Genomic DNA, 57,671 nt, shown 5'->3' with positions numbered 1-57,671 from the left:
GTCTGTTTTGCGTGTGTTTAAGGTTCGGGTCGCGCGACAAAACTTCATAACAAAGCTTTTGCGCGTGCTTTAAAATTTCCAAATCGGTGAAAAGATTTGCAACTTTAAGTGTCGGCAAGCCGTGCTGGCGCGTTCCGAAAAATTCACCGAATCCGCGCAGTTCAAGGTCTTTTTTCGCAATTTCAAATCCGTCGGACGATTTAACCATAATTTTCATTCGCTCGGCGGTTTTCTCGTTGTCAAGCGCGTTGCAGAAAAGTATGCAGTATGACTTGTGTTCGCCCCTGCCGACGCGTCCGCGGAGCTGGTGAAGCTGGGAAAGTCCGAATCTTTCGGCATTTTCAATCAGCATAATCGTTGCGTTGGGAACGTCCACGCCGACCTCGATAACGGTTGTGGACACCAAAATGTCAAGTTCGCCGTTTTTGAACGACTGCATAACTTTGTCCTTTTCGTCCGCTTTCATTTTGCCGTGCAAAAGCCCGATTTTCCGCGTGGGGAACACCTCGTTTGCAAGGTGCGCAAACATTTTTTCGCCCGACATAACGTCGAGATTTTCGCTTTCGTCGATAAGCGGACACACGATGTACGCCTGTCTGCCTTTCTCGATTTCCTTTTCCACAAACGAATATGCGCGTTTGCGATACGATTCGTTCACGCAGAAGGTGTCGATTTTCTGCCGTCCTTTCGGCATAGAATTTACGATTGATATATCCAAATCGCCGTATAAAATCAGCGCAAGAGTGCGCGGAATGGGCGTCGCGCTCATAACAAGCACGTTGCACGCCTTTGTTTTTGCCGACAAAACGGAACGCTGATTTACGCCGAAACGGTGCTGTTCGTCTGTGACGGCAAGAATAAGTTTCGGAATTTTTACGTTGTCGTTAAGCAGAGCGTGTGTGCCGATTATAACGTCAAATTCACCGTTTTCAATAGCCTCGTAGAGCTTTTTTTTGCCCTTTGTCGACGACGTTAAAAGGCAGATGTTAACACGTCCGTCAAACATTTTTTTGAGCGTTTCGTAGTGCTGAACCGCCAGAATTTCGGTGGGCGCCATAAGTGCCGACTGAAAACCGTTTTTCACGCAGACGTACATTGCCGCGGCGGCGATGACGGTTTTTCCGCTTCCCACGTCACCCTGAATAAGTCTGTTTGCGCATTTTTCGCTCTGCAAATCGCAAAGCACTTCATTAAGAACGTTTTGTTGTGCGCCGGTCAGCGTGAACGGCAGAGTTTTTTCAAATTCTTCCTTATATGATATGTCGCGCACGCGCTCGGTAGTTTTTTGTTCGCGGTTTTTGCGAATGTATAAAAGCGAAAGCTGAAGTATGAAAAGTTCCTCAAAAACGAGCCGTTCGCGCGCCTTTGCAAGCGTTTCAAAGTCTGACGGAAAGTGCATCTGCCGGAGTGCAAAATCAAGCGAACAGAGCGAGTATCTCTCGCGTGTAAAATCGTCGAAAATATCGTAAAATATATCGAATTTGTCAAACGCATTTTTCACCGTGCCGCGCACAAATTTCTGTGTAACGCCTTTTGTAAGGTGGTAAACGGGCATAATTTTAAGCACGTTTTCAGCGTTGTCCGCGCGCTCTGCCTCAAGCATTTCCAGCTCAAGTTTTCCGAAATTTTTCGTCACCTTGCCGTAAAAAATATACCCTGCGCCGAGGTCGAATTTCACGGGATATTTCGGGTTTGAAAACCATTTCACGAAAATAACTCCCGTGCCGTCGTTTACGGGCAGAGCACACAAAACAATGTTCTTTTTAATTCTTTTCTGCATAGGAAATGAGGACAAAACAGCCTTTATACAGCATCTTTCGCCCTCTTTAGCATCGCATATTTTAACAAAAGTCCGCCTGTCCTCGTAGTCTTTGGGAAAATTGTAAATAATATCCCAGACGTTGTAAAGCGACAGACGGTTAAGCATAATTTTTCGCTTTTCACCGACGCCCTTAATGTAGGTAACGTCGGTGTTGAGCGTTTTTATGTAACTTTGAAAATCCATAAAATTTACCTATTCCGCCGACGCGATATACGAATAAATCGGCTGTTCGCCGCGCATAACGGTAACGTCGCAGTCGGAGAATTTCTTTTCAAGTTTTGCTTTCAATTTTTCGCCTGCCTTGTCGGGCACTTCTTCACCGCAGAAAACGGTGATGATTCCTGTGTCACTGTCAACGATTTCCGCAAGCGACGAAATCAAAACATCCTCGTCCTTTTTGCCGACAATTTTAATTTTTCCGTCAACAATGCCCAAAATGTCGCCTGTTTTGATGTCGTTTCCGTCAAGGTTTGTGTCGCGCACCGCGGTTGTAATCTGCACCGACTTCACGCCGTCAATAACCTCACACATAACGTCCTCGTTGTCCTCAACCGGCAAATCCTCGTCGTATGCAAGAAGCGCGGAAACCGCCTGCGGAATACTTTTTGTCGGAATTACGATAACGTTTCTGTCAGAAAGTTCCTTCGCCTGTTCCGCCGCAAGAATGATGTTTTTGTTGTTTGGGAACACAAAAACGTTTTTCGCATTCACCAAATCAATAGCGGACAAAATGTCCTCTGTGCTGGGGTTCATAGTCTGACCGCCCTCAATAATGTGGTCAACGCCGAGGTCGAAAAATGTCTTTTTAATTCCGGCGCCCGCCGCAACGCAAACAAAGCCGATTTCCTTTTCGGCATTCTTTTTGTCCTCTTTGGTGATAACCTTTTCGTCGTGCTGATAGCGCATATTGTCGATTTTAATGTTGATAAGTTCGCCCAGACGGAGCGCCTCGCCGATAACAAGGTTCGGCGTGTTTGTGTGAATATGCACTTTCACCACGTCGTCGTCATCTATAACAAGCATACAGTCGCCGTAGTATTCGATTGTCGATTTAAACTTGAATACATCAACGTTTTTAGCCTTTTTGTTAATCAAAAATTCCGTGCAGTACTGGAATTTTATATCCGCCTGAACGTCTTTCGGCGTGCTTTGCGTTTTAAGCGGTGTTTCTCTTTCGTCAAGCGCAACGATTTCACCCGTTTTGAGAAACGCGAGCGCGCCCTCCAAAATGCACACAAGACCTTTTCCGCCTGCATCTACAACACCTGCCTGCTTGAGCTGGGGGAGGATAAACTGTGTTTTTGCAAGCGACTCATTCGCCGAATTTACGATTTTTTCAAAAAATTCAACCGCGTCAAGACCGTCTTTCGCGTATTTTTCCGCCGCCTCCGCAGTTTCGCGCGCAACGGTGAGAATTGTGCCCTCCGTCGGTTTCATAACCGCGCGGTAAGCGGTGTCCGCCGCCGATTTAAACGCCGCCGCAACGCCCTCAAAATCAGCGTCCGCGCCCGTCAGACCTTTGTTTATTCCGCGCATAAGCTGTGATAAAATTACGCCCGAATTTCCTCTTGCACCGCGAAGCGTCGCCGACGCCATGATTTTGGAAATATCCAAAACACTCTTTTCGCGGTTCGCCGCAATCTCTTTGACCGCCGCGGAAATCGTAAGCGACATATTTGTGCCCGTATCACCGTCGGGAACGGGAAAAACGTTAAGGTTGTCAACAATGCTTTTCTGATTGCAAAGATTGTTGGCGCCTGAAATTATCATATCGGCAAACAGTGTGCCGTCAATTTTCTTAACCATCTTCTTCTCCTTATTTTTGCAATCTGAAGCCCTCAACATACACGTCAACCTTTGCAACTTCCATACCCGTGATGTTTGCAATGTGGTATTTAACGTTGCTCATAACGTTTTCCGAAACGGCGCCTATATTTACGCCGTAGTCAACAATGATGTGCATATCAACAGCAATTTTGTTATCTTCCGTGTAAACCTTAATTCCTTTTGTAAGACTGTCTTTTTTTAGCAAACTTGCAAATTCGTCTTTTTTGGAGCGGTATGCCATACCCACAACGCCGTAGCAGTTTTCGGCAACAATTCCCGCCGCTTTGGCAATAACGTCAAGGTTTATAAAAACATCGCCCTTCGCAAGCTTTGCGCATACAATTTCCATAAAAAGCACCTCCTATAATTTAATTATGTTTATGTTATCTGTATTTTGATAAATTTCATTTTCACGGCAGGCAGAGATTATCACCTGCGTGTGTTTTGCGTAGTCCGAAAGGTACGAAAACACTGTTTTAAAGCGCAAATCGTCGTATTGGCTGAACGCGTCATCCAAAAAAACAGGCGCATTTTTCTCGTTTATCATATCTATTATACCAAATCTTAACGCAAAATACAACTGGTCGAGCGCACCTTTGCTCAAAATTGTTTCGTCGGCATATCCGCCGTCTTTTTTATACCGCGCTCCGAAGGTTTTGTCAATCAAAACGTCGCTGTGCGCGCCGTTTGTGATTTGCGAGAAAATTCCGCTCACCTTTTTTGCGAGCGACGGCGCAAAGTTGCTTTGCTGGCTTGACACGGCGTATTCAAAAATTTCTTTCGCCGATGTGATTATTTCAAGCTCTGCGCGTTTTTCTTTGAGTGCCGATTTTGTGTTTTCAATCTGTTCTTCAAGGCTCAAAACGTCGTCTGTGCCCGTTTTTACCGAATAAATTTCAAATTCCGTTTTGTTTAATTCGCGCATAAGATTTGCAATTTCGCTCATTTTTTCTTTGACGAGTTTTTCCGCATCGGCTTGCGAAACGGTCGGTTTTGCGGATTTTAATTTTTCAAGAAGCGCGTCTTTTTCGGTTTCGCCGTATTCTTTCAAAAGCGCGTCCGACAGGCTTTCGAGTTCGTTTTGTTTTGACAAAAGCGTGCCTTGTGCCGAATTTATCTTCGCTCTAAGCACTTCTCTCTGCGATAAGACCGCCGTGTAAGCGTTCTTTTTTGAAATGTAATCGGCTTTTGACAAAAGATTGACCTTCTTTAAAAAGTTCGCGCCAAATGCCTCGTTTTCCTCTTTTTGTTTTTCGGTTTTGTCGAATTCTTCCGACGTTTCGTTGAGTTTTTTGCCGTTTGATATGTAAAGATAAGCGCTCACAACACCCAAAACCGCCGCCGCAATGCACAAAACAGGCATTACAAACGCAAAAACCGCAATCATTGCAAGCGACGCGATAAGCAGTGCAAACCACGTTTTTTTGCCCGACGAAAGATTTTTCCTACGCTCCCCCAAAATCATAAGACGTGCGGAAAAATTGTCGTCTTTTTCACTTAAAAACCGCGTTTCCTCCTCCTCGGAAATATTTTTTATTCCGTCGTAGACGCTCATATCAAAGCTTGAAAATTCGTCGTTTAATCGGTTTAATTCGTCTTGCGAAAATTTTATTTCGTTTTGGAGTTTCTCAATTCTCGCACCGTTTTCTCCGAGACGCGCAATGTTTTTTTCGTGTTCAAGTTTTTCTTTTTCTTCCTCTGCTTTTTCGAGTGCGGATTTTATTTTTGCAAATTTTTCCTCCAGCAACACCGATTTTCCGCTGTTTTCATTCGCTTTGTAAAGCCGTTCGTCAAGGTTTGAAAGTTCGGTTTCAAGCGTCGGAATAACCGCGTTTTTCCGCTTGGGGGAGGACAAATTTAAAATATCTTCGTCAATTTTTTTGCAAATTTTCTCCTGTGACGTGTTTTCGTCACCGCTTTGCGCGAGGTTTGAAAGGCGCGCGGAAATTTCGCCGTCACCGCCCGAAATTTTGCTTGAAATGTTGGACACAAAAAGCGTATTCAAAAAAGCGTCCTCGCCGAGTGAAAATAGATTTTTGCCGATATTCTGGGCGAAATCGACGCTCATAACATCACCGTTTACCTTGTTCACAACCGAAATTTGCTTTGCTTTTGCGCCCTTTGACGTTCTGAAAATTTCGTATTCACAGTTATCGCCGCACACCGTAATGCTTCCGCACATCGGCTCGCCCGAAAGCGGAACATAACGTTTAAATTCGCTTTTTCTGCCCGAAATTCCGTAAAAAATGTATTTTATAAACGCGATAACCGTCGATTTTCCCGATTCGTTCGCACCGAAAAGCACATTCAAGCCGTCGGAAAAATTATAGGTTTTGTTCTCGATACCGCCGAAAGTTTTTATGTTTATTTCCTTAATATACAATCCGTCACCGCCTAAAACAGACCGAAAAGATAGTCTGCAACTTTGTCGTAAAATTCCTTGTTTCCGCCGTCAGAAAGCTCTTTTATGCGCTTTGCGCAAATGCCTTTTAACGTGTATTCTTCGCACAGCGCGTCAATGTCAAGGAGAGATTTCGTTTCGTCGGAGAATTTTATGTAAAAAACGCTGTCTTCAAAAAACGAGTTTAAAACGGCCTTGTCAAGCTTGATTTCCGCTTTTTTTCCGCCCGTGAGAACGATTTTGTAAAAGTCGGACGCGCGCGTTAATTTTTCGCGGATTTTGCCGATAACATCTTCAAAAATTTCACAGTCCGAAACGTCAATTTCGCAGACGTTGAATCGTCTTTTTTCAAGAGGAACAAATTTTAAATCCGCTTTTTGCTTGTCAATATTTCCGATAAGAACGCCCTTTTCACCAGTTTCGTCAAAACCGTGCGGTTCGAGCGCGCCCGAATATGCATAGTGAGTTTTTCCCGACGTCAAAATGCCCGAATATGCGTGCGTGTGACCGAGCGCAATGTAGTCGGCATTGGTACCCGAAATATCGCTTTGCAAAAGGGGATTGTATTCACTGCCAGATTTTAGGTCGCCGTGTATGCAGACGAGATTTATCTTGCCGTCGTCAGGCGCGGAAAAGCCCGAAAGCAGGCAGTTTTCCTGATATTCGCCGTCGAATCCTGCGCCGATAACGCGCACGTTCAATGCGTCGAGTTCAACACATTCGAGGCTTGTGCCGAAAATTTTCACGTTTTCGCTCAAATTTTCACCAAGACGCGAATAAATTCCGCTCGCGATAGGGTCGTGGTTGCCGGGTGAAATAAATACATAAATTTCGGGAATTTTCGCAAGCGTCTTGCGTACAAAATCCACCGTGCTGTCAGCGGTTAAAGCGCTGTCGAACAGGTCGCCGGCAATAAGTATGATTTTAACATCTTCCTCTTTTGCGAGATTTATTGCTTTTTCAAATGTTTCTTTGTATTCCGCGCGCCTTAACGCGCTTTTTTCGGGGGATAAGCCCTCTGTTTTTCTGTCAAGATGCACGTCTGCAATGTGCATAATTTTAACCATTTTTTCACCTCAAAATACCGATTACCGCGCGGTCGTTTCCGCCCAAATCGCGTTTTACAACGGTATTTTCAAATTTTTCTGTCATTAAGCTTTTAACCGCGTCAGCCTGGTCAAAGCCGATTTCAAAAGCCAAAATTCCGCCTTTTTTAAGAAAAAATTCCGCGTCCGCGACGATTTTTCTGTAAAACAAATGTCCGTCTTTTCCGCCGTCCAGAGCGGATTTCGGTTCGTAATTTTTCACCGTTTTGTCAAGCTTTTCAATTTCGTCGGTTTCGATATACGGCGGATTTGACACGCAAATATCAAATTTTCCGTATGCTTTTTTAAGATCTGAAAGATTTTCCAAAACGTCGAGCCGTATAAACTCGCAGACGTCCGAAACGCCGTTGATACGGGCGTTTTTCTCGGCAACCGCAAGGGTTTTTTCAAATTTGTCAACGCACACAACGCACTGTGCCGAGGTGTATTTCGCGCACGAAATTCCAATCGCACCGCTCCCCGTGCACAAATCGAGAATTTTATCGCCCGTTTTTGTCCGCGCGATAACCTCTTCAACCACCGTTTCGGTGTCGGGACGGGGGATAAGCGTGTTTTCGTCAACGCAGAATTTGAGTGACATAAACTCTTTTTCGCCCAGAATATAGCCGAGCGGAACGTCGTTTTTACGCTTTTCCAAAAAATCTTTAAATTGGGCAAACTTTTCGGTCGGCAAAATGTTGTTTTTGTGTGTGACAAGGTAAATTTCGTCACATTTTAAAATGTGTTTAAGCATTGCCGTAACGTCGGTTTGAGGACGTTCAATTCCGCATTGCAAAAGCATTTTCTGCGCGCAGAATTTCAGTTCGCCGATTGTGCTGTTTTTGTCAAAATTCAAATTATTTTCTACCATTTGTCGTCGTCTTTGTTTCCCGTCAAAACGCTTTTGAGCGCCGCAATGGCAACTTCAAGCTGGCTGTCGTCGGGCTCGCGCGTGGTGAGAAGCTGAAGTGCAAGACCGGGCGAAGTGAGCCATTTCACAAGCTTTGAGTCGCTCCTGCCGGCAAATTTTATGATTTCGTACGAAACGCCTGCAACCACGGGCAAAAGAAGCAGTCTGTAAAGCATTCTCTGCCAAACGGTTTCCCACTTTAAAAACGAGAAAAATATTATGCTGATAATCATAACGATAAGCAAAAAGCTTGTTCCGCATCTCGGGTGCAGACGCGAATATTTGCGCGCGTTTTCGGGAGTTAATTCCTCGCCGTGTTCGTATGCCGCAATGGTCTTGTGTTCCGCGCCGTGATACTCAAAAACGCGCTGAATGTCTTTCATACGCGACACCAAAAACAGGTACGCAAGGAAAATCACAATTCTCACACCGCCCTCGCAGAGCGACAAAACAGGCGCGCTGACAATGAATTTTTTCAGCCACCCGACAAGCACCGTGGGGAGAAGAATGAATAGTCCCACGCTGAAAATGAGCGACACGAAAACCGAAAAATATATCACAATATCTTTAACCTTGTCGCCGAATTTGTCGTCCAGCCACTGCTCGAATTTCGACGGCTTGTAATCTTCGCCGTCCTCCAAATCCGCCTGCTCGGCGGAAAACATAAGGCATTTCACGCCGGTAATCATCGACTCGAAAAACGAGATTACACCGCGCAAAATCGGAATTTTCAAAAATTTATATTTTGTAAAAACCGAGCTTACTTCTTTTTTGTCGATTATAATTTCGCCGTTTGATTTCCGCACCGCCGTGGCGATTTCTTTCGGTCCGCGCATCATAACGCCCTCCATAACCGCCTGACCGCCGATGCTGGTTTTATGCACTTTTTCGTTATTGGTCTTTGCCATTGTTATCCTCCTGATTTGCACTGTTTGCCGGCGACTGTTTTTCCGCCTCGGCTAAAATTTCTTCAAGACGCTTGCGCACCTTTTCCTTTTCCTCGCCGTCGGGCAGAGTGTTGAAATCGTCTACAAGCTTTTCCAGGCTTTCGCCCTCTTTAAGCGGACTTTCCGCCGATTTTGCACCGTCGGTTTTATCGGTGTTTTTGTCTGTTCCGCCTGTTTTATTTTCGTCCGTTTTAACTTCTGTATCGGTGCTCTGCGACTGAACCGCATTTCTGTTTTCGCTTTTGCAGTGTTTTCTTTGCGAAAACGCAAAAACGCAAACCGCCAGCACTGCCAGAACCGCAATAATGACTGCGGTAAAAGCCTTTTTATGTTCACTGAAATAATTCACAAAATTAACCTCGCTTTACTGATAAATACACTTGTATTGATTATACTACAAACAAAATAAAAATTCAATATAAAAATTTGAATAATAAAATTTTATATGCAAAAATTATAAGTGGAAAGAAGGGAAGAAAGTTGATAAATACAGTGATTATGACATTGCAGTTTTTCTTTTCCGCAGTGGTGGGAATATACTTTTTTTCATTGCTTTATTCGCAGAGAAGCAGTCAGAATGCCGTTACGGGAGAGTCGAAAAAAGAGCTTGAAAAGCTTAATGCTCTTGAAAAAATAAAGCTTGCCGAACCGCTTTCCGAGAAAACGCGTCCGAAAAATTTGAGCGAAATTGTAGGGCAGGAGGAGGCGGTAAAAGCGCTTATAGCCGCGCTTTGCGGACCTAATCCTCAGCACGTCCTTATTTACGGACCCCCGGGCGTGGGCAAAACCGCGGCGGCACGGCTTATTCTGGAGCGTGCAAAGCACACTGCGTGTTCGCCGTTTTTGCCGAGTGCGAAGTTTATCGAAACCGACGCAACCACTTTGCAGTTTGACGAGCGGAGCATTGCCGACCCGTTAATCGGCTCGGTGCACGACCCTATTTATCAGGGTTCGGGCGCATACGGCAACGCGGGAGTTCCCCAGCCCAAACCGGGCGCGGTGTCAAATGCGCACGGCGGTGTGCTTTTTATCGACGAAATCGGTGAATTGCACCCCATTCAGCTCAACCGTCTTTTGAAAGTATTGGAGGACAGACGCGTGAAATTTGAGAGCGCGTATTATGCGAGCGGTGACAAAAATATTCCATTGCATATACACAAAATTTTCCGCGACGGTATGCCTGCCGACTTCCGTCTTGTGGGCGCAACGACGCGAAATCCCGAAGAAATTCCGCCTGCTCTGCGCTCGCGCTGTGTGGAGATTTATTTTAACGCGCTGGACAAAAACAGCGTTGAAAAAATTGCCGAAAATGCCGCAAAAAATGCGGGCGTGTCGCTTGAGGACGGCGTGTGCGAACTTATTTCGCAGTTTGCCGACAACGGGCGCGACGCGGTGAGCATTATTCAAACGTCAATCAGCGCCGCGGCGACCGAGGGCAGAAAAAACGTGACGGTGAAAGACACCGAGTGGGTTTTACAGGTGGGAAAATATCAGCCAAAGGTCATTGCAAAGTGCGCGTCCGAACCGAAAGTCGGCGTTGTAAACGGTCTTTCGGTGGCAAATTTGTCGACGGGATATTTTATGAAAATCGAGGCATCGGCGAAGAAAAGCGCAAACGGCGGAAGCGTTTCGGTGAGCGGAATTATCGAGAGCGAACAGCTTGAAATGCGCGGAAGACGGCTCATTAAAAAGAGCACCGCGAAAGAGTCGGTGGAAAACGCAGTGACGGTTTTAAAGAACGTTTTCGGAATAAACACCGCCGATTTTGACATTCATATAAACTTCCCCGGCGGTATTCCCGTTGACGGTCCGTCGGCAGGAATTGCGCTTGTCTGCGCGGTTTATTCGGCGGTGAAAAACATCAAAATGCCGTCTGATATTGCACTTACCGGCGAGGTTTCCATTCTCGGCTCGGTTTATGCTGTGGGCGGTGTGGCGTCCAAAATCGAGGCGGCGCAAAATGCGAATATCAAACGCGTGATAATTCCGCGCGACAACTACCGCCGAACGTTTGAGGATTTGCCGATTGAGATAATCTGCGCCGACAACATTAAAGACGTTATAAAAATTTGCTTTAACACCGCTGAAAACGAGGGTGTATACGTTCCGGGCGAAAAGCTTATGATTGCAAGCGCGAGCGAGGTAAACAGCGGAAAATAAAAAAACACAAAAATTTCCAAAATTTTTGTTTAAAGGGACAAAAAGCGGGTAAATACCTTATAGCAGAATTTTTGGAGGTGAAAAAGGGTGTTTGAAAAAATTAAGAATATTATTGTCGAGCAGCTCGGAATTGACGAAAGCAAAGTTACTCCCGAAGCGTCGTTTATAGATGACCTCGGTGCGGATTCGCTTGATATGGTCGAGCTTATTATGGCTATTGAAGAAGAATTTGAAATTGAGGTTCCCGAAGAAGAGGCGGAAAATATTGTTACCGTTTCGGACGCAATGAACTATATCAACTCAAAAGTAAACTGATTTAAGAAAAGGGCATCAGATGTTCGAGCATCTGATGCCTGATTTCGGTTAGGTGAAAATATGAATAAATTAGATAAACTTCAGGAAAAAATAGGGTATAAATTTAAAAATGTCAGCCTTTTGAAAACTGCGCTTACGCACAGCTCATACATAAACGAGGTGAAAGGCGCAAAGTGCTACGAGCGTATGGAATTTTTGGGCGACAGCGTGCTGTCGGTTGTGGTGTCGGAATACATTTTCAATCACTTAAAAACCAGCAGTGAGGGCGATTTGTCTAAAATCCGCGCAAGTGTTGTGTGCGAGGAAGGGCTGGACAAAATCGCCGCGGAAATCGGCATAGGCGAGTGCCTGTATCTCAGCCGGGGCGAGGAATTAAACGGCGGAAGAGAGCGCAAATCCATAATCGCAGACGCGGTTGAGGCGGTTTTTGCAGGCATTTTTCTCGACGGCGGAATGGACGAGGCAAAAAGGGTTATTTTGAATTTTACCGTTAAATATATAAACGAATATTCGGGCAAAAATCCGAAAATTCTGGAATACAAAACGCGTTTGCAGGAATACGCTCAGGAATATGCAAAGAGTGTGGAATATACGCTTGTTTCGCAGAGCGGTCCCGACCACGACAAACGCTATGTTTACGCGGTTTCGGTGGACGGAAAAAAATGCGGTGAGGGCAAGGGCAAAAGCAAAAAAACCGCAGAGCAGGCGGCGGCAAAAGAAGCGTGTATGAGGCTGGGCATAAAATGAGATACTATAATATCCCCGTTTTTGTACCGCATATCGGGTGCACGCACAACTGTGTTTTCTGCAATCAAAAAAAAATCACCGGCAAAAAAAGCGTGCTCGATTATGCCGAGGTTGACGGCTTTATAAGAGAAAATCTTGAAACAATTAAAAAATATTCAAAGGGCGGAAAATACGTTGAAATTGCGTTTTTCGGCGGAAGCTTCACCGCGATAGATTTGGATATTCAAAACGCACTTTGCAATATTGCGTATAAATATTTGAAATCGGGCGAGGTGAACGGTATAAGATGTTCAACCCGTCCCGACGCGATAGACGAAAATTGCCTTAACCGCCTTAAAAATTACGGTTTTACGGCAATCGAGCTGGGCGTCCAGTCAACCGACAGCGACGTGCTGAAAAAAAGCGGACGCGGACACAGTGCGGACGCGGTGTTTAAGTCGGCGTGCCTTATAAAAGAACACGGGTTTTCGCTGGGACTTCAAATGATGCTTGGACTTTTGGGCGACACAAAAGAAAAAATGCTCAAAACCTGTGATGACATAATAAGCCTAAAACCCGATTGCGTAAGGGTTTATCCCACGCTTGTGATAGAAGATACGGCGCTTTTCGATATGATGAAAAAGGGAAGCTACACGCCTCTTTCGCTTGAATTTACGGTTGAAATTCTGTCGGAAATTCTTGAAAAGTTTTATGCAAACAAAATTAACGTTATCCGCGTGGGACTTCAGACCACCGGCGAGGTGAACGAAAACACCGTGACAGGACCGTATCACCCTGCAATAAGGGAAATGGCGGAAACGCTGATGTATAAGAAAAAAATAGAAAAATATGTTTTGCAAAACGGCGCAAAAGGCGAAATAACCGTTTTTGCAAACAGTAAGGACATCGCCGCAGTGTCGGGATATAAAAAGGAAAACAGGCAGTATTTTTGGAAAAAATACCGTCTTAACATAAAAACAAAAACCGACAGCGACGTGCTGAAAAAAAGCGGACGCGGACACAGTGCGGACGCGGTGTTTAAGTCGGCGTGCCTTATAAAAGAACACGGGTTTTCGCTGGGACTTCAAATGATGCTTGGACTTTTGGGCGACACAAAAGAAAAAATGCTCAAAACCTGTGATGACATAATAAGCCTAAAACCCGATTGCGTAAGGGTTTATCCCACGCTTGTGATAGAAGATACGGCGCTTTTCGATATGATGAAAAAGGGAAGCTACACGCCTCTTTCGCTTGAATTTACGGTTGAAATTCTGTCGGAAATTCTTGAAAAGTTTTATGCAAACAAAATTAACGTTATCCGCGTGGGACTTCAGACCACCGGCGAGGTGAACGAAAACACCGTGACAGGACCGTATCACCCTGCAATAAGGGAAATGGCGGAAACGCTGATGTATAAGAAAAAAATAGAAAAATATGTTTTGCAAAACGGCGCAAAAGGCGAAATAACCGTTTTTGCAAACAGTAAGGACATCGCCGCAGTGTCGGGATATAAAAAGGAAAACAGGCAGTATTTTTGGAAAAAATACCGTCTTAACATAAAAACAAAAACCGACAACGCGCTGAAAAAAGGCGATATAAAAATTTTATAAAAAAATATTTACTTTTTTTAAATAATATGATATAATATTTAGCTAATAAGTGGTGCAGTATCCTAGTCGGATCTGTTAGCTTGTAAGGTGGGCCTAAAAATCCACTAAAGGGCATATCGATGAAGTTCCTTGTGTTTGCTTCTTACGCCCAGTTTGGGGCAGATGCTGGGAGTTAAGGTTTAAGGGCAGACCCGTAACGGCATACGGGCGTTGTCCCTTTTACCGCGGAGACCTAAATTCGTGGCGGTTAGTCAAAGGGCTTTAGTCTTTTTGAAAAGAACCTTTTTCCAAAAAGGCAAAGTACCTTTCTATAATGCTTTGCGCTACGGTTTAGGCTGTAACCTGTTTTGCGGTGTAGGTAACAATATGCTGTGAGCAGAGTAGCCTGCCTTGAGTGAGCAAATACGGATAACCGTCAGACGCGCTTTCTAATGGCCTTTGGACGGCGCGTTATAGGGTTTGAAATGGTGCTTGCAAAAGAGGATAAGAGTTGACACGACCGTTGAGGAAAACTCCTAGGCTGTGTTATACGGGGGATTGCAGTGCGGACTAAGTGGCAATTCAGTCATATCTTTGGCGACAGGGTATGCTGTGCCTTAATAGGAAACTGCCGTTTTGGCGACGAAGCGGCGGCGCGGCGGGAAATCCAACTGAACCTAAGCCGTAAATTTTACTTCGTATAATACCACTTTTATTTTAAATTCAAACGGGTTTTGCGCCCGTTTTTGTATATTTATCAAAAAATATTTGCGAGGATTTTTTTAAAGAGAAATGAAAAAACAGAAAAAATATAATCTCTGGCCGCTTAAAATTACCGTATTCACCTTTTTTTTGTCGGTATCAATCAACGTGGTGACAAATCTGCTCATTGAAAAGGTGAGTATTGTCTGGGCGTTTTTTGTGCTGGTGTGCGTGGTTTTAATCGGCATTATTTTTGACATTGTCGGAATTGCGGTAACAAGCGCGTCCGAAACGCCGTTTCACGCGCGCAACGCAAAAGGCATACCCGGCGGAAAAGAGGCAATTTCGCTTATAAGAAGCGCGGAAAAGGTGTCAAACATCTGCAACGATGTTATCGGCGATACCGTCGGCGTTGTGTCGGGCGGACTTGCCGGCGCGATTGTAACGATTATCGCGGTGAAATATCACAACGGCGATGAGATGTTTTTAAACCTCGTCCTTTCGGGAATTGTTGCGGCGGTGACGGTCGGCGGAAAGGCGGCGGGCAAAAACGTTGCAATGACAAAGAGCCACGACATCATTCAGGGCGCAGGCATTGTTATGCATTTTATCAAAAATATCTTCACATTCGGCAAAGCCGGCGGTAAAAAACAAAAGAAGAAAGAGCGCTGAAAATGTTTCTTGAAAAAATTAAATCTCCCGATGATTTAAAAAAAATAAATAAGCAGGATTACCCTGCACTGTGCGGAGAAATCCGCCGTGCGCTTGTGGAAAACGTTATGAAAACAGGCGGTCATCTTGCGTCAAACCTGGGTGTTGTGGAGCTTACGCTGGCATATCACCTTGTTTTTGACTGCCCGAAAGACAAAATCGTGTTTGACGTCGGGCATCAAAGCTACGTTCACAAAATGCTCACGGGGCGGTATGAAAAATTTTCTACAATCCGTCAAATGGGCGGACTTTCGGGATTTCCCAAGCCGTCCGAAAGCGAATATGACGCTTTTGCGGCAGGGCACGCAAGCACATCGGTGTCGGCGGCGCTCGGAATGGCGCGTGCGCGCGACCTTCTCGGAGAGGATTACAACGTTTGTGCGTTTCTCGGCGACGGCGCACTGGGCGGAGGTATGGTTTACGAGGCTTTGAGCGACGCAGGCACAAGCAAAACGAAGCTTTTGGTAATTTTGAACGACAACGAAATGTCTATCGAAAAAAACGTCGGCGGAATGTCGGAATATCTTTCGCGTCTGCGCACGGCGAAAAAATATCTTCACACAAAAGACAGCGTTAACAATCTGCTTTCAAAAATGGGAAAAGCCGGAGATGTTGCAAAACACGCTATTTCAACAGTAAAAGACGCGTTTAAATATTCTGCCATTGCCGGCGGAGTTTTTGAAAATCTCGGATTTACATATATCGGAATTATAGACGGGCATAATATCGAAATGCTCACAAAGGTTTTTGAGCGCGCAAAAGAGCTTGACGGACCTGTTCTTATACACACGTTCACAAAAAAAGGAATGGGCTACGAAAGCGCGGAAACGCACCCCGAAGAATTTCACGGAGTGAGCAGAAAAGCTACAATTATAACCAAAAATGCGATTAGTTTTTCGTCTGCGTCGGGCGAAATTTTAAAAAGCCTTGCGCTGCAAGATGAAAAAATCGTCGCGCTCACCGCGGCAATGGGTGCCGGGTGCGGACTTTGCGATTTTGCGAAAAAATTCCCGAAAAGGTTTTTTGATGTCGGCATTGCCGAACAGCATATGGTCACCACCGCGGCAGGTATGGCGGCAGGAGGTTTAAAGCCCGTGGTTGCGGTGTATTCCACGTTTTTACAGCGTGCGTACGACCAGCTTATCCACGACGTTTGCCTGCAAAATTTAAACGTTGTTTTTCTTGTGGACAGGGCAGGAATTGTGGGCGAGGACGGCGAAACGCATCAGGGAATTTTCGATTTGTCGTATCTTTCGCATATGCCGAATATGAAAATTTTGGCGCCCACAACTTATAAAGAGCTTGAACAGATGATGAAATACGCGCTGTATGAGGCAAATTCGCCCGTTGCGATACGCTATCCGCGCGGTGCAATTTCGCTTGACGACAGTTTGCCGGATTTTGAAATCGGCAAGGCGTGCGTTGTAAACGACGGATATGACGCGGCGATTTTTGCGGTCGGCAGAATGAACAAAATCGCGAAAAGCGCGGTTAAAATTTTAAAAGAGAAAAATATATCCGCTGCACACATAAACGTTCGCAGTGTAAAGCCGTTTGACATGGCGCTTTTGGAGGAATATTCCAAAAAATGCAAGCTTGTTTTCACGCTGGAGGACAACCTTGTAAACGGCGGTTTCGGAAGCTATCTCGCGGTAAATTCAAACATCAGAAATTTTGTTAATATCGGCTGGGGCGACGAATTTATTCCGCACGGAAAAGCGCGTGAACTTTTTGAAAAATACGGTCTTGACGGCAAGGGCGTTGCCGAAAAAATAGAAAATGCTTTGAATAATTTATGATTAGGGGTTTTAGCTTGAAAGAACGATTGGATACGGCGCTTGTTAATAAAGGTCTTGCCGAGAGCAGAGAAAAGGCAAAGGCATACATAATGGAGGGGATTGTTTACGTCAACGGGCAAAAGGCGCTCAAGGCAGGCGACAAAACGGGTGACGGCGACTTTCTCGAAATACGCGGAAACACGCTTAAATACGTCAGCCGGGGCGGTCTTAAACTTGAAAAGGCGGTAGATGTTTTTGACATTGACCTTAACGGCAGGGTGTGCGTCGACATCGGCGCGTCAACGGGCGGATTTACCGACTGTATGCTTCAAAACGGCGCAAAAAAGGTGTATTCCATCGATGTCGGTTACGGTCAGCTTGCGTGGAAACTGCGAAACGACGAACGCGTGGTGAATATCGAGCGCACAAACGTGAGGTATCTCGATTTGGAGCTTATAAAAGACGATATTGATTTTGTTTCGATAGACGTTTCTTTTATCTCGCTAAAGCACATTCTTCCCGTTGTTTATTCGCTTTTGTCGAATGACGGACTGTGCGTTGCGCTTATCAAACCGCAGTTTGAGGCAGGACGCGAGGAGGTAGGCAAAAAAGGCGTTGTGCGCGACAAAGAGGTGCATAAAAAGGTTATTTTAAACTGTTTAAACCTCGCGCGCTTATCAAATCTTTACCCCATAGGACTTGATTTTTCACCTATTAAAGGCCCCGAGGGAAACATAGAATTTTTGATGTTTTTGTCGAAAAATGCCGAAACAAGCGGAATTATCGGCGAAGAAAATCAGGAAGAAACCGCGGAAAACGTTGTAAATTCGGCGCATACGACGGAAAACTGAAATTTTATTAAAGAAAGGAATTTTGGCGATGAACAATAAGATGAATTTTCCCGACGGCACTTTGTTTGTCGGCAAACAGGCCTTTGTTCCGAAAGCGGACGGAAGCGGTTACAAAACGGTAGGCATTGATGAAAGGTTCGGAATTGAAGTTTTGTCGGACAGTCTTAACGGCGCGGAAAATCTTGCAGAAACGGACGTTCAGACCGGCGGTGACATATCCGATATAAAATTTGACATAGACTTCACCTTTGCGGACAAGGCAAAGAGCGCAAAGAAAGAAATTAAGCCGGACAAAAAATCCGAAAAAGATAAATCAGAAAATTCGGAAACGAAAAAAACCGAAAAGACGGAAAAACCGAAGGTTATTTCGGTTAAATTCAGCGATACCGGTGCGCATACAAACGGCTTTGAAGATGACGCCGATGACGAAACCGCCGAGGATGAGCCGGACGAAAATATTCACAGCGGACACCGCGCGCGTCTTTATGAGCGCTATGAAAATCTCGGTCTGGAGGGTTTTGCCGAGCACGAGGTTCTGGAATTTCTTTTGTATTTTGTATATAAGCGCCGTGACACAAACCCGATTGCGCATCGCCTTATAAACGAGTTCGGAAGTCTTGAGGATGTTCTCAAAGCCGATATTTCCGACCTCCGCGATGTTAAGGGCGTGGGAGATAAAAGCGCGCTTCTTATCAATTTTTGCCGTCAGCTTATAATTTTTCTAAATTCCTATAAGAAAGAGGGCATACCGCTCCCGAATAAAGATGTGATGGGCGGGTTCTGCACCGATTATTTCAAACTGCACCCCGAAGAAAACTTTATTGTGCTTATTCTGGACGCAAAGCGCAGGCTCAAAAAGGTTGCGCCCATAAGCAAGGGTACGGAAAACGAAACTGCGTTTTATCCGCGCAAGGTTTTGAAAAGTGTTATAAAATACAGGGCAAACACCGTTGCCATTGCACATAACCATACCGGCAACTGCGTCCACCCGTCGGATAACGACATAAGAGTTACGGATAAAATCAGCAAACTGCTCGACGGTATAGGCGTTCCGCTGATTGACCATATCGTGTGCTGCAACGACCGGTATACAAGCCTTGCAGAGCGCGGAATGATCGGCAGAGATACGCGCGGAATGTATTAAAATAAATGATTAAAATTTTATGCACCTCGGTTTTGAGGTGCATATTTTTGCTTATTCTACGGCGTAACGTCGAGTATGTAGTCCTCAATGCTTCCGGGAATTTCGTTAATTCCCGTGTATGTTTCGGGCACTTCGCCCACAATCACGGTTTGCGCAATGAGAAACGACGTTTTCACGCGCGCGCCCGTTTTCACCGCTGGCACGGCGGCAGACACGTTTGCGTCAACGTCAAGATAGATTTTGTGCACCGTTTGGTTCACTCCTGCCGACGTAAAATCGTCGCGGAAATTCACGTCAACAGTTGGGTTCGGCATAATTTTAAACGGTATTTTCGGACCCGTTCCCCACATAAATTCGTTTGAAAAAAAGTTTCCGAGCGGTATTGCAATGTCGGCGCGGTCCGATTTTGTTATGCCGTTTAAAATGTCGAGCGTAAGCCCTGCCTTGATTTTGTTCACCTGCGAAAAATTCACCGAAAGCGCGCTCACGCGCTCGTTTGCGTCCTTCGACACCGTTACAATATCGCTGTAATCCGCGCTCCCGTCGGAGAGATTTTTCAGCACCGCGGTGTTTATTATGCGCACGGCGGTGTTTTTAAGGTGCGTGTTTGCAACCGACATCACCAGCGGACGCACAAACGACGCGGAAAAAACCAAAACCGCCGTGACAAGAAAAAATATAAAAAACGGAAAAATCCGCCGTCTTTTTCTGAACATTTTGCTCACCCGTATTCATTATATGCGTTATGCGCGAATAAATTTACACCGCGCGTGGGATACTGATTTTTGGTGAGATAAATGGAAAAAAGATGCAAATCGGTTTTTAAAATTTTTGCGGTATGCTGTGCGCTTTTGCTCGTTGTTATGCTGAAAATCGTGATTTTCGACAAGGAAAAATTTACCTATGCCGCGTCGAAACAGCACCTTATTCCCACAACCGTGAAAATCTACCGCGGTATGATTTACGACCGAAATTATATCCCGTTCGTCGATGGCCGAAGTTATATTCTAAAAAAGGACGACGGCAACGGGAAAAGCGTGCGCTACAACGTAACAAAGCGTTACGACGAGCGCAGTCTTGCGCGTCATTTGGTAGGTTACGTCGACGCGAAAAACGACGGCGCGAGCGGACTTGAAAAACGGTTTAATTCGTATCTTTCGGGCGAGGGAAGCTATGTTTTCAGCTCAATCGGCGACGTCAACAGCAACAGCATAAAAGCTTTGCCCGAAACGGTGAAAAACGACGGCGAAATGCAAAAGGGCATACAGCTGACGCTTGATTATCACATTCAGAAATCGGCGGAAAACGCGCTTGACAAGTGCGGAAAAAACGGCGCGGCAGTGGTTTTGGACGTTGAAAGCTTTGACGTTCTTGCAATGGCGTCACGCCCCGATTTTGACCAGAATAACGTTGAAAAATATATAAAAAACGGCGGAACGGAGCTTATAAACCGCGCGGTGTCGGAGTATAACGCAGGCAGTATTTTTAAAATCGTAACCGCCGCGGCGGCGCTGGAAAACGGCGCAGTCGGCGAAAATTTTACCGATTTTTGTGCCGGTGCGGAAAATATCGACGGCATAGAATTTGTGTGCAACAAAAAAGAAGGGCACGGCGAACTTGATTTTTACAGCGCTTTTGCAAAGTCGTGCAATGTTTGTTTTTATGATTTGGCAATTTCGGCGGGTTCTGATAAGCTGTGCGATATGGCGAAAAAATTCGGGATAGGCGAAATTGTGTGCGGTATAGACGGCGAAAAACACGGCAGTGCCGAGGTTGGTCCGACAAGGTGCGACACCGCGAACAGCGCGATAGGGCAGGGGAAGATTATGATTACACCGTTGCAGGCGGTGCGTATGACGGCGGTTATCGCAAACGGCGGTGTGATGAAAAACGTTAATATTGTCAAGGGAAAAGCGTTTGACAACGGCGGTGACGGCGGGTTTTATTACGAGAGCGAAAAACAGGTTGTGAGCCGTGACACCGCCGATAAAATAAAGGATATGATGTACCTTGCAGTCGCGCAGGGGACGGGCAGAACAGCGTATGACAAAAAATTGAAAATATGCGGAAAAACGGGCAGTGCGCAGACGGGTTGGGAGGAAAACGGTTCTCTTATGGTTCACGGCTGGTTTGTGGGATTTTTCCCGTATGAAAAACCGAAATATGCAATGGCGGTGTTCCTCGAAAACGGACAGAGCGGTGCGGAGGCAGGAAAGGTATTTTTGGATATAGCGAGGGGGATTACGGAGTAAGGGAGGTTTCCCTTACAATTCTTCTTTAAAATTGCAGTTTACTGTGTCATATCAAAAACATAAAATATGTTATTTTTTCTTCTCGCTCCGCGGGGGCACTTTTAGAGTAAAAGTGCCTCAAAAGCGTGGGGGTTCCGATTCCCCCGCACCCCTAAACGGCTTGGGGTTTCACCCCAAGACCCCTCGTAACAATCAAATCATTCAAACAACAGATAATCGAAAATATTTTTCAAACAAAAACCAGAAATAAACCGTTCGCCGAAAAATTAACGTTTGCAGAACGGGTCAAGGGCAGAGCCCTTGTCGTTTGTGGGGTGTGGGGGAATCGAAACCCCCACGTTTTCCCACCGCTTTTGCGCCAAAAGCGGTGCCTGCGGAGCAAAAGAAAAATTACGATAACCTATTTTTGATATGATGGGAAAACTGTAACATTAAGGAAAAACAAAAAGGGTTTGTAAGGGAAACACCCTTACAAACCATCACGCTGTCTTAAAACGACTTCTTGTTCAAAAGTTCATCTTTAATTTTCCACAAATCGAGCGACAAATCAACATAATAATTATGCGGATTTTCCCAGCGTTTCACCTCGTCCCAGAGGTTGTCCACCTCGGTTTTGCACTTTTGTTTTATGCTCTCGATGTCAGGCAAATCATACACGCGTTTGCCTTTGTCAAAAATCTTAACCAAAAGGTTTTTCGCATAAAAATCGGTAATCGTCTTTCTCTTCCAGGTGTGCTCGGGGTCGAAAATCTCATATTCGCCGCTCGGCGCGTCCTCTTTTTCGAGCGTTAAAACGTCGGCAATCGCCTTGTGCGTTTCGTTTTCATAAAGTCTGTAAACATTCTTCGCGCAAGGAGTTGTGATTTTCGCAACGTTCTCCGAAAGCTTGATTTTCGGGATTTCTCTGCCGTTTTCGTCATACACTGCGCAAAGCTTGTAAACACCGCCGAAAACAGGCTCGGAGCGCGACGTGATAAGCCTTTCGCCCACGCCGAACGAGTCAATCATTGCGCCTTGGTCGAGCAGGTCGCGGATAATATATTCGTCGAGCGAGTTGCTCGCGACGATTTTGCAGTCGCCAAAGCCCTCTGCGTCGAGAATTTTTCTTATTTTTTTGCTCAAATATGTTATGTCACCGCTGTCGATTCTTACACCGGCAGGACGTATTCCCTTCGGAACAAGCACGTCGTTAAACGCTCTTATCGCATTGGGAAGTCCCGATTTTAACACGTTGTAGGTGTCAATCAAAAGCGTGCAATTTGTGGGATAAATCTCGGCATATGCGCAAAAAGCCTCATATTCCGAGTCGAAAAGCTGAACCCAGCTGTGCGCCATTGTTCCGAGCGCCGGTATGCCGTAGCGGACGTCGGAAATTGTGCAGGCAGTACCGCAGCAGCCGGCGATGTATGCCGCACGCGCGCCGTCAATAGCGCCGTTCGGACCCTGTGCACGGCGAGAACCGAATTCCATAACAGGTCTGCCTTTCGCCGCGCGGACAATTCTGTTTGCCTTTGTCGCGACGAGGCTCTGATGGTTGATTGTGAGAAGAAGCATTGTTTCGATAAACTGCGCCTGCATAACAGGACCTTTCACCTTAACAATCGACTCGCCGGGGAAAATCGGTGTCCCCTCCTCAATCGCCCATACGTCGCACTCAAATTTAAAGTTTTTAAGATAGTCCAAAAACTTGCCGCAGAACATATTTTTGGAGCGCAGAAATTCTATGTCGCTTTCGTCAAAATGAAGATTTTCAAGATAATCAACCAGCTGTTCAACACCTGCCATAACGGCAAATCCGCCTCCGTCGGGGATTTTGCGGAAGAACATATCAAAGCAAACTTCTCTGTCGCAAAAGCCTTTTTCAAGGTAGCCGTTTGCCATGGTGATTTCATAAAAATCTGTGAGCATTGTGTAATTTGCGTTATTTTTCATAAGTTATCCCTCAAGTGCCTCCGCAAGCCAAAAACCGCCGATGTCAAGCGCCTCGTACATATCCTCGCGCTCGGCTTTTTTCACTGTTTTGTCGTCTTTTGACGAAATAAGCTCGATGTAAATATACTGCGGAATTTCAACGTCTTTCACCGTTTTTGTTTTAAGCACCGACATACGAAGATAATATTTGTCATTAACGTCGCCGTATATTATAACGTTGCCGTGCCTTGTAAGCGGTATTCCTTTATATAAAAAAACTGTCTGTTCCTCGGTTTTCTTTTTCGCCATAAAAATCGCTCCTTTAAATCATACTCATTTCAGTTTACCATATTTTGCGCAATATGTAAAGAAAAATTTACTGGCTTGCCATATGTTCGTCATAATTTTCGGTGAAAATATGGCTTCCGTCCTTTTTATTTTCGTCGGTGTGATAGAATTTATACTTGTGAATGTCGGGCATAAGCGCCGCTTTTAATGACTTTATACCGGGGTTGCAAATTGCGCCGACGGGAAGTCCTTTGTATTTGTAGGTGTTGTACGGCGACGGATTTTCAAGGTCTTTGTAGTAAACCTTGTCCGCATTGTAAAGCCCGTTTGTTATGGCATAAACCACCGTTGCGTCAATTTGCAGAAGCATATTTTCATTAAGCCTGTTTTTTATAACGCCGGCAATTTTTCCGCGCTCGGAATCAAGCTTTGCCTCGCGCTCCACAAGTGACGCCAAAACAACGGTGTCGTAGTCTATGTTTTTAATATCGCCGATTTTTGAATACTGTTTTTCAAATTCGCCCAGCATTGTGTCGATAATTTCGTGCGCCGCTGCGGTTTTGAAAAATTCGTAGGTCTGCGGAAACAAAAATCCCTGAAGTTTGTATTTAAACTCGCGGTCGGGAATTTTTTTGATAAAATCATAACCGTATTCGTCCGACATTGCCGACAAAAACGCGTCCGCGCTCATAATGCCGTCGTTTTCAAGCTTTTGTGCAATCTGCTCCGCAGAATACCCCTCGGGAACAACAAGCGTAAAACTGTCGCCTCCTCCCTCGGTTGTAAGCTTTGTTATGATTGTTGAAAGGCTCATTCCCGTGTTAAGGTTAAACGTTCCGCTCCTTAATTTTGTTGCGGAATTTGTGGTTTTAAGCTTTAACGAAAACAGAATTTCGTTTTTGATAAGCCCGTTTGCCTTAAGATTTTTTGCAATGTCCTTTGCGTTTTCGCCGCTCGCAACGGTAAAAACAACGTCCTCGCCGATTTTGTCGGTTTTTACGAAAAACTCCGACGCATACGGATAAACCGCAAAAACGGCAAGCGCGATTATAATGATAAAAATAAATTTTTTCACTCATTTCACCTCGATTTTTGCGTATATATAAGTATTATACCACAATTTACCATAAATTTCAACATAATAAATTTTCGCAAAAGTATTGTATATTTTTTATTAAAATGTTAAAATAATCTCGGAGGGGATAAGATGAAAAAATTATGCGCTTTTTTGGTGTTTGTTTTTATGCTTAATACGCTTTGTTTCGGTGCTTCCTATTCGGATATTGAAGGGCACTGGGCAAAGGAGGATATAGAAAAACTTTCGGACAGTAAAATTATTGAGGGATACGACGGAAAATTCAATCCCGACGGGTTTATCACACGCGGTGAGGCGGCAGTGATTTTCAACCGTCTTTTTGCACTTTCCGACAAAAGCGAAAACACGTTTTCAGACCTTTCGGACACTTGGTATACCGACGCGGTTTTGTGCTTAAACAAGTTTAACATTATGCAGGGTGACGGTGACGGAAAAATTTATCCGACGGGCAATATTTCAAAGCAGGAGGCGGTTTGCCTCATCGCAAAAGCGTTTTACATAGGCGGTGAAACGGAGTATGTTTACGCCGACGCAAGCTATGACGCGTGGGCGAAAGAATATGTCAGCGCGGTTGCAAAACGTTTTGCGCTCCCCAATTCGTTTTTTAACACAGACCTACGCGAGCCTATAACACGCGCCGAAACGGTGTATATCATAAACAGGCTTATTTCTGCGGACTACCTCGGAAACGGCAGATTTTCGATAAACTGTGACAAAAGCATTGTGATAAACGGCGACGGCGTTATTTTGAGCGATATGTCGGTCGACGGCAACATAATTATCGGAGGCGGAGCGAAAAATGCCGAGCTTTCAAACGTTGACGCAAGCGGTGATATAATCGTCCTCGCGAAAAAAGCGGACTGCGATTTGAAGCTTAATTTCGTGACGTCGGGCGGTGTGAGATATATCGGCGACGAAAAGGTGAAATTTTACAATAACAAAGTTGATTTGCCCCTTTCGTTTGACAAAATTTCAGGTCTTTCGGGCGTCAAGAACGGCTACGGTCAGGGCAATAACACCGATGCGGACAACCGTCCGGCAACGGCGGTTAATTTGCAGGAGAAATACAAAGACCTCGGCGCGCTTTTTATAGGCGAAAAGAGCGACAAAATTTATCTTACTTTTGACGAGGGTTACGAAAACGGCTATACGTCCAAAATTCTGGACGTTTTAAAAGAGAAAAACTGCACGGCGGTGTTTTTTATCACAATGGACTACGCGGTGAAAAATCACGGACTTATCCGCAGAATGATTGACGAGGGACACGTTGTGGGAAATCACAGCGCAAACCACCATTCTATGCCGACTCTTTCAAATGCCGACTGTGCAAACGAAATTATAAGTCTGCATAAATACGTCCGCGAAAATTTTGGGTATGAGATGTATCTTTTTAGACCGCCGATGGGCGAATACAGCGAAAAAAGCCTTGCAATCGCAAATATGCTGGGATATAAAACAATGCTCTGGAGTTTTGCGTACCGCGATTGGCTCACCGACAATCAGCCCGATGTTTCGTATGCAAAAAGCCTTGTGACCAAAAAAATACACGGCGGAGGAATTTTTCTTCTGCACGCGGTGTCGAAAACCAACACCGAGATTTTGGGAGATGTGATTGACGATTTCCGTTATCACGGCTATACCGTGAAAGCATTTGAAATCGGTGATAAATAAAATATACAATCAACAACAGCGCACTGCGGTATGCAGTGCGTTATTTTTATGCAAAAACAAAATTCTGATAATTCCGATTAAAAACAGTTTATATGAAAATCTAAAAACGGAATACTATGGTAAAAACATACAGTTGACGTTAAATTACGCACGGTTTTATAATTAAATCAGACGAAAACAGACGAAAAAGGCAAAGGAGAAAAATATGGAGAAACGTAAATTTTCGGTTTTGGATTTCGGCGCCGTTTCGGGCACGGGCGAAAATCAAAGCGAATACATTCAGCGCGCTGTGGACGAGTGTTTTAAATCGGGCGGAGGCGAGGTTGTAATCCCCGAGGGCGACTATATTATCGGCGACATACGGATAAGGAGCAACGTTTACATTCACCTTTTGAAAAATGCGCATCTTATCGGCTCGCGGAATCCCAACGATTATTTTAACTTTTTAGACGACAAAACCGAACCGCTTGACGAAAAATACATCACAAATAAGCTTTGGCAGCCGCCCGGTATACCGAATCGCGACTACACATTTATGCGCACCGTCGGGAGCAGATGGAATAACGGTATAATACGCGGAATTTTTGCCGAAAACTGCGGAATTATCGGCGAGGACGGCTCATATATCGACGGGCGCGACTGTTACGACGAAAAAAACGAGGAGCAATACCGCGGACCTCACGGAATAAGCTTTTGGTATTGCAAAAACGTTCGGTTTGAGTGTTACACTGTCAAAAATTCGGGCAACTGGGCGCACAATCTCCATTTTTGCGAAAATGTGTATGTGCGCGGTGTCACCGTGCTTGCGGGCCACGACGGATTTCACACGAAAGTGTGCCGAAACGTGATCATTGAAAACTGTGAGTTTTACACGGGTGATGACTGCCTTGCAGGCTTTGCAAACGTCAACTATTATGTGAAAAACTGCGTCCTCAATTCCGCTTGCAGTGCAATGCGCCTCGGTGCAACGAATGCGGTGATTGAAAAATGCAAAATCTTCGGACCGTGCAGATACTGTTTCCGCAAAGGTCTTACAAAAGAAGAAAAAATGAGCGGAAAAATAAGCGACGCATCAAACGCGCGCAAAAATATGCTCAGCGCGTTTACATATTATGCGGACATTGCTTTTCCGATAGATACAAAGCCCGGAAACATAATTGTGCGTGAGTGCGGAATAAATTTTGCCGACCGTCTTTTTCATTACAATTATTCGGGCAACGAAACGTGGCAAAAGGGCGCACCGCTTTTGTCGTTTGAGTTTGATAATATAAAAGCCGAAAACATATCTATGCCCCTTGTGTGCTACGGCAGTGCGGACGAAAAAATAAACTTTAAAATGACAAATTTGTCGGTGTCGTTTAGAAAAGGATTTGAAAACACGGCATTTATGCACATAAACAACTTTGAAAATATCACGCTTAAAAATGTTGAAATTAAAAATAACACATCAAATCCGCTAATTTTAAGCTGGCAGGACAAAAATGAAATCACGCTCGAAAACGTTGTGTCGCAATATCACAAAAACGGCATAACAGTGCGGAAAAGCGACGGTAAATTTGAGTGCGAAAGCATATAAAACAAAAAACTGATAGCCGTTTCAAAAAACAGAAAATGGACTTTTATGTGTTTTAAGACTTATAATAAAAATACGAAATCTTACAAAAAGGAAGGGAAAATTATGAAAAAACATTTATTACCGTTATGCTCGGCAGTTCTTATCGCGTCGCTCACATTAAGCGGATGCGGCGGCGGAGTGAAAAAAGTCAACTCGGACGACGACAGTGTGTCGGTTACAATCAGCTATTGGCCCAACAGCGAAACCGACGCGGAAAGACACGCGCTGTATGATACATATCTTGACCAAATGAAAAAGCTTTATCCCAACATCACCATTATCCCCGACGAGGAGGGCTACGGAATTGACAACTTTATGGTTCTTGCGGCGACAAACCAGCTCCCCAACGTTTACAGAAAGCCGTTCACCGAGCCTCAGCAGATTATAAACGCAGGTTATGCGCTCGACATCACAAAAGCGGTGACGGAATACGGCTATGACAAGGGCATAAACCCCGACATTATGAAAATTTCTATGAAAGACGGAAAATATTACGGTGTGCCGTATTCGGGATATATGATAGGTATGGCGTACAATGTTAACGTGTTTAAAAAAGCCGGACTTGTAAATTCCGACGGTTCGTTAAAGCTTCCGACAACGTATGACGAGCTTGTTGAAACGGCGAAAATCATAAAAGAAAAAACAGGTATCCCCGGTTATGCAATTCAGACCGCAAACAAAGAGGGCGGCTGGGCGTTTATGAACATTGCGTGGTCGTACGGCGTTAAATTTATGGAGCAAAAGCCCGACGGCAAATGGGTGTCAACGTTTGACACACCCGAGGCTGTTGCGGCGCTTGAATATATTAAGGATTTAAAATGGAAGCACGGCGTTTTTGCGTCAAACGTGCTTATCGACTCTAACGAACTGCAAAAACTTCTTGCGACCGACAGAATAGGTATGTGCATATTGGCGGAATCCGCGCCTGCGTCCATCGTGACGAAATATAAAACCGACAAGGACGCAATCGCATACGGTCCAGTTATGAAAGGTCCGTCCGCACAGGTATCACAGGTCGGCGGCGACATTTATATGTTCTCAAACAATACCGACGAAAAACAGGTTGACGCGGCATTCAAATGGTTTGAATTTTTGGGAATTACCCCGAACGTGGGCAAAGACTACGAAACAAAGCTTGAGGAGTCGCTCAAAGCGGACATCGCCGCAGATAAGCTTGTAGTGCCGAAATCGTTAAAACTTTGGGTTAACAAAGAGCGCACCTCGATAGACGACGCGCTTTACAAAAAATACAGCAACGCCAATCCTTTGTACTGGACAAACGCATACCCCGACACGGTTAAAATTCAGCAGGAGGAACCCGTTTGCGCACAGAATTTGTATGCGCTTTTGTCAACCGCTATGCAAAACGTTCTTACCGACCCGAACGCGGACTGCGCGAAAATCATTCACGACGCGAGCGAAACGTTCCAGAAGGATTATCTTGACAAACAGTAGGAAAGAGGAAAAAATATGACAGATAAATCAATTTTGCAAAACAGAAAAAATCCTTTTTTAAAATCTGTCCTCACCGTGCGCAAAGATTTGGTTGCGTGGGTTTTGATAGCGCCCGCGCTTATCGGGTTTATTGTATTTAACTGGCAACCGTTTATATCGAGTGGAATACTGGCATTTTTCAAAACACAGGGATTTGAAATAAAAGAATTTGTCGGACTTAAAAATTTCAAAGACGTTTTGTCCGACTCGTCGCTTTCAAAAGCAATGCTCAATTCGTGCAAATACACGTTTTGGTCGCTTTTAATCGGACTTCCCATTCCGATAATTCTTGCGATTATGCTAAACGAGCTGGTGCACTGCAAGGGATTTTTCAGATTTTCGGTGTATTTCCCGGCGATAATCCCCGGAATGGTAACCGCGATTATGTGGAAAATATTGCTTGAACCGGGCACGGACGGATTTTTAAACGTTATTTTGGGTTATCTTCACCTTCCTGCGAGCCAGTGGCTTCAGGACGCGCGGATAACGATTCCGATAATCACGGTTGTAACAACCTGGAGCGGTTTCGGACCCACAACGATTTTGTATCTTGCCGATTTGCAGTCGGTCGACTTGGCGCTCTATGAGGCGGCGGCAATAGACGGCGCGGGATTTTTCAAAAAACTGCGCCACATAACACTTCCGCATTTAAGCTCGCTTGTAAGGGTTATGGCAATTATGCAGATACTCGGCGTGTTCCAAAGCTTTGAAAAACCGCTCGCTATGACGGGCGGAGGTCCGAACGAGGCGTCCACAACCGTTATGATGCTGACGTATAACTATATGTTCAGCAACGGCGCTATGGACAAGGCGAACGCTTTAAGCGTTATCGTGTGCCTTATACTCATTGCAGGCAGTATTGTTTACTTTAAAATGACAAAGGCGAAAGACTGAAGAAAGGAGGAAAATTTTAATGCAGTACAAAAACAAAATGGGGCTTATAAGCTCTATAGACATCAAAAAACCAAAATACAGAGTTATGTATTGGGTGATATTTGCTTTTCTTATTCTGGTTGCCTTTGTGTGTCTTTTTCCGCCGATATGGGTTATGCTCTCCGCGGTAAAGGACGTTAAAGAGTTTTACGCAATGCCTCCCACGATTATACCGAGAAGCTTTAACGCCGGAAAAATAGCCGACGTTTGGAACAAATATTCGTTTGTGAAATACTACATAAACACCATAGTTTTAACTCTCGGCTGTATTGTAACGGCGGTGGTTATGAACGGTCTTGCAGGCTATGTTATTTCGCGCCTTAAGCCGAAGGGCATAAAACTTGTGCTTATGCTCATTACATTTTCGCTTATGGTGCCAAACGCAACCGCAATGGTGCCGGTTTATAAAAACATTTTAAACTTTCCCGTGCTTAACGTTAACCTTATCAACACAAATATTCCGATGTGGATAATGTACGGCGCGAGCGCGTTTAAAATAATTGTGTTCAAAAGCTTTTTCGATGGCTTGCCTCAGGCGCTTATCGAGGCGGCGCGCATAGACGGGTGCGGTGAGTTTAAAATTATCCCCAAAATCATACTTCCGCTTTGCATACCCGTTGTGGTTACAATGGTTATTCTCACACTGCGCGAGGCTTGGTCCGACTTTTTCTGGCCGTATCTTGTTCTGCGCGACAAAGAGAGAATAACGGTAATGGTGGAACTTTTCTCAATTCAAAACCTCATTCCGCTCGACGAATTGGTTTTGCTTTTGTCGTTCTCGATTTTACCGCCCACGATTTTGTTTATTTTCTTCCAGAAATACATAATTCAGGGCTTTACTTTAAGCGGAATTAAAGGTTAGGAGAGATTGCCTTGAACACAAAAAGGACAAAAATAATATACAAAAACGGCTATCCGTTTTTTGAGTTTGACGAAAAAATATATTCGCCGTGTATGTTCCGTTCGTTCCGCCCCACGCCTGCGAACGTGTCGCTTGCGCACCTCGCCGGGATTGAGGTTTTTCAAATCCAGGTTGCCGGTCAGCTAAACGGTATGGACGTTCCGTATTCGCTCTACGGCGGTGTGTGGCAGGACAAAGGCGTTTACAATTTCAAAAATTTTGACAGGCAGATTGAAATGTTTAAAAAATTTGCACATGGCGCAAAATTTATAATTTTCATTCAGCTCGACGCTCCCGAGGCTTGGCTGGAAAAGCATAAAAATTCGCTTTCAAGCTTTTATTTTCTGCATACCTCCGCGTATGACGAGGAGTGGAAAAACGACGCGTCGGAGTATCTTTGCACATTTTTGAAATACTGCGAAAATACATACGGCGACGATATTTTGGGTTACGGAATTTCCGCGGGGCGGTCTACCGAGTGGTTTTCGGGCACGAACTATTATAATGAAAACACCAAAAAAGCGTATGAAAATTATATCGGCAAAAAGTGTGACAAAATCCCCGAAATTCCCGAAGAAGTGAAAAACGGCGAAATTTTCCGCGCTCCCGAAAGCGAGGAATACAAATTTTTGAAATTTGCCTCGCAAGGGGCAAACATCACGGCGGAGTTTTTTGCAAAAGAGGCGCAAAAGGTGATAAATCATAAAAAACCGCTCGGGCTTTTCGGCGGATATTACAACCTTAAAGACAGCCTTTTGAACGTCAATGATTTTGCACGGGTGTGGGACAGCGGAAATATAGATATGATTTTCGCGCCCGCGTCGTACGACGATTTCAGGCAGATTGAAAATTCCGCGTGCGTGACGGTTGCAACCGACTCTCTTAAAATGCGCGGTATTGTGCATATAAACGAGCTTGACCACCGCACCGAACTTGCGCAGTATCCTATGGAACACCCCGTCACGCAAAACAGAATGGGCTACCGTATGGCGGAGGGAAACATAATCGACGACTGCTATGACAACAGTTTTGACGCAGGTATGGTTCTGCGCCGTGAGTTTGCGTCGTCGGTTGTGCGCAAAAGTATGCTTTGGTGGTTCGACTTTTTCGGCGGATATTACGCGTCGCCCGAGTATGAAAAGCTTTTGAGAGACTGTGTTAAAATTTATAACGGTCTTAAAGTGGGCGAATTTTCGCACAGCGTCGCGGAGGTTGCCGTTTTTGCCGACGCGGAGTCAAATTATTTCATTAAGGACAAAGCCGACGTTATACGCTCGTTTTGCTATAACGGAATGAAAGAATTTGTAAAATGCGCCGTGCCGTACGATTTGTATAACCTTTGTGATATTGAAAAAATTGATTTGCAAAAATATAAGCTTTGCATTTTCTTAAATTCGTTTAAAATAAGCAAATCCCAAGCGGAAAAAATTAAAAATTCGCCCTGCAAAAAGATGTGGATATATACGCCGGGGTGCGTTGAAAACGATAAAATCAACTTTGACAATATCGGCAAAATCACGGGAATGAACATAAAGACGGTGCATAAGGCGTCGGACTGCGCGATTGATTTTGACGGATGCGAAATAAAGTTTGAAAAAGCGGTAAATCCGTATTTTATTGTTGATGATGACGGCGCGGAAAGGCTCGCCGATTACAAAAACACAAACGGTTGCGCCTTTGCGTATAAAAACGGCAATTTTTATATCGGCTCGGGAAACGTTCCCGAAAAGGTGTGGCGGTTTATTGCAAAAAAGAGCGGTGTGCATATTTATTGTGACGTTTCGGGCGCATTTTTCGCCGACGAAAGGTTTATATCGTATCAGACGGTGCACACCGAAAATATAGAAATTCATCTTAAAGAGGACGCGGAATTTTGTGACCTGTTTGACGGCGGTATTTACAAAAGCGAAAACAAAATTCTTAAATATACCGCGCCTAAAGGAACGTCGAAACTGTTTGAAAAAATAAGCCGAAAGGGGAAATACAATGAAAAAAATCTTTAAAATATCAGCTTGTTTTCTGGCGGCGGCAATGGTTTTAACCTCCGCAGTATGCGCGGAAAATTCATTCACCGCAAGCGAGGTTTCGTTTAAAAACGGATTGATTTTTATAAGCGGAACAACCCCGTCGGCAAATATGAGCGTTGCCGTGTCGGCGGTGAAAAACGGCGATGACAAAGGCGACGTGTCGGCTCTTTGCTATGTTGACGAAATTTTGTCGGACGGCAGTGCAAAGTATGAAATTTCGTTCAATTTAAAGGACGCGCCGATTGGCGAAACGCTCACGGGCGACTATGTTCTTTATGTAAAGTGTGGCGGAAAAAGCGCACAGTTGCCGTTTAAATATTCCGATTACACAGCGGTTTTAAACCTTATCATAAACGCTGAAAGCGAAGATGAGATTAAAAACATTCTTGCAAACAAGGACGAAACCGACAGTCTTAAAGCGCTCGGCTTTGATATGGACTTGTATAATTTGCTTGACGAAAGCGGAAAAAATCTTTTGTGCGGTTTTTTTTACAACGGCGGTGTCGGCACGGACGCGGAAACGGTATCGCAAAAATTTGCTCTTTCGCTCGGTACGGCGCTTGTGTGCACAAAGGACGAAAAGAATGTTTTATCGGGCTTAAAGCTTGTTGACCCGACTGTCGGTGATGTTAAATTCAGCGCAATAACCGACAAAACATACATAAACTTCACCGTTTCGTGCGTTGCGCTCGATGACATTGCAAAAGATTTAAACGGCGTTTCAGAGTCGTTTAAAAAGGCTGACGCGCTTTACAAAATCAACACCGCGTCGGCAGGCAAAATTTCGGAAATTATCACCGCCAATGCGGAATTTTTAAAAATCACAAACAGTGATGAATATAAAAAATGGCAGAATTTGTCCGACAGCGACTCTGAAAAAGCGGCGGTAAATCTTGTTAACGCGCTCGGAAAATCCAAGGTGAAAACCGTTTCGGCTCTCCTTGGCGCAATGGACAGCGCAAGCACGTTTGAGTCTGGCGGAAACGGAGGCGGTTCGTCGTCGGGCGGTTCGTCAAAAGGCGGTTCGGCGGGCGGAAATTACAATCTCTCAGGCACAAACACAGTCGTTCCGACGGCAGAAAAATTCAGCGATTTGTCGCTTGCACCGTGGGCAAAGGACGCAATTTTAACCCTTGCGGACAAAAACATTATTTCGGGTTACGGCGACGGAACATTTTTGCCGAACAACCTTATAAAACGTGAGGAACTGACGAAAATCATTGTTACCGCGTTTGAAATAGAGGGCTCGGACGGCGACATAAATTTTGCGGATATAAACAAAAACGAGTGGTATTATCCGTTTGTTAAAAAAGCGTACAACGCAGGCATTGTAAAGGGAATGAGCGATGAAACTTTCGGAACGTCAAGCTATGTAACCCGTCAGGACATTGCCGTTATGCTTTCGCGCGTGCTTGAAAAATACGGCAAAAATCTTGAATATACAAAAGATTACACCGCGTTTGCCGACGAAAACGAAATCAGCGCCTACGCGTTGGACGGAGTTAAAACGCTTTATAAACTCGGCGTTATTTCGGGCTATGAGGACGGCACCTTCAAGCCGTCGGGCAGTGCAACGCGCGCCGAGGTTGCATATATGGTAAACAGCATTTTGAACATATTGAAATAAAGAGGGGAGGGAGAAAACTTTGAAAAAATTACTTATTCTTTTAACGGTGTTAACGCTTGTGTTTTCGTCACTTCCGAGCGTTTCGGCGCAAAATAATTCGGACGCGCAAAAACTTTCGCTTTTGTGCGATCTCGGCATAATTGCACCGAACTTTGAGCGCATTTATCTGTCCGACGCAAAAATCACGGTCGGCGAAATGCTTTCGGTTATGCAGAACATTATGTTCAGCAACAAATACGGAACGTATGACGACGAGCAGGCTTTTAACGACGCGGTAAATTCGGGATATTTCGGTGCGGACAAAACCGCCAAATATTATGACAACGCAAAATATGAGTACGTTTTGGAAACCGCGATGAACATTCTCGGCTACGGCCCTATCGCACGGCAAAACGAAAATTATCCTGCAAATTACATTTCGCTCAAAGAAACGTCAAAGGTGCTGGACGGCGTTGACGCGAAATTCGGCAAATATATTGCAAAAAGCGATTTTATAAAAATCATATTTAATATGTTTGAGGCAAAAACGCTTGAAATTGACAAAATCGGCGAAAACTCGCTCGGATTTTCGTATACCGGCGGCGACGGGATTTTAAAGCTTTATCAAAACATTGAAAAAGTGGAGGGAATTGTTGAGGGAACGGCATATACAAAGGCGTACGATGTTAAATCGGACATTGCGGAAAACAAAGTTTTGATTGACGGCACTTTGTACGACAACGGCGGAATTGATTTTTCGCCCGTTATCGGACTTAAAATAAAAGCGTATGTATATGTGAAAAACAACGGATACAAAAAGGTAAAAAGCTATATGACAGACGAAGATATTACGTCTGTGACAATCGACGGCGAGGACGTTTTAAGCTATTCGGTTTTTGACAGACGTCTTACCTATGAAAATGAAAACGGCAAAGAAAAAACCGTTAAAATTTCGCCGTCCGCGTCGGTTTTGGTCAACGGCTGTGCGGTTGGCGAATACACAGCCGAAACATTTGCGGTAAGCGACGGAAATGTGATTTTGTACGACAACGATTCGGATAACGTTTACGACGCGGTGCATATAATCGCTTACGAAACGTATTATGCAGATTATGTATCTGCCGACGCGGACACGGTTTACAACATCTACACCGCGGACAGTGAAAAAAGTATTCTCGACCTTGAAGAAAAGGACAATATCAAGGTTATCGTGTATAAAGACGGCAAGCAGACCGATAAATCGGCAATAACGAAAGGCAGTGTTTTAACCGTTGCAAACGGCGGAGAGGGCGAAAACAAAATTATAACCGTTTATGTTTCGGACAAAAGCGAAAAGGGAAGTATAAGCGAATATTCGTCTGATGACGAAATCACAATAAACGAAATGTCATACAAGCTTGCAAACGGCTATCTTGACGCATTGAAGGCAAATGACAAAAAGGCGTGGCAGATAAGGCTCGGCGTGCCCGTTACGGTGTATAAAGACTATTTCGGAAAAATCGCCTATATAAAGCCGTTTGACACCGAATATATTTACGGTTACGCGCTTTATGCCGACAGGGAGAGATACACCGAAATAAAGCTTCTCGACGAGTTTTCAACCTGGCAGACATACAAATTTGCCGACAAGGTTAAATTTAACGGCGAGGCGGACAAAGTGAGCGAAAAAGACATTTTGCCAAAACTCGGCGGCGACGGTTTTTCGCCTCAGCTTTTAAAATTCAAGCTCGACACCGAAAACAAAATAAAAGAAATTTACACCGCGTCGGAAACACCGACGGGCGCGTATGACGAATTTACAGTTTCGTCAGAGCAGACGGGAGTGTATCAGCAAAACAACACCGCGTTTGCAAGCAAGTCATACCTTGAGGACGGTGCGGTTATCTGGCTTTTGGCAAAAGCAAAGCCCGAGGACGAGGACGACATAACCATAATGGGAACGTCGGAATTATTCTCGGACAGACAGTATACATTTGTTCAGTATAACGCGGACGAATACGGATTTTCAAAATATTTCGCGGTTTTCGACACAAGCGAAAACAGGGAATACAAAACAAACCGTTCGGGCGCAATGGTGATTGAAAAGGTGTTTAAGGCAGTCGGTGCGGACGGCAGTGAGAAAAACGCGGTTCGCGGTATGATGTTTGAATACAACAACATCACGGTAAATTTTGCCGACAACGTTGATTTGCAGGGAATACAAAAGGGCGACACAATAAGCTTTTCGGCAAATTCCGACGGCGAAATATCCGACCTTAAAATCATTCACAGAATGGGTGAGAGCGGTGTTTCAGTTTACCCGTCGGTTCTCCACACCGCGGTAGCGTATGTCGGAGGAATGCTCGACAAATGCAGTTTTGCGGACGGAAAGGCAAAAATTATTTGCGGAGATAAAACACAGGTTTTGAAAATTCCGCCGACAACCTCTGCGATTGTCTGCGAAAAAACGCGCGACGGCGTAAACCTTACAAAAGAGCAGTTCACATCTGCGGATTTGGGCTGTTATATATTGGCAAGAGTTCAGAATTCACGTGTTGCAAATGTTATTATCTATAAATAATATAAAGGAGAATGATGAAAAATGATGAGAAAAATGTTGGCATTGGTAATGGTGCTCGCGGTTGTTTTAAGCTCGTTTACGTTTGTGACGGCTTTTGCGGACGACGCATCGGCATACGAGCCGAAAGAGCTTATGCTACAAACCGCGGTTGACCCGTCGGCAGGCGCTATGATGGCTCTTTCGTGGAGAAATCCCATAACTTCGGCGCTTGATGATGTTAAGCTTTACGACATCACAAGCGGTGCGGATACCCTTTTGGCAGATAAAAATTTATTTATCGGCAGTTATAAAAATTCAATAACAGACGACGCGCCCGTTTTAAGAAACGTCGGAGGTGTTGTGCAGTATGTTTTAAAAGGTCTTACCAAAGGAACGTATTATAAATATAAATTGGTATTCAGCTTTAACGACGGCACAGACGCAAAAACTTACTTCCTTTCGGGCGCACCCGAACAGATTTCGGCAAACGGACAGGTTAACCTTACCGAAAATCTTTTTACATACAACGGCCGTGCGGCGGGTTATCCGTATCCGCCCGTTTTTGCGCAGACGGTTACGGAAAATGACGGCAATACTGCATTAAAGCTTACAAGTAATATCGGAGCTTATGTAAGCAACAACTGGTCACAGATAAGATATAAGGTAACGGGGCTTACAAGCGGAAAAACATATAAAGTCGGTTTCAGGTATAAATCGGAAACAGGAAGCAAACCCAAATTCAGCATTTTAGAGAATTCGTCAAAATGCGCAACAGATATACCCGTAACAAATGACACATTAAATTACAGAGAGTGGACGGATTTTTCGGTTTCAAATTATACAGCAGGCGCGGCAACGGCATATGTGAGAATAAACTTTGACAACCCCATTGAATATTTAATTGTTGACGATTTTTATGTTAGAGAAATAATTGATGAAAACACACTCGGCGACAACCTTATTACCGACGGCGGTTTGGACACACTCAAAACGTACAAAACGCTTGCGGACGCAGAACCCGACGGCACACCGGGCGACGGCACGGCAACCGTTTCGTGGGAAAACGACGACAACGCGTCGCACTATAAATTTTATAAAGACGGCGGGCTTTTCGGAATTTTCTATCCCGACCCGTCGGGCACAACGAGCGTTAACGTAACAGGTCTTGCAAACGGCACGGAATACACCTTCGGCGTTGAGCCTTTCAGCAAAAACTTTACTCCGAATACCGTTAAAACAGTTACGGTTACACCCGAGGAGGCAGAAGAATCCGCACCCGAAAATCATATGATTTCAAACCTCTCGGTTAACCCCTATACATTCGGCGGTACGGGCGGTGCGGCAACGGTTTCGTTTAAAAATCCCAAGGTTTCGGACATCACATCTGTCGAGCTTTACGACGAAAACGGCGCAAAACTCACCGACACCGCATTTGCGCTTACTTCGGGCGCGCTTAATGTTTACACTATAAAAAATCTTGAAAACGGCACGGTTTACAAATATAAATTACAGGTCACAACAGCATCGAGCGGATTTACCGAATATGACATCGCAGTGAAACCTATCGCAGGCGCATATTCGCTCAATTTTAACACTGACGGCACAAATCATTACTGGTCAAAGGCATTTAACAGAGCAAATTCAGACACCCCGTTTCCTCCGATAGACTTCAGAATTGTTCAGAACCCCGATTCAGACAGTGACGATTATGTTCTCGGCGTTGTTTCAAATATGCAGGCATATAAAGCAGGAAGTTACGCAAATCTTTTGTATAAATTTACAGACCAGCTTGATACGAGTGCATCATACAGATTGAAATTTAAATACAAAACACTTGCGGACGGCTCAAGACCTGTGGTTTACTTAAATAACAAGGAACTTTTGAAAATAGACCTTAACTCAGACGGCTGGCAGACTGCAACCGCTGACTTTACAGGCAACAACGCTTCAACAAACGAATTGAAATTCAGTTTTAACAATCCTCTTGAGGGAATTTATCTTGATAAAGTTGAAATTGTTCCCGTAACAGACGGAACGGAGGGAGCAAACATTCTTACAAACGGCGACTTCGACTTCGTTGCAAACGATACATCGGCACTTACCGTTGACAGCGTTACAACAAATGCATACGATTCGTCGGCAGACATAAACTATTCGCTCTCCGACACCTGCAAAATGGTGAAAATCTACGAGAAAAACGAATACGGCTTAAACCTTGTTTCAGTTGAACAGGGTGTTTCCAAATCGGGCAAAATCAGCCTTAACGCGCTTAAAAACAGCAAAGAATATACCTTCGTTATGACAGCGGTAAACGCAAAAGACGTTGAGGGCGCAGGATATGAATTTACCGTTACACCCGTTCCCGACCCGATTGTAATTTCGGATTACATTCTTACAAAAAACGGCAGTGCGGTTGAAAACATTTCCGAGGGTACTCACACCGCAAGCATCAGCATTAAAAACAACAACGGCGGTTCAAACTACACCGCACAGCTTATCGCGGCGATATACGACGGCAAAAAGCTTTACGACGTTAAAGCAAGCGCAAAAACCGTTATTCCCGTAACCGACGAAAACGGCACGGCAACGGTGCTTACCGCGGAAAATATAGTAATTCCCGCGCTTGACGGCGGTGACTACACCCTAAAACTTATGCTGTGGAGCGGTCTTGACGAAATGGTTCCGCTCAAACCATTTGCACCGTATTCAAAATAACATTTTTGGGAGAATAATATGAAAAAACGTGTACTTGCAGTTTTTCTTTTGATAATGACAATTTTAAATTTAACACCTGTTTCCCTTTCGGTCTTTGCGTATTCGGGCACAGACTGTGAATTAAAGAATTTAAACGTTCAGAGCGTTTCAAAGGGCAGTGAGGGAAAAACTGTGAGTATATCGTGGAAAAATCCCGAAAAAAACATACGAAAAATTTCACTGCTTGACATAGGCTCGGACGCCGAGCTCACCGTAAATGACAATATCGACACTACGGCGTCCGCTTATGTCTGCGTGAATGTTGAAAATCTTACAAACGGCAATGTGTATAATTTTAAGCTTAACGTTTTGTTTGACGGCGGAATTGCGAAAAGTTATTTTATAAACGCGTCGCCGTCGCAGGGCACAAACGAGGCAGGCTTGTCGAACGGAAAATGGAGTATGTCGTATGCGCGCTCCGACGGCGCGGACTGCTACCCCGCGGTTTTTTACTCGGTAATCGTCGGTGATGATTTCGACGGCAAAACCGCAATAAAGGCGGTGTCAAACATTCCGAAATCAAAGACGGGAACATATTCTTCATTAAAATGCGCTTTCCCAAGTCTTGAAAACGGCAAAAATTATACGGTTAAAATTAAATACAAATCGGGCGGAGGAACGTCACCCGAAATTTACGGCGGTAATTCAAAAAAACTCGGCACGCTCGATATGAACACATCTTCGCTTGCCGAAAAAACGTTCACCTTTACAAAATTCGCAAACGACGGAATTGAATTTTTAAATATCGTCACAAAAAGCGGATATGATGAAATTATAACAGACAGAATTTCGCTTTTTGAGAGCGGTAATGAAGCCGATTTGCTTTTGGGGTATGGCAACCTTTCAAACTTCACGGCGGAAAAATCGGGAATATCGGACTTTGAGGGTTATAACAACAACGAAACGGGCGTTGTGACCTATACACAGCCTGCCGACGCGCGCGGAAGCAGAATTTACGCGCTTGACAATGACGGTAATTACGTTTTTCGCTCGGTTATAAACCGTTACGGCGCGCAGAAAATAAACGGCGCAAAAATTTTCGGAATTTTGAAAAATTGCGAAAACAATATTAAAATCACAACGGTTAACAAGGATTTTTCGGAAAGCGACGGCGAATTTTTCACGCTTTCCACAGACGGCTCAAAAGAGTTTGACAAAAAAATATCCGACCTTAAAGAAAAGCTTGAAACGCTTGACGGTTTAATGCAAAAATGCGGTGAAAAGGGCATTTCCGCCGACTATGAAACGGTAAATTACAAAACGATTGAAAAATTTATCGGCATTATGGAGGAGGATTTTTACAAATACCGCGAATTTGACAGAGCAAATTCATATTATGACACGCTTGTATCGCTTTACAGCGAAAGTTATAACAGTCTGCAAAGCTATTTAAGCGGAAAGGCAATGCCTAAAATTGTCCCGTCGCTCACGGGCAAGGATATTAAAATCGACAGAAACGACGTTGTTTCCGAAACGGAAACAGACGGTTATATAGAGGAAAACAGTGTATTTTTAAACGGCTACGGTCACTTTGCATACACAAAGAACGATTACGCCGATTTTGACGGCTTCGGTGCAAACACGGCCGCGATAAGTGCAAAGCTTTACGACACCGTAACCGAGGCGGTGAATATTAAAAACTGGAATTTGTACCATTACGGCGCGGTGGAGAATTTCAGCGTATCGCAGAGCGGTGACGAAAAAAGGAGCGGAAATTATTCGCTTAAAATCACGCGCGCCGACAAGTGGGCAAACGAAAAAACGTTTTATTTAAGGCAGTGTGTTGACGCCGAGCCGAACACAACTTATGTTTTCGGACTTTATGCAAAGGCGGTTAACGCAAAAGGCTGTCACTTCAGCGGTCACGGGGTTATAGACTCAAACTACGGCTTGTCGCAAAGATTAAGACGCGATTTGAGCGGAACGTACGACTGGAAAAATTTTGAATTTACATATACCACGGGCGCAGACGAGCATCAGTTTGAAGTGCTTATCCCGTGCGAAAACGAAACCGAAGCATTATACATTGACGACGTGTATGTGAAAAGGCTAAATTCCGGCGAAAACCTCATTCTTAACCCAAGCTTTGAGGAAACCGAAGAAACGGGCGAGTTTGAGGTGTACGACGGGCATATAAAAAGCCTTTTGTCAACGCTCGACTATGCGTATGAAAACAACATAAAGATAACTCTCGGACTGGGTATTCACTATATGCCGAAATACATTTTTTCAAAATATCCCGATACAAGGGACGAAAACGGCACATATCCGAGCTATATGGGATATAACCCGACCCACCCGAAAATACGCGAAATGATAGAAATATTCTTAAACGCGATAATCCCAGAAATTGCAAATCACCCTGCAGTCTGCGCGGTGTCGGTTGCAAACGAGCCGAATTTTCAGTGTTTTAACACGTCTTATTATAAAGCGCCGTGGCAAAACTGGCTGAAAGAAAAATTTTCGGGAAACATTGAAAACTTAAACAGTGCGTGCGGTACGTCGTATGCCTCGTTTGACGAAATAAACTTTTCCGACGCACAGGAATATTCGGTGCTTAAAAATCTTTTGTACCGATACAACGACACGATTATGACCGACTATTTGACGCATATCGCGCAGACGGTGAGGAGCATTTCGCCCGATATTAAAATTTTTGCGAAAAATCTGCCGGCAATCCGTGCGCAGGGAATAAAGTCGCTGTCACACGGCATTGACATTGAAAGCCTGACAGGACTTTTCGACGTTAACGGGTGCGACGCAATGCACTATTACAACCACAGCGAATATCCGCTTATGGCAAAAACCGAGTGGTACGACCTTTTGACGTCGGTTGAGGATTTGCCTGTTTTCAATGCGGAGGACCACCTTATGAGGGACAGTGTTACATATGACGGCAGTGACATAATCACCCAAACCGCCTATGCCGACATCTGGCAGGGCGCGGTACATTCGCGAAGGCAGTCGGTTGTGTGGCTGTGGGACAGAGAAAGCGACAAGGTTACAAACGCGTATAAAAACGCAAATATGCTTATGCGTCCACAGATTGTTGCAAACAACGGCAAGCTGTTTTTGGATATGCAACGCCTTGCAAACGAGCTTTTTGCACTGCAAAATGCGAAACGCGAGGCGGGAATACTTTATTCCTACAATTCGATGACATATGAGCCGTCGTATTTAAACAGCGTGTATCTTGCATACACAAATTCGCTTTTTCTCGGCGAAAAACCGCTGTTTGTCACCGAGAGCCAAACCGAAAAATTATCGGGTTTAGAGGCGCTTATAATTCCCGAGGCGGTGTCGGTGACGGACGAAACATATGCGAAAATAAAAGAATTTGCCGAAAACGGCGGAAAGATTTTTGTTATCGGCGAAAATTCGCTTAAATACAATGAATATTTAAAAGAGAGAAACGCGGACGAAATTTTGCAAAGCGCGGTTGTCATTCCGGCGTATGAGAGCAAAACGAGCGAAAAAACAAGTGTTGACGGCTTATTTTGGCCGCTTAAAACGTTTTTTGAAAGCGCGGACTTATATGACATTGCGGTGTTAAATTCCGCGGACGGCACACCTGCGGAAAACGTTGAGTACATCTGCGCCGATTATAACGGCGGAAAAATAATAAATTTGTGCAATTATTCCGACACGGAAAAAGAGGTTTATATCACCGATAACGGCGCGGAGATTGAAAAAACGTTAAACCTTATAAGCGGAAACGAAACGGGAAAATACATTACTCTTTTGCCGTATACTCCCGTTATGATACGCTATGCGCGCTCATCTCCGTCAATGTTTGCCGACAGAGTGTACGGCGAAACGGTAATATCAACCGCACCGCACCGTATGGTGAGCGGAACGTACAAAATAAGTGTATCGGCAGATGCCGAAGCGGTTTTATACACCGCGTATTACAAAAACGGCGCGCTTGCGAAAATTGACAAAACCGATATAGAACAGGGATTTGACAAAGACTTTTACATAAAGCTTGACAGCACAAAATACGACGGATTTAAGGCAATGCTTTGGAATAAAAATTCTTTGTATCCGACGGTTAAAAACGCCGAGCTTTGCGCATATGACAGCACGGTTGTCACAAACGTTAAAAAAATCGGCGGTATGTGTTATGTTTTCGGAAATTCGCCGAACATATCGGGAAATGTTTCGCTGACGGCATTTAAAGAGGACGGGAGCCTTGCATATATAGATGAGGTTTTGCCCGATACAAAGGGAATTTTCAAATTTTCGTTTTATCTCGGCGAGGGCGAATTTACAATAAAAATAAAAGTGCCGAAAATAGGAATTGTAACCGTTTTGACAGATTAGAGGGGAGAAAACACTATGAAAAAATTTTGGTCTAAAATTTTGTCGGGAGCCGTGGTTTTGAGCATTGCCGTGTCCTCGGCAAGCTTTAACGTTTATGCGGCGCAGGTGACTCAGGCGTTTGTAACGGGCTGGTCGAAGTTTATATCGCACGAGCCTGACGCGACGGCGAATATCGTTACACTGCCCGACGGCAATCACGCGGTGAAGATTACAAGCAACACATCGTATGACGGAACAAGATTTATGCGCGTGTTCCAAAACGTCAAGCTTGAAAAGGACACGACATATATCTACGGTATGAAAGTTAAGGCGGAAAGCGTTGCCGGCGCGGAAATAACGTTTTTCGGCAACAAATCGTCGCTCGTGCCGTTTTCAAAAAATTCAGACTGGACAAATTACGAATTTCAGAATACATACACGGGCAACACGGGAAATCAAACCTTTAACATATCGGTTGTGGACACCGCAAAAGCGTTTTATGCCGACGATGTGTATCTTTACAAATGCGTAAACGGCAAAAAGACGGGTGAAAATCTTCTTTCAAACGCAGGATTTGAGGACGATGTAAAAAATGCGGTGAACGACGTTTCGGACACTGCCTCCGACGTTGAAACGGCAGACCTTACAATCGTCGACACCGAAAAGTTTTTGGAAACGTCCAAAAGCATACCGATTTTCCGCACCGAAAAGGACGTTAAAAGCGCGGACGAAATCGACTGGACGGATTTTGAGAAAGTGAACATCACCGACGCGTATTTTACAAACAAAGAGGTAAGCGCGGTTAACAACGAAAGCTATGTAAAATATGCTTATGACAACGACAATTTCTATATTTATTTTAATGTAAAAGACGACGTGCACCATTCGTTTTTAAATTCGTCCTACTGGTCGGGCGACAGCGTTCAGGTTGCCTTTGCGCCCGAGCGCAACACGTTTAAGCTTGAGGTGGGCGCAAGCTTTGATGCGGAAACGGGCGAGGTCTACTGCACAAATGAGGACGTATCGGCAAAGGGAGTGCGAAACGGCGAAATTTCGGAATATTTTCTTACCGTGCCGTGGACTGCCTTTACGTCGGCAATGCCCGAAAAATTCCAGTTCAGCGCGATTGTGAACGATAACGACAACGACGTTTATCAGCGAAAATACGCACAGCAGATTTCGCCCGGTATTGCGTCGGCGAAAAATGCGGAACAGTTTCCTATGCTCTATCTTGCGGAGAATTTCAAATCGGGATATTTTTCGACGATAGAGGGAGGCAACGAGGTTTTCGTTTCGCAGAAAAGCCCGTTTATGCTTGTTTTGCAGAGCTTTTTAAACGATTACGGGCAGTATTTTGTAACGTTCCCGAACGGAAAAACGGTGAAAGTTGACCTGCCTCCCTTAGGCTGTGCAAAGGTGAGATTTGACAACACTTTTGCAAATGTCGGTTTGCAGACGTTTGACGTGTCGGTTAAAAAACAGGGCGCGGAGAGTGCGGATACCGTTTCGTATGAGGTTACGGTTATTCCCGACTATGCTATGTATTTAAAGCTTTACGACAAATGCAATGCAAACTATGAAGAATTGAAATCACTTGTTGAAAAGTGCAGAGAAAAGGACATTCCCGTCGATTACGAAACCGCGGATTTGACCATTTTTGAGATGTACTTAAAATATATGAAAGAGGACGCGGATAAGTATCAGGCATTTGACCGAATACTATATTCATACGACTGCTTAAACGATATTTTTGCGCACGACAAAGAAAATCTTCAAAAATATTTGAGCGGAGAAAAAACAGCGTATGCCGTGCCGAAGTATGTGAACAGTGACATTGAAAAAACCGCTACGGGATTTATTGCTGATATGGATATAAACGGCACTGTGGAAAGACGTCCTATGTTTTTGAACGGTTTTTGCAACTTTGTTCAGGGCGAAGAGGAATATGCGGAATTTGCAAAGCTCGGCGCAAATATGAATATGTTAAGCTTAAAGCTTTACGACGTTATAACCGAGTGGTGCGAGGTGCCCGACTGGAATTTGTATCAGCGCACCAAAACCGCGGTTGACAGAACCGTTACCGTGTCGGGCGAGAGCGTGAAAAACGGAAAATATGCGTTAAAGCTTGAGAGAACAACGCCGTGGGGAAACGGCAGAACCATATATTTGAGGCAGTCTGTGCCCTGCAAGCCCAACACGACGTATAAATTCGGTTTATCGGCAAAGGGCGAATATATAGACGGTATGTATTTTGCGTGCCACAAACTTATTTCGTCAAACTACGGCTTGTCGCAGAGAAAGGAAAACTATATTAAAACAAGTTCAAACTGGGTGGATTATTCCGATACATACACAACCTCCGCGGACGACAATACGCTGGAGTTTATAATTACGCTTCAGGCGCCGGCGCAAAAGTGCTATATAGACGATATTTACATAAAAGAAGAAGGCAGTGACAAAAATCTTCTCAAAAACGGCGATTTTGAAAAGGGACTTGACACCGACGTTAAGGAATATGACTATTACGACGGGTATCTTCGCGAGTTTGAGTGCAGATTAAAAGAATTTGAGCAGGCAAACCAAAAGGCGGGCATACTTCTTGCGGCGAACTACTGGCCCGAGTTTGTAAACTTAAAATATCCCGACGTTCTGGACGAAAACGCGCTTTACGGCGAGTATTTGAAGTTTAACACCGCGCACCCCGAGGTTAAAAAGATACTTCACGAATATGTTGCCGCAACAATGAACATTGTCAACAAAAGCAATGTTGTGGACAGCGTGTGCGTTGCGAACGAGCCGTATACATATGCCTACAATACGCAGTATTACAAGCCGATGTGGTATGAGTATATCAAAAACATCTACGGCGATATTGAAAATCTCAACCGCATATGCGGAACGGATTACGAAAAATTTGAAGATGTGGATATGAAATCGCAGAGCGAATTTACGGTGCTTTACAAAAACGTTATGGAGTTTAATGCCGACGTTTTGGCAGACTATCTCGGCACGCTGTGCGGATATGTAAAGGAATTTAACCCCGATATGCCGACGCACGCAAAGCTTTTGCCCATAACGCTCGATTACGGCAGGTCGGCGCTTACAAAGGGCGAAAACTACGAAAAACTTGCGCCGTATTTCGACTACAACGGCAACGACGCGAACACCGCATACAATCATCAGAAGCAGTCGCTTTTGGCAAAGCTTGAATGGTATGATTTGCAGTCGTCAATAAAAGACGCGCCTGTTGTAAACACCGAGGATCATTTTCAGATGGACAGCAAAACCATTGACAAATCGCCTAAAATGTATAAACACGCAATGGCGGACGCTTGGCAGGGCGTAATGCACAACAGGGCCGAGAGCATTTTGTGGGTGCTCGAAAGAGAGGAGCAGTATCTTACCGGCACAACCTGGATGAACACAAACCTTGCGGTGCGTGCAGACCTTTTGTCGGGACACGTTAAAGCGTTTTTGGATTTTAACCGTTTATCGTATGAAATCACCGCGGTGCAAAACGCAAAGCGCAGTGCGGAAATACTGTATTCCGAAAATTCATACAGCTTTAAGCCGTCTTTCCAGAGCAGTCTGCTTTCTGCATATTCAAACGTGCTGTTTAACGGTTTGAAACCGCTTTTGCTGGTTGAAAGCCAGCTTGAAAAGCTTGATAATTACAATTTGCTTATAATTCCCGAGTGCACAAACGTCACCGACGAAACATTCTCGGCAATCGAAAAATTTGTAAACCGAGGCGGAAAGCTTGTTATAATAGGCGAGGACAGCCTTTATAAAAATGAGCTTAACGCCGAAAGAGATAAAGATGCGGTGCTGAATATTTACAAAAATGCCGTTATAATAAAAACTGATGTAAATTCAAAAAAAGACATAACAACGGCGGTTAATCTTCCCGAAACAATATCCGAGGTTATCGGCAGTATGAACCTTACAAACGTTAAAATTACCGACAAAGCGACGGGAGAGAATATCGACAGGACAGAGTGGATTTGCGTGCCGTACGACGGCGGATATTTGCTCAATATGTGCCGATACGTTTGGGGTGACGCGAAAGATGTTGAAATTACCGTTGACGGCAAAAAGATAGAAAAATTCTATGATTTGCGCGAAAATGAGTATCTTGACGGCATCACGCTTGAAGAATACACACCGTTGTTTGTCAAAATCGAAGGGTAGGATAAAAATGAAAATCAGCGATATGACACTTTTGGAAAAAATACTTCAAACGGTTGTAATCAAGGTTGACAAAGACAATTTTGTATCGGACAAAATCGGCGCGGCATTCTTTTTCGGTGAGATAATCACCGAGGCGGACGAAATGGGACTTGACGCGGCGCGGAAAACACTCGCCGAGTATATCGACAACGCGGATATTCCCATACTTATCACGTCGGATTTTGAAAACGGATGCGGAAGTATGTTAAAAGGTCTTACACCGCTTCCGTATCTTATGAGCCTCGGTGCAGCAGACAGTGAAAAACTTGCATACAACTACGGCAAAGCGACCGCGCTTGAGGCAAGGAGCGTCGGCGCAAACTGGTCGTTTTCGCCCGTATGCGATTTAAACATAAACAAGAGAAATCCGCTCGTTAACGTGCGCGGACTTACCGACGACGTGAACTTGGCAATCAAGCTTTTGCCCCAAGTGATAAAAGGTATGCAGGACAACGGTCTTGCCGCGTGCGCAAAGCATTTCCCCGGCGACGGACTCGACTACCGCGACCAGCATATTGTCACGACCAATAACACGCTTTCGTTTGACGAATGGAAGAAAAAGTCGGGCAAAGTGTTTGAGGAGGTTATAAAATCGGGAGTTTACTCTGTTATGAGCGGACACATCACGCTCCCGTCGTATCAGAAAGAAATTTTTGACAACGGAATGAAACTTCCCGCAACGCTTTCACACGAACTTATCGAAAATCTTCTCAAAAAGGAAATGGGCTTTGACGGCGTTGTTGTTACCGACGCGCTCGGAATGGGCGGTTTTAACGGCTGGTACAAAACTATGGATATTTCGCAGATTGAAAGCTTTAAGGCAGGCTGTGATATGATGCTCTGGCCGTCGGAAAACTATGTTAAAAATATGACCGAGGCAATCGAAAACGGATATATTCCGATGTCGCGCCTTGACGACGCGGTGACGAGAATTCTTTCTATGAAAGAGAAAATGGGACTTTTCAAAAAGGACAATCACGCAATAACTTTAAGCGAAAAAGACAGAGAATTTGTCAAAAACACGCAGAAAAACGTTGCGGAAAAGTCGGTTACTTTAATGCGTGACGACGCGGATATTTTTCCGCTTACAACCGAAAAATACAAAAAAATTGCGGTAATTCCGATTACGCATCACATTCCCGCATTTGATGAAGGAAAGCTCCTTGCCGACCTTCTCGGCGAAAAAGGCTTTGACGTGCAGTATCTAAAGGACGGCATAAAAAAGACAGAAACAGACGGTTACGACCTTATTTTGTACGCACTCTTCTCGCGCCCGTTCCGACCGATCGGATTTTTGGATTTCCACTCAACCGAGGCGCAAAAGGTTGCAATATCACTGCAAACCGCAGTTGACAAAACGGCGGTTGTGTCGTTCGGCTCGCCGTATTTTATGAATCAGTATTTTGAACGCGCAAAAACATTTGTAAACGCATATTCAATGCTTTCGCCGAGCGTGAAAGCGTTTGTTTCGGCGGCAACGGGCGAAACGGAATTTTCGTCGTTCTCGCCGGTTGAAGTTTAAAAAAGGAGAAATAAATGAGAACATATCAGGTAAACGAATCAAGCTTTTATATCGATGAGCCGTATGTGAAAAATAACACTTTTATCGGCAAAAATGCGGAAAACGAAGATTTGCCCGAATACGAAAAAATTAAAAATCTTCTTCCCGTGCCGATAATGGACGGATATGAAAGTACGCTCGACTGCTATAACAAGGTGTGGAAACTTGCGTTTGCAAACCTTAAAAAACCGTTTGAAAACAGCGGATTTGTGACAAATTTTATCGACGCGGCATTCAACGGTGCGATTTTTATGTGGGATACGTCGTTTATTCTGATGTTTGCAAAATACGGACGGCGCGCGTTTGATTTCCAGAAAACGCTGGACAATTTTTATGCAAAACAGCACCGCGACGGCTTTATCTGCCGTGAAATACGCGAAAGTGACGGCGGTGACTACTTTGCGCGCCACGACCCCATAAGCACGGGTCCCGATATAATGGGTTGGTGCGAGTGGGATTACTACATATCGACGGGTGATGAAAAGCGTCTTGCAAGCGTGTTCGACCCGCTTATGGCTTATCATAAGTGGTATATGGAAAACCGCACCTGGCGCGACGGCAGTTATTGGTCGTCGGGCTGGGGGTGCGGAATGGACAACACTCCGCGCCTTATGAAAGGCTATGACGTAAGCTTTTCGCACGGGCATCAGGTGTGGATTGACACCTGTTTTCAGCAGGTTTTAAGCGCAAAATGCCTCATAAAAATGGCAAAGGTGCTTAAAAGAAGTGATGAAACTGAATTTTTGAAAAACGAAATAAAAAATCTTGAAAACATCATAAATACCGAACTTTGGGACGAAAAAACCGCGTTTTATTACGACAAATGGCGTGACGGACGTCTTAACGGCGTTATGAGCGTTGCGTCATACTGGGGACTTATTTCGGGTTCTGTGCCGGGCGAACGGCTGGACAGGTTTGTATCGCACCTTGAAAACGAAAACGAATTTAACCGAACCCACCGCGTGCCGTCACTTTCCGCGTCGGACGAAAATTTTGTTCCGACGGGCGGATACTGGTGCGGTGCGGTGTGGGCGCCCGCAACGTATATGATTTTAAAAGGGCTTGAAAACTGCAAAAAGACGCGTCTTGCGCACGAAATAGGCTTAAATCACGTTGAAAACGTTGTAAAATGCTTTGAAGAAACGGGTACGGTGTGGGAAAACTACGCGCCCGACATCTTCGGCAAAAACTCGTCCGCGCGCGGTGATTTTGTCGGCTGGACGGGACTTGCGCCCGTTGCGGTACTCATTGAATACGTCCTCGGCATAAAGGGCAATATCAGCGAGAACAAAATTGTGTGGGACGTAAACCTCACCTGCCGTCACGGAATAGAAAATTATCCTTTGAAAAACGGCGAAACCGTGAGCCTTATTTGCGAGGCGCGCAAAAGTGAGGACGAAAAACCCGTAATTTGCAAAATCGGCGCGGACGTTGACGTATACATAAACTGGAAAAAGGGAAATTTTAAAATTTAGTTTACTTTTCTCCCGTTTTGTATTAGTATATAACTATACACATTTGCACGGAGGGGAAAATTTTTGAAATCAAAGTTTTACCGTCAAAACAAGCTGTTTGTAAAGTTTTTTGTATCATATTTGATTTTGCTCTGTTTTTCGCTGACGATTTTCGCCGCGGCATATTTCAGTTTTGAAAAGGACAAAAAAGAATATTTTTATCAGTATAATATTTCTATGCTCGAACAGTCCAAGCATATCATAGAAAATTATATCACTGAGGTTGAGCTTATTGCCGACAATTTTGAGTCGAACCCCGTTATTGCGGACCTTTGTGAGGGCAGACGGAGCATAGACGAATTTAAGGGAAGCAACTATATCGAGCTTAACCGAATACTTTACGAAATCCGTTCGCGCGCACGCGTTGCGGACAACGTTTATTTATACATAACAAAGGACGAAACGGTTTTGTCAAGCTCGGAGGTTATGAGCGCAAAAACGTTTTACAACTCAAATCCGCAGTATAAAAAGACGGAGTATTCCGATTTTGTGTCGTCGTATTTAAACGTTTACGACTACAAAAAATTCAGCGGTACGGGTATGACGGACAGCCTTTCGGGCGCGTATATCACGTATTCGCAGAGTTTTCCGCGAAACGACTATAAACGTTCGGATTTTAAGCTTCTCATACGCATTGACGGCGAGAAAATCAGCAAGGTTTTAAACCCCATTTCGGGCGGAAACGGTGCGCTTACGCTTATTCTCGACAAAAACGGAGAGGTTATTTACAAAAATTCAAGCGAGATGAAATCCGACCCGAAAAAGCTTGTCAAATATCTTTCGCAGAGCAGTGACATCATCGAACTTTCAAACACAAACGAAATGCTCACATACACAAAATCGACGGGCGAAAACGGCTGGATTTACATTGTTGCACTTTCAAAAGACGTGTTTTTAAGCGAGATTACAAAGCTTAAGCACCTTGTTCTTTTGTTTTCGCTCGGATATTTAATTATCGGCGTGTTTATTGCACAAATGCTTTTGAAGAAGAATTATCAGCCGATTAAGCACGTAATCGACAAGCTCAGCCGAAACGGCGCGTTTGAAAACGACTGCCGCGACGAGATGGATTTTATTCATTCGGTGGTTGAGGACCTTACCATAAAAAACAAGAAAATGGACGCGGTTATATCGCGCCAAAGCGAGCAGATGAAAAGCGCCGCGCTGGGCGATATTCTGACAAACAGCGCAAATTCCGCGGCGATTGACGAGATGTTCAAAAAATACAATCTGCCGTTTATATACGAAAATTATGCCGTTGTTGTGGTGAACGTAAGCGATATAAAAAGCTATTCCGACGACGAAAAAAGCGTTATTTACTACGCAATAAACAATATGGCGGACGAGCTTTTCAACACGCTTTATCTGTACGAAAAAATTATTGATGCGTCGGGGAATATCGTATTTATGGTAAACGTTGAGGACGAGAACGAGGAGGCGTTTATCGAGGACGTTAAATTTGTCTGCACGCTTTTGTCCGACATTATGACAAAGGAATTTTCGGTGCGCGTGGGAATTAGCATAAGCTCGCTCAAAAAGGGGATAGAGAGTCTTGCAAATTCGTATAACGAGGCGATTACCGCGCTTTCGGCAAGCTGTGAAAACATCACCGACTACCGCGACATTCAGTCCAACCGTGCGCTGAAAATGATTTCGGATATTGAAAAATATATCGACGCGCACTATATGAACAACAACCTCAGCAACACCGTTATCGCGGACGAATTTAACATCACGGGGCAGTATTTGTCGGTGCTTTTTAAAAAGCATAAGGGCGAAAATCTGCAAAACTATATCGCACGCGTGAGGGTTGACTACGCGAAAGAGCTTTTGAAAAATGATAAATATACCGTTTTTCAGGTCGCCAATATGGTGGGATATTCAAACGATATAGGCTTTATAAGGGTGTTTAAAAAGCTGGAGGGCATAACCCCCGGAAAATACAGACAGATGAATACAAATAAGGAAAACTGATAAGAAAAGTGAAAATAATAAAAAAGCAATAAGCAAAATAAAATCCCGTCTGCGTTATGCAGACGGGATTTTTGGTTTTGCTTCTTATTTTACTGTAATTACAACCTTTTGTTCGCTTTCAATCCACTCAACTTTTGCGCCGAGTTCTTCTGATATAAAGCGTATGGGTGTATATGTGCGGTCGTTCTCCACAAAAGCGGGGGAGTCGAGTTTTACCTCTTTGCCGTTTACAACGGCGTTTTCCGCGCCGATTGTGATGAGAATTTCCACATCTTCGTTTGTTTCAAGGTTCTTGCCTTTTATTGTCACAAGCTCTTTTTCTTCGTCCCACAAAACTAACGCACCGAGGTTTTCGGCTGCAAATCTTGCAGGGAGCATTGTGCGGTTGTTTACGATTTTCGGTGCAACGTCGTTCGATTTCTCTGTTCCGAAAACAAGCGCGTCTTTATTGCCGATTGTGAGGATAATCTGTTTTTCGCTGTTATCATTTGTGCTTTCAGTCCATTTCGCGTAAAGCGTGATGTTCTTTGTCACCTTTTCGGCAAAATCGTATTTAACCGTCAAATTCTTGTCGGAATACCAGCCGTCAAACACAAAACCGTCTTTTTTAGGTTCTGCGGGTTCTTTTGCCGTTTCGTTCTTTTTAACAGTCCGGCTTGCAATTTTATCTGCGCCGTTTGTGTTAAACGAAACGGTGTAAGACGATACCGATGAGCTTCCGCCGCCACCGCCGTTTCCGCCCGATGAGCCTGACGGAGTAAGTTTTACGGTGTTTCCGATAATACTGTAATTGTTGTTTGCATAGCTTATTTCAACTGTGTATTCCACGCCGGCCGCAAAACTTCCGTTTAACGTGTATGTCTTGCCGTCCGCGCTCTCTTTTACGTCTGTAAGCTCTGTTGTAATTTCGCCTGCCTTAACGGTGAAGTTTTCTTTTGTAAGACCTTTTACCGCCTTGTCAAGCAAAATTGTAAGATACGATTTTTTCGCTGTGCCTGCGCTTGCCGTAACGCTTATCGGTGTAACGGTAACGTTTCCTTTTTGGTATTCAATCTCGTAATTGTCCGACGTAAATCCGCTTACGCTTGTTTGTTCCGTATACGTTTTTGCGTCGCTTACGTTTGTTATTCCGTTGTACGAAAATTCGGGTATGCCGCCGAGAACGTCTTTTGTTTCGTTGTTTTTAAATCCTGTAAATTCAGGTTCAAGTAACGGCATTTCCGCACCGTATTCAAAGCTTACATCTTTAACTCTAACGGTGAGGGGAGCCTTTGTAACATCAAGAGTACCCGTTCCGTCAACCGTGAATGTGAGGTTTTCGTTTTCGTATGTTCCCAAAACAACAACGATGTCATACTGTCCGACTTTTGCGTTTTCTGCCGTTCCACCGCAGCTAAATCTTGCATTTTCCGCGAGCGATAAGAGAATATCGTCGGAAACGAGCGAGGTCTGCATTGACGGTACGAGTCTGAAAATCGGTTTGTCGCCGTAAACCTTTGTAATGTTTTTGGGTATTACTGTTATATTTGCTTTGGTGATATACATTGTCGCCGTTCCGCCGCCGACAAAGCTTTTGTCCGTTACCGTGTAGGTTACGCTGTATGTGCCTGCCTTAATCGGCTCTGTAACCGTCGGGTCGGCGGTGAGAACGTATTTGACCGTAACATTTTCTCCGACTACGGGAGTAAAGCCCGAAACGGGTTCAAACGAAATTTCCTGTCTTTCGCCGTTGTAAATTTTAACGGTGTCTGTCGGAACAAGTGTTATGTTCGACTGTTTTACCGTGATGTCAAATGTTGCCTCCGCGTTGCCGTAGTTTTCGCCGGCAGTTGCGGTGATTGTTGCCGTGCCTGCGCTTTTTGCCGTAACCGTGCCGTTTTCGTCAACCTCCGCAACGTCGGTGTTCGAGCTTTTCCAGGTTGCATTTATCTTTGTGTTGCCGTAGAATGCGGAAAGATTGAAGCTGTCGTTTACATATGCCGAGCTTGTGCCGGTAATGTAAAGCTTTGCATCTGTCGCGCCTGTAATTTCAAGCACGCCTGTGTTGTCGTAGGCAAACTTGTAGTTTTCGGCATATCCGCCCGAAATCGTGATGTTATATTCGCCTACCGCGCTTGACGCGTTCGCGTTAACCGTTGCGGTGGGTTCGTATAAAAGTACGCTTTCGTCCTCGCCGTTTATAAATCCGTCGTATATAAGTTTAAATACGGGGTTAGCGTCACCGTATGCACGGCTTGCGTTCTGCGCTTTGACGGTGAGATTTGCTTTTTCGATTGTGAAATTCTTTGTAACCGTCAGTGTTTCGTAGTTTTCACCCGTGATTTCAGCAATCGCGGTGTAATTTCCTGCGTTTTTCGGAGCTTCCTCCTGCGGAATGTAAATTCTCGTGCCTGCGTATGTGATTTTTGCGCTTGTGTTGTCGGGAATATCCGTAACCGATGCCGAAACTGCGTCGCCGTAAGTAAACTTATTGTTTATCTGAATTTTGCCTGTTGCCTGTGCCTTGGCAATTACAAGCGTAGCACGTGCCGAGCCTTTGTAGTTCGGGCTTAATGTTTTAACCTCAACCTTGTATTTGCCTGCGTTTGCCGGAAATTCCTCACTGCCGTCGTATGTTACCTCAAAGTTGCTTTCAGCAATTCTGTCATCGCTCGGAATAACCTTTACTTTGCCGAGCGTACTGCCGAATGTCTGTTCGAGACAGTCAAAATCAAACGTGATGTTTTTCGGCATTGCGGTAAATATCACTTTGGACGAAATATCCGAGTAGTTGTCGCTCGTCTTAACCGCCGTGATTTCAATTTTGCCCGTTCCTTCAACAAAAACTTCGCCGTCGTTTGTTATGCTTGCTTTTCCGTCGGTCACTTCCCACGAAACGGTTCCGTTGTCCGCGCCGCCGAAAGCTTCGAGTTTAAATCTGTCGCCGTATTCAACAGTTCCGGGAAGTCCTGCGATTACAAGCTGGCTTTGCGTTGCGTTTTCAACCGTCACCGTGATGCTGCCATGATCGGTGATGTAGTTTGTGCTGTCGATTGAAATTGTCGCGGTGTATGTTCCTGCCTCGTTGGGTGCTGCATCGTAGCTTACGCTGAAATCTTTAAAAATTCTGCCGTTTTCGTCGGTTGCGGAAACGTTTATTTCCTTGTCTTTTCCGTCGTATACAAACGTTGTCTGACCGACTGTGAAATTAACTTTCAAAGGTTCGATAGCTGCACTTGCCGTTGCAGATGTTTCGCCGAGCGTATAGTTCTGTGCTTTTGCGCCTGAAAGCCCGCTTGCGGTGAATGTAACCGTCTTGTTTTCGCCTGCGTCCGCGCCGTCAAATTCCGCCGTGCCGGCAATGCTTACAAAGCCTTTGTCGCTTTCGATTACATTGCTTATTTTGTCAACGTTTGCCTGTGCGTTAGCCGTGCCGTCATATTTTTTGTCCGATGCCGAAATTGTGAAGCTTTCAATTTCAATCGGCGAAATATCAACAGTTGTCTGCAGGCTGTTTGTGCCGAGTGTGTATTTTTCGCTGTCGCTGAGTGTAATTCCGCTTACGTAAACGATTTTGCCGTTGCCTGCGTCGGAATTTATCATTGAACCCGACGCGCTCGCCGTAACGGTGTCGCCGTTTGCGAAGTTTGCAAGAGAAATTTCAACTTCAACGCCGTTTTCGCCGTTGTATTTTCTGTTTGTTGCTGCCGCCGTCGGTGTTAAAATTCTCTTTTTCGCCTCAAAAGTTTTAATTGCGGTGCGGTCGGTGTAGCCGTCCTTTTTGCTTGTCGCTTTAATTGTCACCTTGCCGACGCCGTTTACTTTAACTTTTGCAATTCCGTTATCTTTGATGATTTCGGCAAATTCCGCACCGTTTACGATTTCATATTCAACGCCGCCGTTCGCGCCGGTTGCCGAAATTTCAAATGTGTCGCCGTAGTAAACGTTTTCGGGAACGTTTTCAACCGCGAATATATCCTGTGACGCGTTTGTGATTTTGAGCACCGCGTTAAACGGTTCAACCGTGTAATTTGCGTCTGCGCTCTCGGTAAGTTC

The 57,671-nt window shown here is 44.6% G+C and carries 36 protein-coding genes (2 of these 36 cut by a window edge); 23 read left to right on the top strand and 13 right to left on the bottom strand.

Annotated elements, in window-relative coordinates; translation table 11 throughout:
• The 8 genes in view from recG to H8706_RS06165 are tightly spaced (at most 12 nt apart) and all read right to left on the bottom strand, a layout consistent with a single transcriptional unit that may run on beyond the window.
• Window positions 1-2,005, bottom strand: the 5' portion of a protein-coding gene (gene recG / locus H8706_RS06200; RefSeq protein ID WP_262431921.1) for an ATP-dependent DNA helicase RecG. Its footprint begins 62 nt before the window's first position; only the first 2,005 of its 2,067 coding nucleotides appear in the window; the start codon lies at window positions 2,003-2,005; its stop codon lies beyond the left edge, outside the window.
• A 9-nt stretch (window positions 2,006-2,014) separates the two neighbouring features.
• Window positions 2,015-3,628 (bottom strand): DAK2 domain-containing protein, encoded by a 1,614-nt coding sequence (locus tag H8706_RS06195; RefSeq protein ID WP_262431920.1) that lies wholly within the window; start codon window positions 3,626-3,628, stop codon window positions 2,015-2,017.
• Window positions 3,629-3,638: 10 nt separating this feature from the next.
• Window positions 3,639-3,998, bottom strand: a complete 360-nt coding sequence (locus H8706_RS06190; protein ID WP_178347523.1) for an Asp23/Gls24 family envelope stress response protein — start codon at window positions 3,996-3,998, stop codon at window positions 3,639-3,641.
• Between the two features lie 12 nt (window positions 3,999-4,010).
• A complete protein-coding gene (locus tag H8706_RS06185) occupies window positions 4,011-6,032 on the bottom strand; it encodes an ATP-binding protein (protein WP_262431919.1) in 2,022 nt (673 codons plus the stop codon).
• A gap of 11 nt (window positions 6,033-6,043) precedes the next feature.
• Window positions 6,044-7,117 (bottom strand): metallophosphoesterase family protein, encoded by a 1,074-nt coding sequence (locus tag H8706_RS06180; RefSeq protein WP_262431918.1) that lies wholly within the window; start codon window positions 7,115-7,117, stop codon window positions 6,044-6,046.
• 4 nt (window positions 7,118-7,121) lie between these two features.
• The gene (prmC, locus tag H8706_RS06175) at window positions 7,122-8,006 is read right to left on the bottom strand and encodes a peptide chain release factor N(5)-glutamine methyltransferase (protein ID WP_262431917.1); all 885 of its coding nucleotides are present in this window, start codon (window positions 8,004-8,006) and stop codon (window positions 7,122-7,124) included.
• Complete coding sequence (locus tag H8706_RS06170) at window positions 8,000-8,953, bottom strand: DUF1385 domain-containing protein (protein ID WP_262431916.1); 954 nt, start codon at window positions 8,951-8,953, stop codon at window positions 8,000-8,002. Before H8706_RS06170 ends, prmC begins: the two co-directional genes overlap by 7 nt.
• Window positions 8,937-9,341, bottom strand: a complete 405-nt coding sequence (locus tag H8706_RS06165) for a hypothetical protein (RefSeq protein ID WP_178347527.1) — start codon at window positions 9,339-9,341, stop codon at window positions 8,937-8,939. The genes H8706_RS06170 and H8706_RS06165 overlap by 17 nt, the downstream gene beginning before the upstream one ends.
• A 131-nt stretch (window positions 9,342-9,472) precedes the next feature.
• Between H8706_RS06165 and lonB the strand changes: the two genes are divergently transcribed.
• The 8 genes from lonB (at window position 9,473) to H8706_RS06125 (ending at window position 18,968) form a co-directional block, all read left to right on the top strand.
• On the top strand, window positions 9,473-11,152 hold the full coding sequence (lonB, locus tag H8706_RS06160; protein WP_316636591.1) for an ATP-dependent protease LonB: 1,680 nt from the start codon (window positions 9,473-9,475) through the stop codon (window positions 11,150-11,152).
• A gap of 87 nt (window positions 11,153-11,239) precedes the next feature.
• Window positions 11,240-11,467, top strand: coding sequence for an acyl carrier protein (locus H8706_RS06155; protein WP_178347529.1), 228 nt, complete (start codon window positions 11,240-11,242; stop codon window positions 11,465-11,467).
• Window positions 11,468-11,527: 60 nt separating this feature from the next.
• Entirely contained in the window at window positions 11,528-12,214 is a 687-nt protein-coding gene (gene rnc, locus H8706_RS06150) for a ribonuclease III (protein ID WP_262431915.1), read from the top strand.
• Window positions 12,211-13,803: a radical SAM protein gene (locus tag H8706_RS06145; RefSeq protein ID WP_262431914.1), complete on the top strand. Its 1,593-nt coding sequence runs from the start codon at window positions 12,211-12,213 to the stop codon at window positions 13,801-13,803. Before rnc ends, H8706_RS06145 begins: the two co-directional genes overlap by 4 nt.
• A 771-nt stretch (window positions 13,804-14,574) precedes the next feature.
• A complete protein-coding gene (locus H8706_RS06140; RefSeq protein ID WP_262431913.1) occupies window positions 14,575-15,156 on the top strand; it encodes a hypothetical protein in 582 nt (193 codons plus the stop codon).
• Window positions 15,157-15,158: 2 nt separating this feature from the next.
• Complete coding sequence (dxs, locus tag H8706_RS06135; RefSeq protein WP_262431912.1) at window positions 15,159-16,994, top strand: 1-deoxy-D-xylulose-5-phosphate synthase; 1,836 nt, start codon at window positions 15,159-15,161, stop codon at window positions 16,992-16,994.
• Window positions 16,991-17,824: a TlyA family RNA methyltransferase gene (locus H8706_RS06130; RefSeq protein WP_394354536.1), complete on the top strand. Its 834-nt coding sequence runs from the start codon at window positions 16,991-16,993 to the stop codon at window positions 17,822-17,824. The genes dxs and H8706_RS06130 overlap by 4 nt, the downstream gene beginning before the upstream one ends.
• A 28-nt stretch (window positions 17,825-17,852) precedes the next feature.
• The gene (locus tag H8706_RS06125; RefSeq protein ID WP_262431910.1) at window positions 17,853-18,968 is read left to right on the top strand and encodes a JAB domain-containing protein; all 1,116 of its coding nucleotides are present in this window, start codon (window positions 17,853-17,855) and stop codon (window positions 18,966-18,968) included.
• A 56-nt stretch (window positions 18,969-19,024) separates the two neighbouring features.
• Here the strand turns inward: H8706_RS06125 and yunB are convergent, their stop codons facing one another.
• Complete coding sequence (gene yunB, locus H8706_RS06120) at window positions 19,025-19,684, bottom strand: sporulation protein YunB (RefSeq protein ID WP_262431909.1); 660 nt, start codon at window positions 19,682-19,684, stop codon at window positions 19,025-19,027.
• Between the two features lie 81 nt (window positions 19,685-19,765).
• Here yunB and H8706_RS06115 point away from each other — a divergent pair, with 81 nt between their 5' ends.
• Window positions 19,766-21,220 (top strand): peptidoglycan D,D-transpeptidase FtsI family protein, encoded by a 1,455-nt coding sequence (locus H8706_RS06115; RefSeq protein WP_262431908.1) that lies wholly within the window; start codon window positions 19,766-19,768, stop codon window positions 21,218-21,220.
• A gap of 489 nt (window positions 21,221-21,709) precedes the next feature.
• Here the strand turns inward: H8706_RS06115 and H8706_RS06110 are convergent, their stop codons facing one another.
• The 3 genes from H8706_RS06110 to mltG all read right to left on the bottom strand — a co-directional run bounded on the left by H8706_RS06110 (window position 21,710) and on the right by mltG (window position 24,494).
• Window positions 21,710-23,152: a nicotinate phosphoribosyltransferase gene (locus H8706_RS06110; protein ID WP_262431907.1), complete on the bottom strand. Its 1,443-nt coding sequence runs from the start codon at window positions 23,150-23,152 to the stop codon at window positions 21,710-21,712.
• A 3-nt stretch (window positions 23,153-23,155) separates the two neighbouring features.
• On the bottom strand, window positions 23,156-23,440 hold the full coding sequence (locus H8706_RS06105) for a hypothetical protein (RefSeq protein ID WP_178347660.1): 285 nt from the start codon (window positions 23,438-23,440) through the stop codon (window positions 23,156-23,158).
• Window positions 23,441-23,507: 67 nt separating this feature from the next.
• A complete protein-coding gene (mltG, locus tag H8706_RS06100; RefSeq protein WP_262431906.1) occupies window positions 23,508-24,494 on the bottom strand; it encodes an endolytic transglycosylase MltG in 987 nt (328 codons plus the stop codon).
• 132 nt (window positions 24,495-24,626) lie between these two features.
• On the opposite strand from mltG, the gene H8706_RS06095 reads away from it, so the two are divergent.
• From H8706_RS06095 to H8706_RS06030, 14 genes are all read left to right on the top strand, one after another.
• Window positions 24,627-26,186: a polysaccharide deacetylase family protein gene (locus H8706_RS06095; protein ID WP_178347662.1), complete on the top strand. Its 1,560-nt coding sequence runs from the start codon at window positions 24,627-24,629 to the stop codon at window positions 26,184-26,186.
• Window positions 26,187-26,391: 205 nt separating this feature from the next.
• A complete protein-coding gene (locus tag H8706_RS06090; RefSeq protein WP_262431905.1) occupies window positions 26,392-27,762 on the top strand; it encodes a glycosyl hydrolase family 28 protein in 1,371 nt (456 codons plus the stop codon).
• Window positions 27,763-27,864: 102 nt separating this feature from the next.
• Window positions 27,865-29,256 (top strand): ABC transporter substrate-binding protein, encoded by a 1,392-nt coding sequence (locus H8706_RS06085; RefSeq protein ID WP_262431904.1) that lies wholly within the window; start codon window positions 27,865-27,867, stop codon window positions 29,254-29,256.
• A 15-nt stretch (window positions 29,257-29,271) separates the two neighbouring features.
• A complete protein-coding gene (locus H8706_RS06080) occupies window positions 29,272-30,189 on the top strand; it encodes a carbohydrate ABC transporter permease (RefSeq protein ID WP_262431903.1) in 918 nt (305 codons plus the stop codon).
• 19 nt (window positions 30,190-30,208) lie between these two features.
• Window positions 30,209-31,090, top strand: coding sequence for a carbohydrate ABC transporter permease (locus H8706_RS06075; RefSeq protein WP_262431902.1), 882 nt, complete (start codon window positions 30,209-30,211; stop codon window positions 31,088-31,090).
• An 11-nt stretch (window positions 31,091-31,101) separates the two neighbouring features.
• On the top strand, window positions 31,102-33,132 hold the full coding sequence (locus tag H8706_RS06070; RefSeq protein WP_262431901.1) for a hypothetical protein: 2,031 nt from the start codon (window positions 31,102-31,104) through the stop codon (window positions 33,130-33,132).
• Window positions 33,116-34,783, top strand: a complete 1,668-nt coding sequence (locus H8706_RS06065; RefSeq protein ID WP_262431900.1) for an S-layer homology domain-containing protein — start codon at window positions 33,116-33,118, stop codon at window positions 34,781-34,783. The genes H8706_RS06070 and H8706_RS06065 overlap by 17 nt, the downstream gene beginning before the upstream one ends.
• A 19-nt stretch (window positions 34,784-34,802) precedes the next feature.
• Window positions 34,803-37,322 (top strand): hypothetical protein, encoded by a 2,520-nt coding sequence (locus H8706_RS06060; protein ID WP_262431899.1) that lies wholly within the window; start codon window positions 34,803-34,805, stop codon window positions 37,320-37,322.
• Between the two features lie 21 nt (window positions 37,323-37,343).
• Entirely contained in the window at window positions 37,344-40,016 is a 2,673-nt protein-coding gene (locus H8706_RS06055) for a phage tail protein (RefSeq protein WP_262431898.1), read from the top strand.
• Window positions 40,017-40,034: 18 nt separating this feature from the next.
• The gene (locus H8706_RS06050; protein ID WP_262431897.1) at window positions 40,035-44,378 is read left to right on the top strand and encodes a beta-galactosidase; all 4,344 of its coding nucleotides are present in this window, start codon (window positions 40,035-40,037) and stop codon (window positions 44,376-44,378) included.
• Window positions 44,379-44,393: 15 nt separating this feature from the next.
• Window positions 44,394-48,548 (top strand): beta-galactosidase, encoded by a 4,155-nt coding sequence (locus tag H8706_RS06045; RefSeq protein WP_262431896.1) that lies wholly within the window; start codon window positions 44,394-44,396, stop codon window positions 48,546-48,548.
• A gap of 7 nt (window positions 48,549-48,555) precedes the next feature.
• Window positions 48,556-50,109: a glycoside hydrolase family 3 protein gene (locus tag H8706_RS06040; RefSeq protein ID WP_262431895.1), complete on the top strand. Its 1,554-nt coding sequence runs from the start codon at window positions 48,556-48,558 to the stop codon at window positions 50,107-50,109.
• 14 nt (window positions 50,110-50,123) lie between these two features.
• A complete protein-coding gene (locus tag H8706_RS06035; protein ID WP_262431894.1) occupies window positions 50,124-51,623 on the top strand; it encodes an MGH1-like glycoside hydrolase domain-containing protein in 1,500 nt (499 codons plus the stop codon).
• Window positions 51,624-51,686: 63 nt separating this feature from the next.
• On the top strand, window positions 51,687-53,636 hold the full coding sequence (locus H8706_RS06030; protein WP_262431893.1) for an AraC family transcriptional regulator: 1,950 nt from the start codon (window positions 51,687-51,689) through the stop codon (window positions 53,634-53,636).
• Between the two features lie 84 nt (window positions 53,637-53,720).
• Here H8706_RS06030 and H8706_RS06025 read toward each other — a convergent pair whose 3' ends face one another.
• Window positions 53,721-57,671 carry the 3' portion of a stalk domain-containing protein gene (locus H8706_RS06025; protein WP_262431892.1) on the bottom strand. The gene runs 3,924 nt beyond the window's last position, so 3,951 of the gene's 7,875 nt are visible here — the last part of the coding sequence; its start codon lies beyond the right edge, outside the window; the stop codon is at window positions 53,721-53,723.

This window comes from Qingrenia yutianensis, from assembly GCF_014385105.1.
Lineage (GTDB): Bacteria > Bacillota > Clostridia > UMGS1810 > UMGS1810 > Qingrenia > Qingrenia yutianensis.
The sequence above is the reverse complement of the archived record's forward strand: the minus strand, read 5'-3'. Positions and strand labels throughout refer to the sequence as shown.

What these genes read in the sequence shown, in the direction of transcription:
- H8706_RS06195 (WP_262431920.1), bottom strand. Translation starts at nt 3,628, where the DNA reads ATGGTTAAGAAAATTGACGGCACACTGTTTGCCGATATGATAATTTCA.
- H8706_RS06190 (WP_178347523.1), bottom strand. Translation starts at nt 3,998, where the DNA reads ATGGAAATTGTATGCGCAAAGCTTGCGAAGGGCGATGTTTTTATAAAC.
- H8706_RS06180 (WP_262431918.1), bottom strand. Translation starts at nt 7,117, where the DNA reads ATGGTTAAAATTATGCACATTGCAGACGTGCATCTTGACAGAAAAACA.
- prmC (WP_262431917.1), bottom strand. Translation starts at nt 8,006, where the DNA reads ATGGTAGAAAATAATTTGAATTTTGACAAAAACAGCACAATCGGCGAA.
- H8706_RS06170 (WP_262431916.1), bottom strand. Translation starts at nt 8,953, where the DNA reads ATGGCAAAGACCAATAACGAAAAAGTGCATAAAACCAGCATCGGCGGT.
- rnc (WP_262431915.1), top strand. Translation starts at nt 11,528, where the DNA reads ATGAATAAATTAGATAAACTTCAGGAAAAAATAGGGTATAAATTTAAA.
- H8706_RS06145 (WP_262431914.1), top strand. Translation starts at nt 12,211, where the DNA reads ATGAGATACTATAATATCCCCGTTTTTGTACCGCATATCGGGTGCACG.
- H8706_RS06140 (WP_262431913.1), top strand. Translation starts at nt 14,575, where the DNA reads ATGAAAAAACAGAAAAAATATAATCTCTGGCCGCTTAAAATTACCGTA.
- dxs (WP_262431912.1), top strand. Translation starts at nt 15,159, where the DNA reads ATGTTTCTTGAAAAAATTAAATCTCCCGATGATTTAAAAAAAATAAAT.
- H8706_RS06130 (WP_394354536.1), top strand. Translation starts at nt 16,991, where the DNA reads ATGATTAGGGGTTTTAGCTTGAAAGAACGATTGGATACGGCGCTTGTT.
- H8706_RS06125 (WP_262431910.1), top strand. Translation starts at nt 17,853, where the DNA reads ATGAACAATAAGATGAATTTTCCCGACGGCACTTTGTTTGTCGGCAAA.
- yunB (WP_262431909.1), bottom strand. Translation starts at nt 19,684, where the DNA reads ATGTTCAGAAAAAGACGGCGGATTTTTCCGTTTTTTATATTTTTTCTT.
- H8706_RS06115 (WP_262431908.1), top strand. Translation starts at nt 19,766, where the DNA reads ATGGAAAAAAGATGCAAATCGGTTTTTAAAATTTTTGCGGTATGCTGT.
- H8706_RS06110 (WP_262431907.1), bottom strand. Translation starts at nt 23,152, where the DNA reads ATGAAAAATAACGCAAATTACACAATGCTCACAGATTTTTATGAAATC.
- H8706_RS06105 (WP_178347660.1), bottom strand. Translation starts at nt 23,440, where the DNA reads ATGGCGAAAAAGAAAACCGAGGAACAGACAGTTTTTTTATATAAAGGA.
- H8706_RS06095 (WP_178347662.1), top strand. Translation starts at nt 24,627, where the DNA reads ATGAAAAAATTATGCGCTTTTTTGGTGTTTGTTTTTATGCTTAATACG.
- H8706_RS06090 (WP_262431905.1), top strand. Translation starts at nt 26,392, where the DNA reads ATGGAGAAACGTAAATTTTCGGTTTTGGATTTCGGCGCCGTTTCGGGC.
- H8706_RS06085 (WP_262431904.1), top strand. Translation starts at nt 27,865, where the DNA reads ATGAAAAAACATTTATTACCGTTATGCTCGGCAGTTCTTATCGCGTCG.
- H8706_RS06080 (WP_262431903.1), top strand. Translation starts at nt 29,272, where the DNA reads ATGACAGATAAATCAATTTTGCAAAACAGAAAAAATCCTTTTTTAAAA.
- H8706_RS06075 (WP_262431902.1), top strand. Translation starts at nt 30,209, where the DNA reads ATGCAGTACAAAAACAAAATGGGGCTTATAAGCTCTATAGACATCAAA.
- H8706_RS06065 (WP_262431900.1), top strand. Translation starts at nt 33,116, where the DNA reads ATGAAAAAAATCTTTAAAATATCAGCTTGTTTTCTGGCGGCGGCAATG.
- H8706_RS06055 (WP_262431898.1), top strand. Translation starts at nt 37,344, where the DNA reads ATGATGAGAAAAATGTTGGCATTGGTAATGGTGCTCGCGGTTGTTTTA.
- H8706_RS06050 (WP_262431897.1), top strand. Translation starts at nt 40,035, where the DNA reads ATGAAAAAACGTGTACTTGCAGTTTTTCTTTTGATAATGACAATTTTA.
- H8706_RS06045 (WP_262431896.1), top strand. Translation starts at nt 44,394, where the DNA reads ATGAAAAAATTTTGGTCTAAAATTTTGTCGGGAGCCGTGGTTTTGAGC.
- H8706_RS06040 (WP_262431895.1), top strand. Translation starts at nt 48,556, where the DNA reads ATGAAAATCAGCGATATGACACTTTTGGAAAAAATACTTCAAACGGTT.
- H8706_RS06035 (WP_262431894.1), top strand. Translation starts at nt 50,124, where the DNA reads ATGAGAACATATCAGGTAAACGAATCAAGCTTTTATATCGATGAGCCG.